This is a genomic window from uncultured Oscillibacter sp., from assembly GCF_947654275.1.
Taxonomy (GTDB): domain Bacteria; phylum Bacillota; class Clostridia; order Oscillospirales; family Oscillospiraceae; genus Oscillibacter.
Genome location: NZ_CANTJS010000023.1, coordinates 1 through 41,667 on the forward strand (window position 1 = coordinate 1; position 41,667 = coordinate 41,667).

29 protein-coding genes are annotated in these 41,667 nt (G+C 62.2%); 10 read left to right on the plus strand and 19 right to left on the minus strand.

Annotation, left to right across the window (positions count from 1 at the left end; all coding sequences use genetic code 11):
* Positions 1-15 precede the first annotated feature (15 nt).
* The 3 genes from arcA (at position 16) to Q0063_RS07810 (ending at position 3,992) form a co-directional block, all read left to right on the plus strand.
* Positions 16-1,242: an arginine deiminase gene (gene arcA, locus Q0063_RS07800; RefSeq protein ID WP_297871416.1), complete on the plus strand. Its 1,227-nt coding sequence runs from the start codon at positions 16-18 to the stop codon at positions 1,240-1,242.
* A 117-nt stretch (positions 1,243-1,359) separates the two neighbouring features.
* Entirely contained in the window at positions 1,360-2,358 is a 999-nt protein-coding gene (gene argF, locus Q0063_RS07805) for an ornithine carbamoyltransferase (protein ID WP_297871417.1), read from the plus strand.
* A gap of 239 nt (positions 2,359-2,597) precedes the next feature.
* Positions 2,598-3,992: a YfcC family protein gene (locus Q0063_RS07810; RefSeq protein ID WP_297871418.1), complete on the plus strand. Its 1,395-nt coding sequence runs from the start codon at positions 2,598-2,600 to the stop codon at positions 3,990-3,992.
* A 218-nt stretch (positions 3,993-4,210) separates the two neighbouring features.
* Here the strand turns inward: Q0063_RS07810 and Q0063_RS07815 are convergent, their stop codons facing one another.
* The 8 genes from Q0063_RS07815 to Q0063_RS07850 all read right to left on the minus strand — a co-directional run bounded on the left by Q0063_RS07815 (position 4,211) and on the right by Q0063_RS07850 (position 14,419).
* Complete coding sequence (locus Q0063_RS07815) at positions 4,211-4,570, minus strand: VOC family protein (RefSeq protein ID WP_297871419.1); 360 nt, start codon at positions 4,568-4,570, stop codon at positions 4,211-4,213.
* 81 nt (positions 4,571-4,651) lie between these two features.
* Positions 4,652-5,413 carry an HAD family hydrolase gene (locus Q0063_RS07820; protein WP_297871420.1) on the minus strand — a complete coding sequence of 254 codons (762 nt, stop codon included), beginning with the start codon at positions 5,411-5,413 and terminating at the stop codon, positions 4,652-4,654.
* A 17-nt stretch (positions 5,414-5,430) separates the two neighbouring features.
* On the minus strand, positions 5,431-5,961 hold the full coding sequence (locus Q0063_RS07825; protein WP_297871421.1) for a hypothetical protein: 531 nt from the start codon (positions 5,959-5,961) through the stop codon (positions 5,431-5,433).
* A gap of 70 nt (positions 5,962-6,031) precedes the next feature.
* Complete coding sequence (locus tag Q0063_RS07830; protein WP_297871422.1) at positions 6,032-7,357, minus strand: hypothetical protein; 1,326 nt, start codon at positions 7,355-7,357, stop codon at positions 6,032-6,034.
* A gap of 115 nt (positions 7,358-7,472) precedes the next feature.
* Positions 7,473-8,594 (minus strand): ABC transporter ATP-binding protein, encoded by a 1,122-nt coding sequence (locus Q0063_RS07835; protein WP_297871423.1) that lies wholly within the window; start codon positions 8,592-8,594, stop codon positions 7,473-7,475.
* 193 nt (positions 8,595-8,787) lie between these two features.
* The gene (locus tag Q0063_RS07840) at positions 8,788-10,647 is read right to left on the minus strand and encodes an iron ABC transporter permease (RefSeq protein ID WP_297871424.1); all 1,860 of its coding nucleotides are present in this window, start codon (positions 10,645-10,647) and stop codon (positions 8,788-8,790) included.
* A 335-nt stretch (positions 10,648-10,982) separates the two neighbouring features.
* Entirely contained in the window at positions 10,983-12,713 is a 1,731-nt protein-coding gene (locus tag Q0063_RS07845) for an ABC transporter ATP-binding protein (protein ID WP_297871425.1), read from the minus strand.
* A complete protein-coding gene (locus Q0063_RS07850) occupies positions 12,710-14,419 on the minus strand; it encodes an ABC transporter ATP-binding protein (protein WP_297871426.1) in 1,710 nt (569 codons plus the stop codon). Before Q0063_RS07850 ends, Q0063_RS07845 begins: the two co-directional genes overlap by 4 nt.
* A gap of 545 nt (positions 14,420-14,964) precedes the next feature.
* Between Q0063_RS07850 and Q0063_RS07855 the strand changes: the two genes are divergently transcribed.
* Positions 14,965-18,723, plus strand: a complete 3,759-nt coding sequence (locus Q0063_RS07855; protein ID WP_297871427.1) for an S-layer homology domain-containing protein — start codon at positions 14,965-14,967, stop codon at positions 18,721-18,723.
* 84 nt (positions 18,724-18,807) lie between these two features.
* Here Q0063_RS07855 and Q0063_RS07860 read toward each other — a convergent pair whose 3' ends face one another.
* Positions 18,808-19,398 (minus strand): hypothetical protein, encoded by a 591-nt coding sequence (locus tag Q0063_RS07860; protein ID WP_297871428.1) that lies wholly within the window; start codon positions 19,396-19,398, stop codon positions 18,808-18,810.
* A 294-nt stretch (positions 19,399-19,692) separates the two neighbouring features.
* On the opposite strand from Q0063_RS07860, the gene Q0063_RS07865 reads away from it, so the two are divergent.
* The gene (locus Q0063_RS07865; protein WP_297871429.1) at positions 19,693-20,415 is read left to right on the plus strand and encodes a ZIP family metal transporter; all 723 of its coding nucleotides are present in this window, start codon (positions 19,693-19,695) and stop codon (positions 20,413-20,415) included.
* Between the two features lie 306 nt (positions 20,416-20,721).
* On the opposite strand, the gene Q0063_RS07870 is transcribed toward Q0063_RS07865, so the two are convergent.
* From Q0063_RS07870 to Q0063_RS07900, 7 genes are all read right to left on the minus strand, one after another.
* Positions 20,722-21,819 carry a DUF3810 domain-containing protein gene (locus tag Q0063_RS07870; RefSeq protein ID WP_297871430.1) on the minus strand — a complete coding sequence of 366 codons (1,098 nt, stop codon included), beginning with the start codon at positions 21,817-21,819 and terminating at the stop codon, positions 20,722-20,724.
* Positions 21,820-22,002: 183 nt separating this feature from the next.
* On the minus strand, positions 22,003-22,746 hold the full coding sequence (locus Q0063_RS07875; protein WP_297871431.1) for an ABC transporter ATP-binding protein: 744 nt from the start codon (positions 22,744-22,746) through the stop codon (positions 22,003-22,005).
* Entirely contained in the window at positions 22,743-23,597 is an 855-nt protein-coding gene (locus Q0063_RS07880) for an ABC transporter ATP-binding protein (protein WP_297871432.1), read from the minus strand. Before Q0063_RS07880 ends, Q0063_RS07875 begins: the two co-directional genes overlap by 4 nt.
* Complete coding sequence (locus Q0063_RS07885) at positions 23,597-24,445, minus strand: ABC transporter permease (protein WP_297871433.1); 849 nt, start codon at positions 24,443-24,445, stop codon at positions 23,597-23,599. The genes Q0063_RS07880 and Q0063_RS07885 overlap by 1 nt, the downstream gene beginning before the upstream one ends.
* A gap of 14 nt (positions 24,446-24,459) precedes the next feature.
* Positions 24,460-25,404: an ABC transporter permease gene (locus Q0063_RS07890; RefSeq protein ID WP_297871434.1), complete on the minus strand. Its 945-nt coding sequence runs from the start codon at positions 25,402-25,404 to the stop codon at positions 24,460-24,462.
* 274 nt (positions 25,405-25,678) lie between these two features.
* Positions 25,679-27,244 (minus strand): ABC transporter substrate-binding protein, encoded by a 1,566-nt coding sequence (locus Q0063_RS07895; RefSeq protein WP_297871435.1) that lies wholly within the window; start codon positions 27,242-27,244, stop codon positions 25,679-25,681.
* Between the two features lie 795 nt (positions 27,245-28,039).
* Positions 28,040-29,260 carry an AI-2E family transporter gene (locus Q0063_RS07900; RefSeq protein ID WP_297871436.1) on the minus strand — a complete coding sequence of 407 codons (1,221 nt, stop codon included), beginning with the start codon at positions 29,258-29,260 and terminating at the stop codon, positions 28,040-28,042.
* Between the two features lie 126 nt (positions 29,261-29,386).
* On the opposite strand from Q0063_RS07900, the gene Q0063_RS07905 reads away from it, so the two are divergent.
* The 3 genes from Q0063_RS07905 to Q0063_RS07915 all read left to right on the plus strand — a co-directional run bounded on the left by Q0063_RS07905 (position 29,387) and on the right by Q0063_RS07915 (position 31,351).
* Positions 29,387-30,274: a diacylglycerol kinase family protein gene (locus tag Q0063_RS07905; protein WP_297871437.1), complete on the plus strand. Its 888-nt coding sequence runs from the start codon at positions 29,387-29,389 to the stop codon at positions 30,272-30,274.
* On the plus strand, positions 30,271-30,891 hold the full coding sequence (locus tag Q0063_RS07910; RefSeq protein WP_297871438.1) for a CoA pyrophosphatase: 621 nt from the start codon (positions 30,271-30,273) through the stop codon (positions 30,889-30,891). The genes Q0063_RS07905 and Q0063_RS07910 overlap by 4 nt, the downstream gene beginning before the upstream one ends.
* A gap of 235 nt (positions 30,892-31,126) precedes the next feature.
* On the plus strand, positions 31,127-31,351 hold the full coding sequence (locus Q0063_RS07915; protein WP_297871439.1) for a hypothetical protein: 225 nt from the start codon (positions 31,127-31,129) through the stop codon (positions 31,349-31,351).
* Positions 31,352-31,559: 208 nt separating this feature from the next.
* Here Q0063_RS07915 and Q0063_RS07920 read toward each other — a convergent pair whose 3' ends face one another.
* From Q0063_RS07920 to Q0063_RS07930, 3 genes are all read right to left on the minus strand, one after another.
* Entirely contained in the window at positions 31,560-32,612 is a 1,053-nt protein-coding gene (locus Q0063_RS07920; RefSeq protein ID WP_297871440.1) for a DUF4397 domain-containing protein, read from the minus strand.
* A 128-nt stretch (positions 32,613-32,740) separates the two neighbouring features.
* Positions 32,741-35,896, minus strand: coding sequence for a PAS domain-containing hybrid sensor histidine kinase/response regulator (locus Q0063_RS07925; protein WP_297871441.1), 3,156 nt, complete (start codon positions 35,894-35,896; stop codon positions 32,741-32,743).
* A 285-nt stretch (positions 35,897-36,181) separates the two neighbouring features.
* Positions 36,182-36,754, minus strand: coding sequence for an epoxyqueuosine reductase QueH (locus Q0063_RS07930; protein ID WP_297871442.1), 573 nt, complete (start codon positions 36,752-36,754; stop codon positions 36,182-36,184).
* 254 nt (positions 36,755-37,008) lie between these two features.
* Between Q0063_RS07930 and Q0063_RS07935 the strand changes: the two genes are divergently transcribed.
* Together Q0063_RS07935 and Q0063_RS07940 are read left to right on the plus strand one after the other, a co-directional pair.
* On the plus strand, positions 37,009-39,930 hold the full coding sequence (locus tag Q0063_RS07935; RefSeq protein ID WP_297871443.1) for an acyl-CoA dehydratase activase: 2,922 nt from the start codon (positions 37,009-37,011) through the stop codon (positions 39,928-39,930).
* A gap of 105 nt (positions 39,931-40,035) precedes the next feature.
* The gene (locus Q0063_RS07940; protein WP_297871444.1) at positions 40,036-41,379 is read left to right on the plus strand and encodes a 2-hydroxyacyl-CoA dehydratase; all 1,344 of its coding nucleotides are present in this window, start codon (positions 40,036-40,038) and stop codon (positions 41,377-41,379) included.
* Positions 41,380-41,667: the final 288 nt, after the last annotated feature.

A 41,667-nucleotide genomic window follows, 5' to 3' on the forward strand; every position in this document is an offset into this window, starting at 1 on the left:
AAGGAGTGAGCCTATTTGGAAACGGGAATCCATAACACCTCCGAAATCGGACGGCTGAAAAAAGTCCTGCTCCACCGCCCCGGCCAGGAGCTGGAAAACCTGATGCCGGAGTATCTGGAGCGGCTTTTGTTCGACGATATTCCCTACCTCCGGGAGGCCCAGAAGGAACACGACGCCTTTGCCGACTGCCTCCGACAGCAGGGCGTGGAGGTGGTATACCTCACGGATCTGGTGGTGAATTCCATCACCGGCGAGGAGGTCCGGAAGGAGCTGGTGGTCCAGTTCCTGGACGAGGCGGGCGTCAAGGACCAACGGAGCCGGGTTCTTCTGGGGGAGTATCTGGGGAAAATGCCGGACAAGCAGATGGTGTCTGCCATGATGGCCGGCGTACGGAAGAGCCAGCTCCGGGGCGAGAGCGAGAAGCTGGCGGATCTCCTCTCCGCTGCCGGGGACGGATATCCCTTTGTGGTGGACCCCATGCCCAACCTCTATTTCACCCGTGACCCCTTCGCCACCATCGGCACCGGCGTATCCATCCACAAAATGCACACCGAGACCCGGAACCGGGAAACCCTGTTCGGCAAATTCATCTTTGAGCACAATCCGGAGTACAGGCACGCGCCCCGGTGGTACGACCGGGGGGAGGTCTCCTCTCTGGAGGGCGGGGACATCCTGATTCTGTCGCCGGAGGTGCTGGCGGTGGGCATCTCCCAGCGGACAAAGGGGGACTCCATCGACACCCTGGCGGAGACCATCCTCACCTATGAGAAAACAAATTTCAGGAAAATTCTGGCCTTCAACATCCCGAAAAGCCGCTCCTTCATGCACCTGGACACGGTGTTTACCATGGTGGACCGGGACAAGTTCACCGTCCATCCCAACATTCTTTCCAGCATCACGGTCTATGTGATGGAGCTGGACGAGAACCGGTCCATGAAGATTGAGCAGGAGGACGGCAGGCTGGAGGACATCCTGAAGGAGCACCTAGGCTTGGACCATGTGACCCTCATTGAGTGCGGCCGGGGCAGCGAAATCGACGCCGCCCGGGAACAGTGGAGCGACGGCAGCAACACTCTGGCCATCGCCCCCGGCGAGGTGGTGGTTTACTCCCGGAACTACGTGACCAACCGCTCCCTGGAGGAGGCGGGCGTGACCATCCACACCATCCCCAGCGCGGAGCTCAGCCGGGGCCGGGGCGGCCCCAGGTGCATGAGTATGCCCCTGTGGCGGGAGAACCCATAAATCAGGAATGAGGAATGAGAAATCAGGAATGGGGAATTGTCCCTTCATTCCAGTCATTCCAAACTCCCAATTCCTGATGCTTGGAAAATCTATGATATTTGAAAGGACATCCATCATATGGCACTGAATTTAAAGGGAAGAAGCTTTCTGACTCTGGAGGATTTTACCCCCGGCGAGATCCGCTACCTGCTGGACCTGGGCCACGACCTGAAGGCCAAGCGCCGTTCCGGCGTCTGCGAGCCCGCCCTGAAGGGCAAGCACATTGTGCTGCTCTTCGAGAAAACCTCCACCCGGACCCGCTGCTCCTTTGAGGTGGCGGCCACCCAGGAGGGGGCCCATGTCACCTATCTGGACGCCGGCAGCTCCCAGATGGGCAAAAAGGAATCCCTGGAGGACTCCGCCAAGGTGCTGGGCCGCTTTTTTGACGGCATCGAGTACCGGGGCTATGCGCAGAAGGCCGTGGAGGACCTGGCGAAATACTCCGGCGTCCCCGTCTGGAACGGCCTCACCGACTGGGATCATCCCACCCAGATTCTGGCGGACATGATGACCCTGGAGGAGCACTGCGCCAAGCCCCTGAACAAAATGAAGGTGGTTTTCCCCGGCGACGTGCGGAACAACATGTGCTATGCCTGGATGATCGGCGCGGCGAAAATGGGCATGCACTTTGTGGGCCTGGGCCCCCAGGAGCTGGCGCAGCAGATGGACCAGGAGCTTGTGAAGCGGGTCTTTGCCGAGGCCCGGAAAAACGGGGGCCTCATTGAAATCACCGACGACTGCGGATCCCTGAAGGGCGCGGACATGATCTATGGCGACATCTGGGCGTCCATGGGCGAGGAGGACCTGATTCCCAAGCGGGCCGCCCTGCTCTCCCCCTACCGGGTGACGGAGGAAACCCTCAAGGCCACGGAAAATCCGGACGTCCTCTATATGCACTGCCTGCCCTCCTTCCACGACTTCGAAACCAAGCTGGCCAGAGAGTGGCAGGAGAAGGGCGTTGACATCCGGGAGGTCACCGACGAGGTATTCCGGGGCCGCCACAGCGTCGTGTTCGACGAGGCGGAGAACCGGATGCACTCCATCAAGGCCGTTCTGGTGGCAACGATTGGAAAATAATGAGGAATTAGAAATTAGGAGTTAGGAATTATAGCAAGCGTCAAAATTCCCGGCAAACGGGCCGGCCAGGGGGCCGCCCCCTACAGAGGTGTGTAGGGGCCGCAGCCCCCGGCGGCCCGCCGGCAGCAGTTATGAAGGCTGCTATAGCAGTTAGGAATTAGGAATGAGGAATTAGGAATATTTCCGCCTGACAGGCAATTCCTAATTCCTAACTCCTCATTCCTAATTGAGAAAGGGGTGTGCTTTTGCAGAAATCCAAATTTCACATGCCCACGGCCTACACCATTTTGTTCCTGCTGATTGTCCTGGTGGCCCTCTCCACCTGGCTGATTCCGGCGGGGTCCTACGACTACGCCGGAGACGTTCCAACAGCCGGGACCTATCACACGGTGGACCCCAGCCCCCAGGGGGCGGGGGCCGTGCTGAAGGCGGCTTTCTCCGGCTTCTACGACGCGGTGGACGTGTGCGTGTTCATCCTGATGGTGGGCGGCTTTCTGGGCGTGGTGATGAAAACCGGCGCGGTGGACGCCGGAGTGGGCCGCATCATCCAGAGGCTGGGAGGCCGGGAAAAATGGCTGATTCCCATTCTGATGCTGGCCTTTGGCCTGGGGGGCACCACCTACGGCATGTGGGAGGAGACCATGGCCTTCTATCCCCTGCTGATTCCCGTGTTCCTGGCGGCGGGCTATGACGCGGTGGTGGGCATCTCCGTGATTTTGCTGGGGGCCGGAGCCGGAATCATCGGCTCCACCGTCAACCCCTTCGCCACGGGCATCGCGGCGGGCTTTGCCGGGGTATCCCTGGGGGAGGGCATCCTGCTCCGGGCCCTCCAGTGGGTCGTGTTTGAGAGCGCCGCCATCTGGTATGTCATGGCCTACGCCGCCAGGGTCAAAAAAAATCCCGCCCGGTCCGTTGTCGGCGTAGGCGCGGGAAAGATTCAGGCCAATATGGAGGAAACCGTGGAGTTCACCCCCCGGCGGAAGGTCATCATGGCCCTGTTTACCCTGACCTTCCTGGTGATGATTTACGGAGTCATCCCCTTTGACGAGATGGGTCTGCCCCTGCCCGTTCTGGGCTGGTGGTTCCCGGAGCTCAGCGCCCTGTTCCTGGCGGCGGGCGTGGTCATCGGCCTCATCGACCGCCAGCGGGAGGACGAAATTGCCGAGACCTTCGTGGCGGGCTGCGCCGACCTGCTGGGAGTGGCTCTCATCATCGGCATCAGCCGGGGCATCACGGTGCTGATGAACGACGGGCAGATCACCGACACCATTCTCCACTGGGGCGAAACGGCTCTGACCGGCGCGGGGCCCGTCAGCTTCGTTCTGCTGGTGTACCTGATTTACCTGCCGCTGACCATTCTGATTCCCTCGTCCTCGGGACTGGCCACCCTGTCGGTGCCCATCATGGCCCCCCTGGGCCGCTTCGCCGGGGTGGGAGGCGACCTGGTGGTGACGGCCTTTCAGTCCGCCTCCGGCCTTGTGAACATCATCACCCCCACGGCGGCGGTGGTCATGGGCGCCCTGGCGCTGGGCCACGTGCCCTATGACCGCTGGGTGAAATATGTCTGGAAGCTGATTCTGTATTTTCTGCTGCTGACCATCGTGTTTTTGACAGTTGGCGCTGTCATTGGATAAGGACCATCCGAAAACACGAGTATTTTCCTTCGTTTCGGAAGGGAAGGGGCGTTTGAGGGGGAACCTCTGGTTCCCCCTCAGCTTGTCAAAAAACAGTATTTGTAAAAGTGTCGGAAAGGAAGATAGCTACGAAAGGAACCCATCAGGGGTTCCTTTCGTTTTCAATCAAACAGCCCTGCGGCCTGCAGGCCGCAGGGCGTCCCATGACCCCTCGGGGGTCATGGGACAATCTCAATCCAGTACCCGTCCGGGTCGCTGATGAAGTAAATCCCCATGGCGGGATTCTCAAAGCAGATGCAGCCCATTTCCTTGTGCTTGGCATAGGCGGCCTCGTAGTCCTCCGCCTTCATGGCAAGGTGGAACTCACACTCGCCCAGGTCGTATTTCTGGGGATGGTCCCGGAGCCAGGTCAGCTCCAGACGGAAGGTGGTCCGGCGGTCTCCCAGGAAGACCAGTACAAAGCTGCCGTCCTCCGCCTCCTTCCGCCGGATGGGCTCCAGGCCCAGGGCGTCCTTGTAGAATCGGATGGAACGGTCCAGATCCGTGACATTGAAATTAAAATGGTTGAAGGTCGGCATAAATCCTCCTTGTGGGCCGCGGTTCCGGCCTCAGAGCCGGAGACGGCCGGTGTGTTTCAACGGGAGCGCTTTCCGGGGGACTCAGCACGCGCCCTGAAGCGCCTGGTCCCGGAGGATGGTATAGACCTCGTAGATGTCCTGAATGGTATAGGTCGCCCGCACCTCCTTGGGCACGTCCCCGTCCCGGGACTGGGTGAGGAAGGAATGGATGTGGAACGTGGCTCCAAAGCCCAGCTTCTGCGGACCGATCACATCCCGGGAATAGGTATCCCCTACATAGGCGCACTGCTCCGGGGTGGAGCGGACCTGATTCAGAGAGACCAGGAAGATGTTGGGGTCCGGCTTGCGGTAGCCGGTGACGGAGGAGAGGGTCACGTCCTGGAAATAGTCCCTGATGCCGTAGTCCTCCAGGGTGCGGAAGACCTGATAGAGGGCGGCGGTGTTGCTGATGACGCCCAGCTTCATGCCAAGGCCCTTCAGTCCCTCCAGCATCTCCTTGACGTGGGGGCGGAGGCGGCGGTGGTAATGGGTGACCTCCCACATGTGGGCCAGCTCCTCGGCAAAGGGCCTGACGGCGTCGAAGTCCAGCCCCGTTTCCGTCAAAACATAGTTACCCCAGATTTCCTCGGGCTTCAGCTCCCGGTTGGTGGGGCCCCGGTAGGCGGCGTAGCGGTCCCAGCCCTCCGCCAGAAGGCGGATCGCCGCAGGAATATCCAGATCCGGGCCCAGCCCATGGGCCCGGAGGATGCGGAGAACGCCCTGAGCGGACTCCTGTTTGCTGGTCTCGTCAATATAGATGTCTTCCAGCGTTCCGCCCATGTCAAACAATACGGTATTGATCATAAATATCACTGCCTTTTTTAAGCGTTGCCGGTTTTACGGCGGGGGGGATGCTTCTTCCAGTAGCGGTAATACAGCAGCAGCGACAGTCCTCCGCCCAGCAGGATGGGGGACAGCGCGAACATTCCGAAGAATTGAAGAATCCAGGGGACATTCTCCCAGCCCATGAGGACAATCAGCGCCGCCAGACAGGCCAGCAGCAGCAGCGCCATCCAGAGGAAGCCGGCGGGCAGCAGCCGCTTGTCACTGGGCAGCAGCCAGACCAGACAGCACAGCGCCGTTCCCAGGGCGGAGGGGACCAGGGCCTCTATGAGGCTGACCAGGGGCACCGGAGCGCCGGCGAGCAGCCGGTCCAGCGGAGGATTCAGCAGGGCATAGCAGCCGCAGTATACGGCGATGAAGACCCAGCAGAGGCAGAAGGAATAGAGCAGGAGGGTGCTTTTCACCTTCCCGTTTTCCGTCATCTGGAACGCGCCCCAGAAGCTGTCGGCAAATCTGCCGATTCGTTCGTCGATCTCTTTCTGCCGGATGGGGTTGCTGTTGCTGAGCATAGAGGCCTCCTTTTTTAAAAAGGGCGGGCGGCCCGCTGGCCGCCCGCCTGAACATGGATGCAGCGGACGCTTACTTGTTGGGGCTCTGGCTCAGCCAGTACAGCCACATATCCTGAACGTCGGGATAAATCTCGTAGATGGAAACCAGGTCGTTGGACCGGGCGCCCAGCTCAGCGAGCTTGGCGGGGTTCTTCTCGTCCACGAAGTCGTCGCGGAGGGGCCAGTTGCCGGTCTTGGTGAAGGGCTTCAGGCCGCCGCTCTGGCAGTCGGCGCCGCCGGTGATGTAGCGGATGAAGAGACGGGCGCCGGCGGGGTTGTCGCAGCCCTGAACCACGAACATGGACTCGGTGTTCAGAAGAGCGGTGTAGGGACTGAGGTTGATGCACCAGCCAATGTTGTAGCCGGATTCCTCCCGGTTCTCAATCTTGCCGGCGGAGGCCAGAGCCAGGGCGGGCTTATCCTTGGTGGAGTTGTGCACGGCCAGAACCAGCTCGTCGCCGTCACCGATGAAGGTCATCTTGGCCTGGGTGAAGCGCCACAGATATTCCACGCCGGCGTTGTTCTCGGGCACGGGGAAAGAGAAGCTGGAGGCGTCATAGGTGTATTCCAGATCCTTGCCGTAGATGTCCTTGTAGGACTGGGCCATTTCGTCGGCATTGTTGATGAAGCTGGCAAACAGGGAGAGGTAGGCGGTTTCCTGACCAATCTCCTTGGTGAAGAGCTGATAGTGCTGATTGCCGGCGTCGTCCTTCTCAATGATCTGCCACCAGCTGGTGATAGGCTGGCCGTCAGGGAAGGCCTCGGTATTGTAGTACCAGAAGGCCTGAGAGGAGTACAGAGGATAGCTGTACTTCAGGTTCTCCTCGGAGATGTGGGTGCAGATGTCCCGGGGATAGAAGGGCTCGATAACCCCGTTGGCATAGTACTCATGGAAGACCTCGCCGTTGACGTCCTTGGTCTGGAGCACGTCCGCCGTAATATTGTTGGTCTGATTTTCGATTTCGGCCTTGCTCAGAACCTCGTCGGAGTCCAGGTCGGCCACAACCAGGTCCAGCTCGGGGTACAGGTCTTCAAAGGGCTCCTCGGCCTTCAGCATCTTGGAGGAGGTGGCATAGACGGTGATTTCCTTGGCTCCGTTGGCCGCTTCCTCCTTGGCCATTTCGTAGAGCTGCTCGTCGGTCATGTCGCTCCACTCGTCATAATAGGGGCCGTAGTTGTTGGTATCGGTGGCCATGTCATAGCCAACGTGCAGAGTGGATTCGGCAGAACCGGAGGCGTCGCCGCCGGCAGCATCTCCGCCGTTGGAGGAGGCGCCGCCGTCCTTGCCGCCGCCGCAGGCGGCCATGCTGAGGACCATGGACAGGGCCAGCAGCAGTGCAAAGAGCTTCTTTTTCATCAGAAATCTTCTCCTTTCATTTTGGGCGATTTCAGAATATTTGATTAAGCCGCCTCCGGGGACTGTCTCTCTCTGCGCCCCGGAGGAAACGCGGCTTAATTCACAGGAGTGCCGCTCAGACCGCGCGCTTGATAAGCCGGGTGGTTTCTTTATTGTACACGTTGATTTTGTCCTGGTCAATGATGGCCCAGACCTTCTGGTCGATGTCATAGTGGGCCTGGCCGATTTCCTTGGAGAGGAACTCGTCCTCGCCAGCCTTCAGGGTGACGATGGTCTCGGAACCGGCGGGCTGGCTGGCGTACACGGTGACAGGCAGAGCGCCCTCCACGGGCTCCCGGGAAATCAGAATCTGCTCGGGACGGACGGCCAGCACACAGTCGAACTCGCCGCCGGCGGGCTTCTTCTCCTCCGTGAGATGCTCGGAGGCAAAGGTGTGATCGCCCAGCTCGCTCTTGACCACCAGCTGGCCGTTCTTCATCTCGGCCCGGCCGGGGACCAGATTGATCCGGGGGTTGCCGATGAAGTCGGCGGCCTCCAGGTCGATGGGGTTGTTGTACAGCTCCATGGGGGTGGCCACCTGGTTCAGCTCGCCGGCCTTGAACAGGGCGATCTTGGTGGACATGGTCAGGGCCTCCACCTGGTCATGGGTGACGTAGATAATCGTGGTGCCCAGCTCCTTGTGGAGGCGCTGGAGCTCGGAACGCATGTCGATGCGGAGCTTGGCGTCCAGGTTGGACAGGGGCTCGTCAAGCAGCAGCAGCTTGGGGCTGGAGGCCACGGCACGGGCAATGGCCACGCGCTGCTGCTGGCCGCCGGAGAGCTCGGTGGGATAGCGGTCCTTGTACATGTCAATGCGCATCATCCGCAGGGAGTCCATGACCCGGCGGTCAATCTCCTCGTGGCTCATTTTCTGAATTTTCAGGCCGAAGGAGATGTTGTTGTACACCGTCATGTGGGGCCACAGCGCATAGGACTGGAACACCAGGTTCAGCCCGCGCTTGCTGGGCTCGGCATAGTAGGCGTCGTCGGCATTGATCATTTCCACCCCGTCAATGGTCATGATGCCGTTCTGGGGCTTCTCCAGACCGGAGACGACGCGGAGGGTGGTGGTCTTGCCGCAGCCGGAGGGGCCCAGCAGAGTCATGAAGTCGCCGTCTTCAATGGTCAGATTGATGTTGCGCAGGACGTGGTTGTTTCCATAGAATTTATCAATATTTTTCAGTTCAATGCGGCTCATATGGCACATTTCCTTTCTGATCTTATCTTAGAACCTGTATTCACAACCGCCGGACGTTGGCGGCCCCATCCCCCATCCCCCCGGGGGACGGATGCCCTCCCAAAGGGAGGCGGAGCAGGGGAGCGTATCTCACCCCCGGACCCCGCCGGAGCGGGTCCGGCGGGGCGAGGGATACGGAGCTTGCGGCGACGCCTTACCAGCTCTTGCCGATATCCGCGCCGGCAACCTTGTTGGCGAAGATGTAGCAGAACAGAATGAACAGCAGCACGCACACGGAAATGGCGTCGGACATCTGGGCGTAACCCTCCTGGGAATAGGTGAAGGCCAGATAGGACATGGTCCGGGTGGTGGGGGTCATCATGATGATGATCAGGTCCAGCTCCTTGGCGATGGAAATGAAGACCAGCATCAAGCCGGAGACGAAGCCGTTCTTTGCCAGGGGGACGATGATGGTGGCCATGCGCTTCCAGAAGCTGGCGCCGGCGATGTCCGCCGCCTCCTCCAGCTCCACACTGATGGAGAGCATATTTGCCGTGCCGGAGCGGCTGGCAAAGGGGAAGTGCTTCACCACGGAGGTCAGAACGATCAGGGTAAAGGTGCCGTACAGGGAGGGCAGCAGGCCGCCGAAGTGGGGCACGCTGAACATGGAGAAGTACATGGTAGAGAAGGCCACGCCGCTCATCAGATAGGGCACGAACACCAGCTGCTCGGTAAGGTTGCCGTACCACTTGCCCCGGCCCCGGGAACTGATGTAGCCCAGGAACTGGCCGCAGAAGGCGGTGATGAGGGAGGTGATGATGGTCAGGCGGACCGTGTTCCACAGGGCGCTGAAGAACTCGGGGTTGCGGAAAATGCCCTCATAGTTGGTGTATCTCTCCGCCTCGCCGGCCTGGCCGATCCAGTTGTAAAGGGTCAGATTGTCCGCGCCGTAGCCCGCGCCGGTGGTGATCTGGAAGGTCTCCATAATCAGCACGAAGAAGGGCATCACCATGGCCAGGAACAGGAAGACGCCCAGGAACGCCATCATGGGCTTCTTGGCCGCGCCCAGAGGCATCAGGGTGCTGCGTCCGCCCTTGCCGCCCACGGTGGCATAGGACTTGCGGACGCCGATGGCCTTCTGGTTGCTCATCAGAATCAGAGCCGCCAGACCCACCAGAACGATGGACATGGCATAGCCCACGCCCCGGGGGCCCTGGTCGATGTAAACGCGCATGCGGGTGGCCAGCGTGTAGTAGCCGATGCGGTTGCCCAGGTTGGCCGCCACGCCGTAAGTGCCGATGGACTTGGAGACGGTCATGACCAGGGCGGAGAGCACGGAGGGCAGGATCAGCGGCAGGGTGATGTAGCGGAGGATCTGGGCCTTGTTGGCGCCCTGGATCTCGCCCATTTCCTCCAGCTCCGAATTGATGGAGCGGAGAGCGCCGGAGACCTGGATGTACGAGAACGCATAATAGTGCATGGACATGCACAGCACAATGGCCGTGGGCCCGTAGGCCAGCCAGTCGGGAATCGGAATGCCCATGCCTGTGAGGAATCCGTTTGCGCCGCTGGTGGGCGTCCGGAACACCGCCAGCCAGGCGATGGCCTTGGTCCAGGAGGGAATCATGTAGGGCACGGTGATGAGAATGCCCAGGATTTTCTTTCCGGGGAGGTCCGTGCGGATCATCAGCCAGGCCAGCACCGAGCCCAGAGGCACGGAAATCAGCGTGGTGAAGAAGCCGCAGACGAAGGAGTGCATCAGGGGTTCCCACAGCACGGCCTTGGACATGTTGCTGGCAATCATGTACTGCCAGTAGTAGAGGGTAAAGTCGCCCACCTTGCCGTCCACCCGGCGCAGCTCGCCCTGGGCCAGGGTGAAGGTGGACTTGATCATGGTCAGCAGGGGAATGACAATCAGGCAGAACAGCACCACCAGACTGACCAGCACGACCATGTTGAAGGGATTCTTCAGAACATTCAGGATCAGGTTCTTCAGCCGCTTCCCCGTCATTTTTTTCCGCGGGGGACGTTCCTTTGCCGGAGGTTCCTTCTTCACTACGGTTACATTTGACACGATAACACCTCTTTCTGAATACTGCGGGAGCTTGCTCAGACAGAACCGCTTCCCTCTGTTCCTCTTCGGAAACGGCCCTCTCCAAGACTGTTTGCAAGGCCGTTTTAAGGCCAGTTTGCGCAAACGTTTGCGATTTCCTGCCTTTATTATAAAGAATTGCCGTCGGGTTTGTCAATTGATATAGTTGGCCATTTTCGGGGGATATTTTTATTCAATTTCACAATTATCAGCCAGAACGTCCAAAAAATAAGGAAGATTTTTCGGCAGCTTTCTGGGAAATCACCCAGAATTTAAGAATACGTTTTCGTAAAATTTCCCCTGTTCCCCGGCGGGGTTCAGCCGTGCTTCCAGGTCTGGGCGGCATAGAGGGCGGCGTAAATTCCGCCTGCCGCCAGGAGCTCCCCGTGAGTGCCCTGCTCCGCCGCGCCCCCCTGGTCCAGCACCAGAATGCGGTCCGCCCCCTGAATGGTGGAAAGGCGGTGGGCGATGACAAAGCAGGTCCGGCCCTGGCGCAGACGCTGGAAGGCGGCGCCGACGGCCTCCTCCGTCTCGGTGTCCACGCTGCTGGTGGCCTCGTCCAGAATGACGATGTCCGCGTCGCTGAGAAGGCACCGGGCAATGGCCAGCAGCTGCCGCTGGCCCTTGGAGATGCCCGCCCCCTCGTCGGTGAGGACGGTGTCGTAGCCCTCCGGCAGAGAGGAGATGAAACGGTGGATGCGGGCGGCCTTCGCGGCGGCAATGACGTCCTCCCTGCCGGCCCCGGGAGAGCCGTAGGCGATGTTCTCCGCAATGGTGCCGCCGAAGAGCCAGGTGTCCTGAAGCACCAGGCCCAGACGGCGGCGGAGACCGTCCCGGCGGTAGGCCCCGATGGGGACGCCGTCCACGCTGATGCCGCCGGACTGGGGCTCATAGAACCGGAGGAGCAGGGAGACCAGGGTGGTTTTTCCCGCGCCGGTGGGACCCACCACCGCCACCAGACTCCCCGCGGGGATGTGGACGGTGAAGTCCCGCAGGACGGGCCGGGCAGAATCATAGCCGAAGGTGACGCTCTCAAAGCGGATGTCCCCCCGCAGGCGGTCCGCTTCGGCGGCCTCCGGCGCGTCGGGGGGCTCCGGCGCTTCCTCCAGCAGGTCCAGCACCCGTTCCGCAGCCGCCGCGCTGGACTGGAGCTCGCTGAGCAGGTTGGCGGCCTCCCGGATGGGCCCGGAAAATTTCCGGGAGTACAGGACAAAGGAGGAGAGATTGCCCAGCGTCAGGCCGCCCCTCAGGTACAGCAGCGCACCGAACATGCTGATGCATGCCAGGGACAGGTTGTTGATGAAGTTCACCGAGGGCCCCAGGGCGGCGCTGGCCCGGTCCGCCTCGTAATAGGCCCGGGAGGCCGCCTCGTTGCAGACCTGAAAGCGGGACAGGTCCTCGTCCTCCACCCCGTAGACCCGGAGGCTGCGGCGGCAGTTCATCCGCTCCTCCGTGAAGCCGTTCAGAGCCCCCAGCGCCTGGGAGCGCCGGCGGAACAGGGGGTGAATCCGCTTCATCTGGAACCGGGTCAGCAGCGTGGACAGGGGCACGGTGACAAAAAACACCAGGGTCAGCCGGGGGGAAATCAGCAGCAGCATCAGGAAGGAGCCCGCCACCGTCAGGGCACTGGTGCCCAGCTGGAGCAGGTCCGTGGAGATGGCGGCGTTGACGGTATCCACGTCATAGCAGACCCGGCTGATCAGGTCCCCCGCCGGGTGGGTGTCGAAATACTCCACCGGCAGTTCACTGACCCGGTCGAAGGCGGCCTTCCGCAGGTCGTGGGACACCGCCTGGCCCAGCCGGATCAGCCGTGAGGCCGTGAAATAGTTCAGAAGGGACGAGAGGGCATAACAGACCAGCATCCCGGCGCAGTTTCGCAGCACGCCGGGAAAGTCCACCCCGCCGGCCCTTACGCCGATGGCGTCCACCGCCCGGCCGGACAGCAGGGGCGCAGCCAGGGCCAGCAGGTTCCCTGCCAGCAGCAGGCCCAGCAGCGTCAGGAACCGGACGGCGTATGGCCGCAGGAAAGGAAGCAGCCGCTTACTCATGTCAGGCCGCCTCCCATCTGGAGCTCCGCCATTTTGCGGTAGCGTTGATTGGTTTTCAGCAGTTGGGCGTGGCTCCCCTGGGCGGCAATGCGTCCCTCCTCCAGCACGAGGATGCGGTCCGCCTCCTGAAGAGCGGCCACCCGCTCGGAAACCACCACCAGCGTCACGCCGGGAAAATCCCGCCGGAGGGCGGCGTATAGATTGGCGGCGGTGCGGTAGTCCAGGGCGCTGTCGGCGCTGTCCAGAATCAGAACGCCGGGCCGGGCCGCCAGGGCCCGGGCAATCAGCAGCCGCTGGCGCTGGCCGCCGGAGAGATTGGCTCCCCGGATGTCCACACGGGTGTCCAGCCCCTCCGGCAGGGACCGGATGAAGTCCCCGATCTGGGCGGTTCCGGCCGCCGCCTCCACATCCTCGCGGGGAAGGCTCCGAAGGAAGGAGATGTTTTCATAAACGCTGTCGTTCAAGAGGGCTTCATTCTGAAACACCACGCCGAAGCGGCTGCCCAGGGCCGTCCGGTCCAGGCCGGCAACGTCCCGGCCTCCCACCCAGACCACCCCCTCGCCGGCGTCGTAGAGCCGGAGCAGCAGGGATATCAGGGTGGTCTTTCCCGCGCCGGTGGGGCCCAGGATGCCCAGGGTCTCCCCTTTATTTAAGGTGAAGGAGGCGTCCTCCAGGTCCTGTTCCATGCCCAGGTAGGAAAAGGAAACCCTCTCCATTCCCAGTTCCGGGCCGTCCCGGCCCACGCCGGGGCGGGCGGGCTGGTCCTCGGGGGCCAGGAGAATCTCCTCAATCCGCCGGGCGGAGGCCACGCCCTTGCTGAGCTTGACAAAGAGCTTGGCCAGACCCAGGGTGGCGGTTTGAATCAACGTGAAATAGGAGAGAAAGGCCACAATCTGTCCGGAGGCCAGCCACCCGGCATTCACCAGAACCGCCCCCGCCGCCACCACCAGCACCAGACCGGTATTCAGCAGGAAGTCGGACAGGGGATTGGCCGCGGCCATGATGCCGCCGGCGGTTTCCTCCGCCCGCTGGGCGGCCCGGCTGGCCTCCTCAAACCGCCCCCGCTCCCGGCCCTGGCAGGCCATGGCCTTGATGACCCGGACGCCGGAGGCGTTTTCCCGCAGAATGCGCACCACCGTGTCCACGGCCTCCTGGGCCCTGGTATAGTGGGGGATGCCCCGGCGGGTCACCAGGGCGATGGCCAGGAAGGTCAGGCCGCAGGCCCCCAGCTGCACCAGCCCCAGAAGCGGCGCCTGAAGCGCGGTCAGCGTCAGGCCCCCCAGCACCAGCATGGGGGCCCGGATGCCCCCCCGCTGGATTTTGTCGAACATCTGATGCACATTGTAGGTGTCGTTGGTCAGCCGGGAAACCAAAGAGGACAGGGATATCCGGTCCGCCTGGGCGCAGGACAGGCTTTGGGCCCGGCGGTACAAATCCCGGCGCAGGTCCCGGGTCATCTCCATGGAGACCCAGGCCGCCATGCGGTTGGCGGTGATGTTGCAGAACGCCGCGCCGAAGGCCAGGACCATCATGCCCAGCCCCGCCCGGCGGATGGCCCCCAGGTCCCCTGCGGGAACGCAGTCGTCGATGATATGGGCCAGCAGCAGCGGCAGGGCAAGCTCCAATATGGCGGCGGTGAACTTGATGCTGATTCCCACGGCCACCCGCCGGGCATGGGGCCGCAGATAGCTTAAAACCGTTTTCACAGATGACTCCCTCCTCCCCGTCAGATTTGCTCAAACGTTTGCGGACCGCTGTTTCATCTATGATACCTTAAAAGGAGTCTGTAAGTCAATCCGGGATTTCAAAGACGGCGCACATCGCTTTTTTGACATTTTATTATAAAATGTCAAAAAACAAAGCGGAAAGCCGCCGGGGACTCCCCCCCCCGGCGGTCAAAGACTCCGTTACACATATATAATAAAAGCAATCCGCAAAACCGTCTTCATACGGTACACCAAAACCCTTGCAAAACCGCCGGAATACCGGTATACTGGCGTTATTTCCTCCTTGCAGGCAGGGATGGAAGCAGCAGGACGCTTTGTTACTGTTATGTTACAACTATGTATAACGTATTGCTTTTCGAAAATCGCTGTGTTATATTCATCATGCGGCACGGATCAAGGCGGTCCTCCCGGAGTAGATACGGGAACGGCTAGCCACTGTATGTGCGCCGGGCCAAAGACCGGACGACTCCGTTCCGCAAAATACGGCGGGTTCTTCACCGCCTACATAAGGAGGATGAACATCCATGAAGAAATTCCTGTCCCTGGTGCTTGCACTGGTTATGACCATGTCCCTGGTCACCATCAGCGCCGGCGCCGCCGAGTACAAGGACCTCACCGACAAGGATGAGATCCAGTACGAGGAAGCCGTTGCGGTTCTGAACCGTATCGGCATCATCACCGGCTACAGCGACGGCAGCTTCCAGCCCAAGAAGGAGCTGACCCGCGGCGCTGCCGCCAAGATCATCGTGTCCCTGCTGATCGGCACCGACGCCGCCTCTAACCTGGTGGCAACGACCGCTCCGTATACCGATGTTCCTGTGAATCACACCTTCGCGGGCGTGATCAGCTACTGCAAGACCAGCAAGATCATCAACGGTTATCAGGACGGCTCCTTCAAGCCCGACGGAAGCCTGAGCGGCTATGCCTTCGCCAAGATGCTGCTGGGCGCTCTGGGCTACAAGAGCGAGTATGAAGGCGGCTTCACCGGCGCCGGCTGGACCATGAACGTGGCCCGTCTGGGCGGCGAGGCCGGTCTGTTCGACCGCCTGAGCTTCAAGGGCAACGAGACCGTCAACCGTGAGCAGGCCTGCCAGCTGGCCCTGAACACCCTGAAGGCCACCCTGGTGGAGTACACCGGCGGCATGACCATCACCAGCGGCGACGCCACCATCACCGGCGCTGCGGTCCGCAGCTACAAGACCAGCAACCAGGACTTCGCTGAGAACATCAGCAACCGTACCGCCGCCAACAGCAGCGAGTACTTCACCGTTGAGTTCGGCGAGGAGCACTTTGTTGATCTGAAGCTGGAGCACGACAAGAAGAATCCCGATCCCACTCCCAACGACCTGGGCCAGCCCTCCGCTGAGTGGAGCTACAAGAAGGTCACCATCGGCACCTATCCCCTGGAGCCTGACTTCACCTATGACCATCAGATGGCTCATGAGGATTCCGACAGCGACGCTTCCAAGGTCCGCGCTCTGGGCCTGAGCGGCTACAAGATCACCGCTGACACCGTTCTGTGGGTCAACGGCGACGAGCAGAGCATCAGCGAGATCGCTGACATTGCTGATTACACCGACAACGGCACCATCGTTGAGGTGTACATCTCCAACAAGCAGGCCGACGTCATCAGCGACGTTGTGGTCATCAAGACCCAGCTGATGGAAGTCCGCCGCGTTGGCAGCGACTATGTCTCTCTCCAGCGCTACGACGACAACAAGGGTCTTGAGAGCCGCGGCACGATTGTCGGCTACAACCAGGCCCCCATCGACACCTCCGACATCGAGAACATCGAGGTTGAGGACAATTACTATGAGTTCCTGCATGGCCTGAAGGCCGGCGACGTTGTGGCCGTGGTTCCCGTGGCCGTGGATCATGACGCCAGCGACGGCTATGAGGTCTGGGACGCTTACACTCCCGAGAAGGTCTCCGGTAAGCTGACCAAGGTCACCACCTATGGCAAGACCACCGAGGGCCGCAACGCCGTGTCCGTCACCGTTGGCGGCACCGAGTACAAGATCGCTCTGTGGAACAAGGACCTGAAGGACATCCGCGCTGAGGATATCCAGGTCACCGTGAAGGACGTGACCCTGCACCTGGACAAGAACGGCTATGCTCTGCTGGCCGAGGATGTGGGTTCCACCTCCGAGTACATGGTTATCAAGGGCTTCTATGACACCACCGTCAACAACCGCATCGTGAAGGTTGCCGAGGGCTGGGACATGGACGGCAACGAGCTGAGCCTGAACCTGGGCGTCAATGGCGCTGACCATGGCGCGAAGCCCGGCGATCTGGTCCAGTACAGCAACGAGGGCACCAGCAGCACTGCTGACTGGAAGCTGAACGTCGGCGCCGGCGACGGCAACGACAAGCCCTACATCTATGATGTCAACTACCTGATGACTCAGGGCACCTATGAGATCAAGTCCAGCAACACCCGGATTGCTCTGACCGGCGCTACCGACAAGAACGACGTTGCTCTTGCCGCCAACACCATCGCCAGCGGCATCAAGTTCATCTATGTGAACTTCAATGAGACCGGCGACGAGGTTGAGTCCATCGAGATCATCAAGGGCATGCAGAACGTGTCCAACGACGAGCTGCGCGCCAAAGAGCAGGGCCGTACCGCTCAGGCCTACACCAATAAGGACCTGGCTGTCAAGGCCGTGGTTATCAAGGACGTTTCCAGCAACGCCATCAGCAACAGCGTGGCTTACATCCGCGACTGGGACGGCGAGGAGACCTATGACGGCGGCAAGCGTCTGTATCGCTACACCGTGGCCATGGTTTCTCCCGAGGGCTATGAGGATGAGATCAAGGTCTGGACCGACGAGAAGCTGAGCATCGGCGACTTTGCCAGCTACACCGCCGCCACCCGCGAAGGCTTCGAGCCCTTCTACCGCATGCACCGTCTGGGCACCACTCCCGGCAAGGTGACCACCGGCCTCCACAATGTGAAGGTTTACAACGTGGTCGACGTGAACAACGGCCTGATCCGCGTGGACAGCCCCGCTGAGGTCAACATCAGCGATCGCCAGGGCGACAGCCTGGGCATCGGCGATACCCGCAACATCATCCGCGTCAACGACGCCAAGTGGCTGTATCAGGGCGACGCCAAGAGCGACGTTACCGGCAAGCGTGTGGACATCCGTTCCGCCAAGGAGCTGGATAACTACATTAAGGCCACCATCGACGCTGGCGCTGAGAAGACCGTGACCCTGAGCTTCGTGTTCAACGACAATGTCACCAACGACGGCTTCCGTTCCGCCTCCCTGATCATTGTCCGCGAGATCGACGTGGCTCCCCTGGCCGACTTCGTGCCCGATTCTGACGCCGATTACACCTCTGTTGGTGTACACAACGATCTGAAGACCAACCTGGGCGACAACATGGTCCTCAACACCGACGGCGGCCAGTTCCTGACTGTTAACCCCGACGGCACCGCCAACGGCAAGGTTGTCCTGTCCCAGAAGGCGTTTGAGGCTGGCTATGAAGGCAACGACAAGACTCCCACCGGCGCTACCATCACCTATGACAGCACTGCCCGCACTACCGCTACCGTGTCCGGCACTGTCCGCGTCATCAAGGCTGCCAAGGCCGCTGTGGCCGCTGTCCCCGGCACTCCCGCCCAGCCCGAGAAGTACACGGCTGACGCCACTGTGACCGCCGGGAACTTCACTGAGAAGTTTGCTGCCGGCCTGTGGACCAACGAGGGCACCGAGGCTGCTCCCAACTATGTCAAGGTCGAGGGCACTCCCGCCACCTATGCCGCTGATGATTCCATCACTGCCGAAAACTTTGTCACCAAGGTTGAGGATGGCGGCGTGTACGTGCTGGAAGGCGAGAACTATGTTGTGATCGAGAAGGCCAACAAGCCCGCCACCTATGATGGACCTACTACGTATGCGAGCGCGGACCTGTTTGCCCAGGAGACCAAGGATAAGTACACCAAGGCCGGTGAGACCTACACCAAGGCTGATTCTTGGACTGACGCGAACACCGAGTACTACACCATCGCGACTGAGGCTGTGGATGACGGCGAGGACTTTAACGCGAGCACTACCTATTACAAGGTGACGGCCGCCGCTGTGGTTCCCACGTTTGACTCCAACAAGACCTACTACACCTACACCCCCGCCGTTCCCGAGACCCCCGGCACTCCTGCCCAGCCTGCTCAGGCCGGCGAGTGGGAAATCAGCTTCACCATCCCCGCTAACGCGATTTCCGAGGGCAAGACCTTCTACATCGTGGATGTAGATCTGACCTATCCCGTTGAAGGCTGATTCCAACTGGCGCGAACATTCAAGCCCGTTCCTGAAACGGAGAAAAGGGACTCCCGACTTATGTCGGGGGTCCCTTTCCGTCTGTCAGCGGATGCCGGTGATGCGGACTCTCAGACTCCCGGTAAAGGCCCGATAGGCTTTGACATGGAAGGCAGCCAGGTCGTTATAGGTATAGTGCCATCTGGCGAGAGCGGTTTGGCGGCTGGCAGAAAAGGCAGTGATGATAGCGTCGCCCTGCCTCATGGGAAACATAAGAAACAGGGAACGTTCACCCTGATACAGGGGAAAAAATGTGCCGGTGGTGATGCCGTTGGCAGGGTCCGTGGTTTTGGGGCTCCAGTATTCGCCGCCATAGCTGCTCTTGGAAGTACTGAGGAGAAACTGAAACTCGGAGGGACTGGTAGCGTCGCCGGGCAGAATGTCCACACAGACAATGGCGCATTTGCCCATCTCCTCGCCGTTAACGGGAATGCTGAGCAGAGGACTTTCTGTTACAGAGTATGATTTGTCTAAAAGAGTGACGATTTGCAGTTTGACGCTGTCCAGCCGCCTGTCCTCCGTGTTCAGGGCGGTGAGGGCGGCCTCCAGGTTTGCGTTGTCGGCGTTAAAGTCCTCCATGAGGATGCGGTCGGTTTTCTCCCACTGGGAGAGCTGATAACGAGGGGTCTTTTCCATTTGGCAAAATCCTCCTTCTGAAAATGAGATACATAAACGTAACAAAGACCTCGAAGGAGGGCCCCAAACCCGGGAAGTTGCACGCCGCCGTGCAGCATTTTCCAAAACTGTTCAAATTATTTGCTATATAGTTGTAACAAGAGGGAGGCGTTTTTTGACACTTTACAGAAAAGTGTCAAAAAAGCGGTTTTATGCTTCGGAAAGGAAGAGCATCTGAAAGGAACCCATCATGTTTGTCTCCCCCGGGGAATAGGATGGTTCCGGAAATACAACAATACCATGGGGGGGATGCGAATGGGACTGTGGGAGACCTTATGGATTACCGCCGGGGCGGGAATCGGCGGCACCGGCCTGGGGGGCTGCGGGGCCTGTGTGCTCCGGCGGGACTCGGGGCGGAGCACCAGCCTGCTGCTGAGCTTCGCCGGGGGCGTGATGGTGTCGGTGGTGTGCTTCGGGCTTCTGACGGACGCCGCCGCCGCCGGGGAACCCCTTTGGGCGGTGGGCCTGGGGGTGCTGGGGGGCTGCGCCGTGACGGCGGCGCTGAACAGCGTTCTGGAGCGCCGCCGGACCTCCAACGGGCTGGCTCTGGCGGGGCTGGTCATGGCGGCGGCCATCGCGCTTCACAACGTGCCGGAGGGCATGGTCATCGGGGCCTCCTTTGCCGGCGGCGAGACCGTTCGCCAGGGCTGGACCATGGCCGCGGTCATCGGCCTGCACAATCTGCCGGAGGGCATGGCCGTGGCCGCGCCGCTGGTGGCCGGAGGCCAGAGGCGGCGGAAGGCGGCGGCCCTGGCGGCCCTCACCGGAGCGCCTACGGTGCTGGGGGCGGCGCTGGGGTTCACCCTGGGGACTCTGGGACCGGCTGCGCTGACGGCGACCCTGAGCTTTGCCGCCGGGGCCATGCTGTATGTGGTGTTCGGGGAGCTCCTGCCGGAGTCGGCAGGGCTGTGGAACAGCAGGGTCCCCGCCCTGTCCGCGGTGCTGGGGGTGCTGGTGGGCATGGTGATTGGGGACTAACCTGCTTCCCGGCGGGGGACGCTGCCGCGTGGACCGCTTTCGCGGGGAACCAGAGAGGCTTTGCCTCTCTGGCCTCTCCACCAGAGGGGGAAACCCCTCTGGAACTTCCCCATAACGGAGGATTTTATGGGTGGAAAAAGCAGCCCATACCTCATTTCAAACCCCCCCGTCATCGGGGGGATTCAGGGGGGTGCCCCCCTGACGGGGATTCCAAAGGGGCTGGCCCCTTTGGGCCCCCACGGCAGTGGTTCCTGCCCGTCAGGGCAAGAAAAAGCCCCGCCCTGTCGGGCGGGACAAAGGACGCTGTCAGGCATAGTAGGCCACCAGCAAATCCACCACCATTCCATAGGACTGGATGCCCCGCTGGTCTCCGAAGCTCTTCAGCATCCCGTCATAGAGTTTGTTGGAGGCCTGCTGGGCCGGCGTGTTCTGGAACTGGGCCCAATAGGCGTTATTAAACCGCAGGTCCGCCCGGACCGTCTCCGGCACAAGCTCCCGGATGGCCCAGTAGGCGTCGGGGTCCTGGGGATACAGGGCATTGCCCAGGTATACATAGCCGATCAGCCAGCCGGAATAGACATAGGCGGGATTGCCGCAGGTAGTGGAGGCCAGAACGGACAGGAAATTGCACTCCTGTTCCGAGGCAAAGCCCCGCTGATGCCCCAGCTCATGGGCGATGGTGGCGGGGAGGAAGCAGGCGGGGCTGTCCACATTGACGTTGGACTCCCCGGTATAGGAGGAGTAGACCCCGGTAAAATCCAGGGCGCTCATAAGGCGGGAGAAGCGCATGGCCTTTACCCCCGGGTCGTCAAAGGCCAGAAAGGGAAAGTCCTCCGTAAGCCCGTCGTAAACGTGGACGCTGTCCGCCAGAATCTCCTCCCGGGGGACGGCAAACAGGCCGTTTTCGTCCCGTTCCACGGCGTCCGCCGTCTCCGCCGCCCGCCGGGCGAAGAGCTCCGTCACCGCCCGCAGGTCCTCCAGGGCCACAGGCTGGGCATAAATGCCGGACCGCTCCTGAAAGCCGTCGGTCCAGTGGTTCACCCCCCAGAGCAGGCAGAACAGCGCCCAGACGGACAGCCCGGCGCAGACCGCCCCCAGCGCCGCGGCATAGACCCGCCGGGCCCTGCGCCCTCTGCCCGCCCGGACCGCAGCCCGGATACTCCAGATGAGATACGCCGCCGCCGCCAGAACCAGCAGAACCCAGAGGACCTCCATGACGGAGACCTCCGTCCGGTAGCTCAGCCGCCCCAGGGCCCGCCGGAGGGGACCGGTGAACCGGTCGTTCAGGGCGTTCATCCAGCTCCTCCGGCGGCGGACCAGAGGGAAGAGGAACAGCAGAGCCAGGTCCGCCAGCAGCCAGATATGCAGTTTTTTATGGGACAGGAAAAAGGCTTTCACGTTCATGTCTCACTTTCCCTTAGAACCTGTACTCATAGCCGTGGGATGCTGGATGGACGGGAATTTTTCCTGTCAGACAAGGAGCTCTTTTGCGTCCGCCGCAATCCTGACGGATTGCAAGGGAAATCGACGCGGTATGACGGGAAAAAGGCCGTTCAGACAGCGTTCAGCGGTTGTGAATACGGCTTTCTAGTCCGCCGCCGCCAGCAGCTGTTTCGTGTAGTCCTCCTTCGGGCGGGCAAAAATCTCGTCCGTTGTCCCCTGCTCCACGATGCGCCCCTCCTTCATCACCAATACCCGGTCGCAGATTTGATAGACCACGTTCAGGTCGTGGGAGATGAAGAGGAAGCTCAGTTCCAGCTCCCGCCGCAGGTCCTGGAGCAGGGCCAGAATCTGGGCCTGAATGGTGACGTCCAGGGCGGACACCGGCTCGTCGGCAATGAGGAACCGGGGCCGCCGGATCAGGGCGGCGGCAATGCTGACCCGCTGCCGCTGTCCGCCGGAGAGCTCGTCGGGCCGGGCGGTCAGACACTCGGGGGGCAGCTCCACCCGCTCCAGCATCTCCCGGACCCGGCGCTTCCGCTCCGCCGCGCCGTATTTTCCGTAGACCCGCAGGGGCTCCTCCAGAATCCAGGCCACACTGTAGGCGGGATTCAGGGAGCTGTATGGGTCCTGAAAAATCATCTGGGGCCGCCTGGTGTAGTGGATGACCTGGCCCCGGTCCGGCTCCACCAGCCCCAGGATGGTCCGGGCCAGGGTGGATTTGCCGGTGCCGGACTCCCCCACCAGACCCAGAATTTCCCCGTGGTACACGTCAAAGGTCACGTCGTGAAGGACCTCCTGCCGTTCCCGCCGGCGGAAGAGGCCGCCCCGCCGGTTATAGCCGCTGTCCACGTGCCGCAGGGACAGCGCCAGAGGCCTCTGCTCGCTCATAGGGGCCCCTCCTTCCGTTCTTCGGGCGCGCCCCGGCGGCAGACGCCCTGCCTGCACCCTTCCGTCATGGCCTCCCTCCGGGTCCGGGTGGGAATGGCGGCTACCAGGCGCTGCGTGTAGGGATGCCGGGGACAGCGGAACACCTCATCGGAGAGGCCCTCCTCCACCAGCGTTCCCCGCTGCATCACCGCCACCCGGCCGCAGAGCTTCCGCACCACGTTCAGGTTGTGGGAGATGAAGAGCATGGAGACGCCGGACTCCCGGTTCAGCTTTTTCAGCAGCTCCAGTATCTGGGCCTGAATGGTCACGTCCAGGGCGGTGGTGGGCTCGTCCAGCAGCAGCAGCCGGGGCCGTGTGATGACAGCGGCGGCGATGCAGACCCGCTGAAGCATCCCCCCGGAAAGCTCGTGGGGATATTTGCGGTAGACCTCATCCGGCCGGGGCAGCTCCACCGCCTCCAGGGCCTCCAGAGCCAGGGCCCGCCGCTGGGCCCGGTTCTGATTCGTGTGGATACGCAGGGCCTCCTCCACCTGGGGCCCGATGCGGGTCAGGGGGTCCAGGGCGCTCTGGGGCTCCTGGAACACCACGCCGATGTCCCGGCCCTGAACGGTCCGCAGGACGGCCCGGTCCGCGTGGAGCAGCTCCCTGCCGTCCAGAAGCACCTGCCCGGAGTAATCGCACTGCTTCCGGGGCAGCAGGCCAGCCACGCTCATGGCGGTGACGGACTTGCCGGAGCCGGATTCCCCCACCAGGCCCAGGATTTCCCCGTCCTGAATGGAGAGACTGATTCCCGCCACCGCGTCCCGGTCCCGGTTGTGGAAGCGGACCCGGAGGTCCCGGATCTCCAGCATCACAGCACCCCCTTCTCATCCCGGCGCAGTCCCTCGCCAATGAGGCCCACGCCGAACACCAGCAGCACAATCACAAGGCCGGTGGCCCCGGCGTACCAGGGGGCCGCCAGCAGCATTCCCTGGGCCTCGGAGAGCATATAACCCAGAGAGGCGTCCGGCGGCGTAACGCCGATGCCCAGAAAGCTCATGGAGGCCTCCGCCAGCACGGCGTTGTTGAACCCGATGGTCAGGGCCGGCAGCAGCACCGGCGCGGTGTTGGGCAGGATGTGCACCGCCAGGATGCGCCCGCTGCCCGCCCCCATGAGCCGGGCGCTTTTCACATAGTTCACGTCCCGGAGGGCGGCGAAGGCCGTCCGGGTCACCCGGGCAAAGCTGGGGATGAATACCAGCCCCAGGGACAGCATGACGTTGAGCCGGTTGCCGGGTCCCAGGATGGAAATGACCACCAGGGCCAGCAGGATACTGGGGAAGGCCGTCAGCACATCCCCCACCCGGGTCAGAATCTCGTCGGCCAGGCCGCCGAAATACCCTGTCAGGGCCCCCAGCAGGATGCCGCCGCCGGCGCCGATGGCCAGTGTGGTCAGGGCGATGGAGGCGGTGGCCCCGGCTCCCTGAAGCACCCGGCTGAAGATGTCCCGTCCGAAGTTGTCGGTTCCCAGCAGATGACGGAGAGACGGCGGGGCGAACTTGGGCCCGGCGGCCATGGCGTTGGGGTCGTGGGGCGTCCAGAAAAAGCCCAGCAGAATCAGCGCCGCCAGGATGCCGGTCAGAATCAGGCCTGCCGTCAGGCAGCTGTTTTTCTCTTTTTTTGCTTTTTTTGCACTTTTCTCCCTGTCTGTTCTGTTCATGGGCACACTCCTGTTCACGCCCCGTCTTCCAGCCGCAGGCGGGGGTCAATTCGGGCGTTGATGAGGTCCGCCGCCGTGCCCGCCAGCACCACCCAAAAGGCCAGAATGACGACAATGGCCTGAACCACCGGATAGTCCCGGTTGGAGATGGAGGTCACCAGCATCCGGCCCAGGCCGGGAATGGCGAATACCTGCTCCACCACGATGCTCCCCGCCACAATCTCCGCCATGGTCTGGGCCAGGAAGGTCACCACCGGGGCCAGGGCGTTTTTCAGCACGTGGCGGCGGAGGACGCCGGCGCGGTCGTTGCCCCGGGAGATGGCGGTGCGGACATAGTCCTTCCGCATTTCGTCGTTGACCACCCCCCGGAGCATCCGCACCGTCATGGCGACGCGGGGCAGGGCGATGGCCGCGGCGGCAAACAGCAGATAGCGGAAGGCCCCGGCGGGGTCCGCGGCCCTGTCGGGCAGCTGCCCCGGCGTGAACCACTTCAGGATGATGCCGAAGACCCAGGACAGCAGAATGCCGGTGAAAAAGGGGGGCACCGCCATGCAGAGCTGATTGAGCCCCGTCCGCAGCCCCTCGCCCCGGGTCCGCCCGGCGGACCAGAGCCCCATGGGGATGGACACGGCTGTGATTAAAAGGAAGCTGAGCAGGCTCAGCCGCAGCGTCACTCCCACCTTGGGGGCCAGCAGCTCCCATACCGGCTGATGATAGTTCTGAGAGGTTCCCAGGTCCCCGGTGAAAAAGCCCGCCAGCCACTCGCCGTAGCGCACGGGAAGTGGCCGGTCCAGCCCCAGTTCCGCCCGCAGGGCCGCCAGGGACTCCTCGGTGGCCTCGGTGCCCAGCATGGCGGTGGCGGCGTCGCCGGAAATCAGGTCGAAGGCGATGAAGGCCAGCAGGGACACCAGAAGCATGGTGGCCAGCAGAGCCGCCATACGCCGCAGTATATACCTCATGGCGCGCCCTTCCTCCTTTCAAATTAGGAATGAGGCTTTAGGAATTAGGAATTGTCTGCCCGCGCCCGAAAGCTCACCACGTCCAATTCCTAATTCCTAGGGTCTGTTCACATAAACCACATGTGCGGATTTTCGAGCAAATTTTAGCCGGATGCGAGGCAAAAATTTGCAGGCGTACTGGCGTACGGCAAAAATTTTTAACGAAGCAGGCGGCAAAATTTGCCGAAAAGACGTGCGCGTGGGCTTATGTGAACAGGCCCTAATTATCAATTCCTCATCCGGCAAAGTGGATGTTGGCCAAATCCAGCACGTAGATGGGATAGAAGGTCACGCCCTCCAGTCCCTTCCGCACGGCCACCAGGTCCGCCAGGTCCTGGATGTACACATTGGCGGCGTTCTGGGTCAGGTCCGCCTCCATCTCCTTATAGAGGGCGGTCTGCTCGGCGTCGTCATAGCTGGCAATGGCCTGCTGGAACAGCGCGTCATAGGCCGGGCTGTTGTAGTTGATGAAATTCTTGCCGTAGTCGGAGGTAAACCGCTCCAGCAGGGCCCGGGCGGTCATGTTGGAGGCGTCCACGCCCACCACGGTGGACTGGAACTGCCGGCCCACATACACGTCGTTCACCCAGCTCTCCCACTCGATGGGGACAATCTCGGCGCTGACGCCCGCCTCCCGCAGCTGTTCCACGATGACTTGGGCGGTGTCCATGTGGGGCTGGTAGTTGGAGGGAACGGTGATGGTCATGGAGAAGCCGTCGGGATAGCCGGCGTCCGCCAGCAGGGCCTTGGCCTTCTCCACGTCGTGGGGGTAGTAGTTTGTGAGGCTGTCGTCGAAATATTTGCTGAACGCAGGGTACATGCTGGAGCCGATCAGTGCGCCGTAGCCGTCAAAGGCCAGATCCAGAATCTGTTCCCGGTCCACGGCATAGCACAGGGCCTGACGGACCCGCACGTCGTCAAAGGGCTTTTCGGCGTTGTTGAGATACAGAGCCTGCACCAGATTCATGGTGCCCTCGGCAATGTAGAAATCCTCTCCCAGCTGGGCGGTCTGAATGCTGGTGAGGTGGGCGCAGAGGTCCACGGCCCCGCTCTGGAGGCTCATAAGGATGCTGTCCGCGTTCTCGATGATTTTCAATGTCACCCTGTCCAGCCTGGCGGGCTCGCCCCAGTAGTCCTCGAAGCGCTCCAGAACGATGTTGTCCTGGGCGGCCCGGGAGATGAATTTGAAGGGGCCGGTGCCCACAGGGGCGGTGTCCTGCTCCGTGTAGTCCGCCGGGATAACGGCGGTGGTCAGATAGGACAGAAATTCATTGCTGGGTTCGCTGATGGTGATGGAAACGGTCCGCTCATCCGCCGCCGTCAGCTCCGTAATAGAAGAAAACGCCTCCACCGGGACAATGCCTGTCTCGTCGGCGGAAGCGCAGCGCTGGATGGAATATACCACATCCTCTGCCGTCACCGTGTCGCCGTTGTGGAACCGCACACCCTCCCGCAGGGTAAAGGTGTAGGTCCGGTGATCCTCGGAAACCGTGTAGCTCTCAGCGATGGCAGGGATCAAATCTCCGTTGGGGGCGGGCTTGACCAGCCCCTCGAATACGTTGAACATGACCTCGCGAGTTCCTGCCTTCAAGGTTTTATGAGGGTCAAGACTGTTGTCCAGGTCCTGGGCAATGCCCACGGTGATCTCGTTCTTCAGAGTCTCCGGGGATGCCGCATCAATGGTGGAGCCGTTCGTCTGTCCGTCTTCGGGGGCCTGCGCCGCGCTGCCGTCTCCGCATCCGCTGAGTACGGCGCCCAGGAGGCTGGCCAGAAGAAGGAGGGCCAAGAGTTTACGCTTCATAATGTCTCCTTTTCATCACTGCCGCTTCGGGTCAGTGTTGGACGGGAACTGTCCCGCCCTGACAGAATGGCCGGCTCTATTCAGTTGTCCGGGCGGTTTCGGCTGGGCAAAAACCGGGGAAACGCCCCCGAACCAGCCCGGCAAACCCAATAAAGCCCTGCGGAAGATCTTTGTCGGAGACCGTCCGCAAGGCTGTATTGTACACGAAGCGTCTGTAAATTGCAAGGCCTTTCCAAAACTTCTTTTTGGTGCCGCGCCTGACATCAGGCGGAAAGCGGAAAATAGAAGCACGCGGATGGGAATCTTCCGAAACTTGCAGCCCTATTCACTAGTGCCGCGCCTGACATCAGACGGAAAACGGAAAATAGTCCCACGCGGATGGGAGTCTTCCGAAACTTGAAACTCTGTTCATCTGGGCCGCGCCTGGAGTCAGGCGGAATGCGGAAGACAGTCCTGCGCGGCTGGAACTTTTCCGAATCTTGCTGCCCTGTTCATCTGGGCCGCGGGGCATACCCGCTCACGCATTTCATCAGGAAGAAACCGTGTAGGGGGCGGGCTCTGCCCCGCCCCGTCCTTCGGAAGCGCCGCACCTCCGGGAAACGGCCCCGCATGGCTGGAACCCTCTTGAATCCCGCAACCCTGTTCATCTGGGCCGCGAGGCATACCCGCTCACGCACTTCATCAGGAAGAAGCCCTGTAGGGGGCGGGCTCTGTCCCGCCCCGTTCTTCGGAAGCGCCGCGCATCCGGGAAACACCCCCGCCCGGCTGGAACTCTCCCGAATCCCGCAGCCCCGCTCACCGGTGCCGCGCCTCAGGCGGTCCCTCCCAGTTCTCCCCGTCCGTGGGACGGGCGAAATAGGCGGCGGGGTCCTCCGGCAGGCCCTTTTTCCGCAGGGCCGCGTCCAGGAAGAAGTTCACGGCGCAGTGGAGGCAGGCGCACACCGGCACGCCGAAGAACATGCCGATGATGCCGAAGAAGCTGCCGCCCACCAGAATGGCGATGATGACCCAGAGGCTGGAGAGGCCCGTCTTGTCCCCCAGAATCTTGGGGCCGATCACGTTGCCGTCCAGCTGCTGGAGGGCCAGGACGAAGATGACGAAATAGAGGGCTTTCATGGGAGACACCAGCAGAATCAGGAAGGTGCTGGGGATGGCGCCCAGGAAGGGGCCGAAGAAGGGAATGATGTTGGTGATGCCCACAATGACGGACACCAGGGGGGTATAGGGGAATTTCAGAATAGAACAGCAGACGAAGCAGAGAATACCGATGATGATGGAGTCCAGCAGCTTGCCCCGGACGAAGCCGGAAAAAATCTGGTCCGCCTTGGCCGCCCCCCGGAGGACCCAGCGGACGTTTTCCCGGGAGAAGAGGGCGCAGGCCAGCTTCCGCCCATAGGCGGCGCAGCGCTCCTTGGTGGCCAGCAGATAGATGGAGACAATCAGGCCCACCAGCAGGTTTTTCAGGAAGTTCAGCAGGCTGAGAACGCCGCCGGAGACGGTGGACATCACCGTCTGAAGCTGAGGCAGAACGCCGCTGGTGAGCCACTTGTCGATGTCCTGGAAGTAGGAGGCCATCTGCTGGGCCACCCAGTCGGCCACCGCCGGATTGGTTTCCAGCAGGTGAATCACCCATCCGCTGATGGTCCGGTAGTAGTTGTCAGCGTTGTCAATCAGCTGTAACACGCTTTTGTACAGCTCCGGCAGCAGCACCGAGGCCAGCAGATAGAAAAAGAAGCAGATTACCAGCCAGCTCAGAAGAATCCCGGCGGTTCGCACCGCCGCCGCGGCGGAGCGCCGGCGTTCCCGGCCCGGCTGGAGGGGGAACAGGTGCCGCTCAAAAAAGTTCACCATGGGGGCCAGCATATAGGCGATGAAGGCCCCCATGAGAATGGGGCCCATCGCCGCCGCCAGGGCCAGAATGGCCTTCCCGCCGAAAAGCGTATCGTAAAACAGCAGAATGGCCGCCGCAGCAGCGAAGGCCGTCAGACCCATTTGAAAATACTTGTTGTCCCGCATCCCGCGTCACCTCTTTCGTAAAATCTATTCTACACAAAGCCGCCGGGAATTGCAATCCTCATTTTCCCATGGTATACTGAATTTCAAATCATTTGAACGATTTCTTGACAGAGCAGGAGGAGCGGCATGAAACAACGGAAGCTTCTGATGATTGTAAATCCCCGGGCGGGCCGGAGCAAGTCCCGGGGGCCGCTGTTCGACGCGGCGGCGGCCCTCTCCGGGGCCGGGTACCTGATTTCAATTCATATGACCGCCGCCCCCGGCGACGGGGCGGAGACCGCCGCCCGGGAGGGCGGACAGTACGACGTGGTGGTGGCCGTAGGCGGAGACGGCACCCTGAACGAGGTGGCCTCCGGCCTGATGGAGCTGGAACAGCGGCCCCTGCTGGGCTATCTGCCCCAGGGCAGCACCAACGACTTCGCCGCCAGCCTGAAAATCCCCGGCGACCCCGTCCGGGCGGCGGCGTCCATTACCCGGAACGTGCCCCGGCAGCTGGACGTAGGCCGCTGGAACCAGCGGTATTTCATGTATGTAGCTTCCTTCGGGGCCTTTACCCGCACGTCCTACGCCGCGGCCCAGAGCCAGAAGAACGCCCTGGGGCACTTTGCCTACATCCTGGAGGGCATGAAGGACCTGAACACCCTCCGGCCCTATCACATCCGGGTGGACGCCGGCGGGGAGCTGCTGGACGGGGAATATCTCTTTGGCGCCGTGTGCAATTCCACCTCCATCGGCGGGCTGATGAAGCTGAACCCGGAGCGCGTGGTCCTGGACGACGGCCTGTTTGAGCTGCTTTTGATTCCCAGCCCCAAAACCGCCGCCGAGCTTCAGAGTCTGGTTCACACGCTTTTGAACCAGCAGTATGACAGCCAGGGCCTCGTCTTCCGCCATGTTTCCTCCGTCCGGGTTGAGACGGAGGGGGACCTGCCCTGGTCTCTGGACGGGGAATATGCCCCCGGCGTCCCGGCGGTGGAGCTGCGCAACATCCGCCAGGGCCTGGCCATGCTGCTGTGAGGGGCCGGGCGCTGGAGGCCCTGGAGCGCAGTTTTCGGGGCCATGAGCCGGGCCTGCTGGGGGCCCGGCACTGTTACGCCGTGCTCTGCCCCCTGGTGGAGCGGCCCGACGGGCTCCACCTGATTTTTGAGGTCCGGGCGGCCCAGCTGAGCCAGGGGGGCGAGGTGTGCTTTCCCGGCGGGCGGATGGAACCCGGCGAGACGCCGGAGGACTGCGCCCTCCGGGAGACACAGGAGGAGCTGTCCATCCCCCGGGCGGAAATCCGCCTGCTGGGCACGCCGGATTTCATCGCCAATCAGGCGGGGTTTCTGCTGCGGCCCGTTCTGGGACTGGTGTCTCAGGCGGGCTTCGCGGCCCTGCGGCCCTCTCCGGCGGAGGTGGCGGAGGTATTCACCGCGCCGCTGGACTTCTTCCGGGAGACGCCGCCGGAGCCCTGGGCCTATGAGCTCCTGCCCAGCGTGCCGGAGGACTTCCCCTATGGGCCGGTGGGCATCCCCAGGGACTACCGCTGGTCCAGGGGCCGGGTGGAGGTGCCGGTGTGGTACTGGCAGGGTCACGCCGTCTGGGGCATGACGGCCCGGATGACCCGGGATATCGTCTCCCGGCTTCCGGAGTGACGGGCCGCGTTTCCCCGTTTGCAGCCTGCCCGCCAGGAACCCCTTGCGCCTCCCGCCCCCTCCCTCCGCGAAAAACCGCCGGGGCCCCCGGCGCGGCGGCCCCCTCTCCCGATGAAACCCGCAAACCGAAATCCCCCCGTCGGGAACCCCGTTGACAAACCGGCGGGGAGCCGGTAAGATCAGGAAACAGCGGCCCCCAGGGCCGCGGAGGAACAAAAGAAAAGGAGCAGAGAGCATGAACATCGACATCAAGGAAAAAATCGAGGAGCTGGTCCGGAAAATCCAGGAGGACCCCGCCCTTCTCCAGAGCTTTCAGAAGGACCCCATCCGGACGGTGGAACAGCTGCTGGGCGTGGACCTTCCCGACGACAAGCTGCAGCCCCTGGTGTCCGGCGTGAAGGCCAAGCTGATGTCCGCCGGCATTGGCGATAAGCTGGAGGGCCTGAAGAAGCTTTTCTGAGCTCGGCGGCGCTTTCGCCAAAACCGGGAAAGGTTCGAAAGGTTCGAAAAGCTTGAAAGGCTCACAAGGTTCGGAGCGCGCAAAACGTGCGTAAAGAACAGAAAACGCAGAAAGTTGAAAAACGCAAAAAACACCGCGGGGCGGCCCCAATGGGGCCGCCCCGCTGTCTCTTTGGCGGAACAGGCGCGGAAGAGGAGGGAACCGGACCTCAGCGGTCCATCAGAATCAAATTCTGAATATTGTTCCGGCCCGAGCCGCTCTGGAGCAGGTAGACGCTGTAAACGGCGTTGCTGGTGACATTCAGGTACAGGGAGCCGAAGGTCTCGTGAGGCGGGTAAACCCCCAGCCATGCGGAGTCCAGGGTCTCGATGTCCACGGAGGCGGGCATGGGCACCAGGTCCGTCTCCGCGTAGAAGAACTGATAGGTGCCGGGCATGATGCGCTTGAAGGCGCCGATCTCCTTGAAGCGCAGGTCGCCGTAAACCACCCGTCCGTCGCTCATGATGACGTCCAGGGGTCCGCTGTTAAAGGCCAGGTTGCCGATGCGGAAATTGGAAAATCCGTTGGTGGGCGGGCAGCAGCTGTCGGCAATCTGCAGCAGGTCCATGCCGCCGGCGGTGTTGATGATGGCAACGGTGGTGGCCGCACCCACCTGGAAGGGCAGAGTCTTCTGAATGTAGATATAGCCGTCCGGCCCGGCTACCGTGACCGTCTGATAGCCTGCGGCCACCCGGCCGTAGCCGGTGACAGAGGCGTAATTCAGCAGATTCACAAAGCGGTTGTTGTTCACAAAGATGCGGAAACTGGGGTATCCGAAGGCGGCGTTGAGGAAGCGGACCTTGGACGCGCCGGGCCAGACCGTGCCGATGATGCCCGGCAGGATGGTGATGCCCCCGCAGATGCCGCTGGGGCAGTTCCAGTTGTTGCCGGGATAGACGGGGCCGCCCTCGCCGGGATTGGGCAGGGGAATCACGGGCTCCACCACAGAGCCGTCGTCGCCGGGATAGACCGGGCCGCCCTCACCGGGATTGGGCAGGGGAATGACGGGAATCTGACCGGGATCGGGGTTGCCGGGATAGACGGGCCCGCCCTCGCCGGGATTGGGCAGAGGAATGACGGGAATCTGGCCGGGATCAGGGCTGCCGGGATAGACGGGCCCGCCCTCGCCGGGATTGGGCAGAGGGATCACGGGCTCCGCGGCGGTGCGTCCGCCGCCGGCCCGCCGGGGAGAGGCGAAGCGGTTTGCAGTTGTTTGTTCCATATACGATCAGCCGGAAGGTGACTTCCGGCGTCCTCCTTTCTGATGGTGCTGAGCCATCCTATGCGGAGGAGGCCGGAGCGGTGCGGAAAGAGGGCCGGGACAGAGCCCGGCCCTCCTGCATGATTTTATTATTCGAGGATTTGTTCCAGGGTTTCCATCAGCTCGTCGATGTCAATGGGTTTCGCAATGTGGCCGTTCATGCCGCATTTCAGAGCCTCCTGCCGGTCCTCCTCAAAGGCGTTGGCCGTCATGGCCAGAATGGGAATCTGGGCCAGCCCGGGGTCCTCCAGCTCCCGGATGAGCTTGGTGGCGGCGTAGCCGTCCATCACCGGCATCTGCACATCCATCAGAATCAGACGGTAGTAACCGGGCTCGGAGGCCTTCAGCATATCCACGGCAATCTGGCCGTTCTGGGCCACCTCCGTGGTCAGGCCCGCCTCATCCAGAATGGCCATGGCAATCTCCTGGTTCAGCTCGTTGTCCTCCGCCAGCAGAATGCGGCCCGAGTGGGACCTGCGGGTGGGAGCATCGTCCTTCCGGGGCGCGGCCTCCTCCGTGCCCACCACGTTGTTCAGGCAGTTCCTGAGCTCCGAGAGAAACAGAGGCTTTTCACAAAAGGCGGTGACGCCGGCCTCTCTGGCCTCGTCCTCAATGTCGGTCCAGTCATAGGCCGTGAGCACGATGATGGGGGCGTTGTCCCCCGCCACCTGCCGGATGCGCCGGGCCACCTCCACGCCGTTCATGTCCGGCATCAGCCAGTCGATGACATAGACGCTGTAGGTGTCCTTCCGCATCACCGCCTGCCGGGTGCGCAGCACGGCTTCCCGGCCCGACATGGTCCATTCCGCCCGCATGCCCACCTGCTGGAGCATGTAGGAAACGCTGTCGCAGGTGTTGAAATCGTCGTCCACCACCAGGGCCCGGCAGCCCGACAGCGCCGGAATGGTCCGCACCTCCTTGGGCCCTGTGGGCAGGCGGAAGGTGAAGGAGGCGGTGAACTCCGTGCCCACGCCCTGCTCGCTCTCCACCGAGATGGAGCCGTGCATCATGTCGACGATGTTCTTGGTGATGGCCATGCCCAGTCCGGTTCCCTGGATGCCGCTGATGGTGGTGTTCCGCTCCCGCTCGAAGGGCTCGAAGATGTGGGAGACGAATTCCTTGCTCATGCCGATGCCGGAATCCTTGACCTGGAACACGTAGTTGGCGCAGCCCTCCGGCGCGCCGGGCTTTTCCGTGATGCGCATGCTGATGGTGCCGCCGGACCCGGTATATTTCACCGCGTTGCTCAGAAGGTTCAGAAGCACCTGGTTCAGCCGGAGCTTGTCGCAGTAGATGTCCTCATCCAGGACGTCCACCGTGTCGATGTAAAGCTCCAGCTGCTTGGCCCGGATATCGGCCTGGAGAATGCTCTGGAGTCCGTGGAGAATATCGGGCAGGTTGCAGAGGCTCTCGTCCAGCCGCATTTTTCCGCTTTCAATGCGGCTCATGTCCAGAATGTCGTTGATGAGGCTGACCAGGTGGTTTCCGGAGGTGAGGATTTTTTTCAGATACTCCTCCACCTGCTCCTTCCGGTCGATGTGGCTGATGGCCAGGGCGGTGAAGCCCACAATGGCGTTCATGGGGGTGCGGATATCGTGGGACATATTGGAGAGGAAGGTGCTCTTGGCCCGGTTGGCCCGCTTGGCCTGGAACAGGGCGTCCTCCAGCAGGCTCTTTTTCTCCATCTCCATCTGGGTCTCTTCATCCACGTTGCGCACGCCCAGCACGGCGGTATGGTTGTTTTCCCAGTCGCCGGCCCGGACAATCTTCATCTGGAAATAGCGCATATTGCCGCCGCAGAGGGTGCGGTAATTGATGTAGCACTGATTTTTCTCCTCCAGCTCCCTTTTCAGGTGCTGTACGGAGCAGGCCTGACGCACCAGCTCCCTGTCCTCGGCATAGACACAGCGGCCGATGTAGCGCTCCATGCACTCGTCCAGGGACAGCATGCCGGAAAAGAGCTCGTTCAGCACGCCGTACTCGCAGCCGCTGGTCCGCAGGGCGCCGCCCTGGCCGGTGCTCAGGTCAAAGACGCAGACCAGGCTGTAGTCAATGCACAGCGCGTGAATCAGCTCCATCTGCCGCCGCTCGCTCTCGTCCCGCTCCTGCTGGGCCCGGAGCTTCTGAACGGTGCAGTCCAGAAGGAAGCGCTGGTAGAAGGGCTCTCCGTTCTCCTCCGCCAGCTTGACGTTGCCCATGACGTGGATCACTTTGCCGTCCGGGTGCTGCACCCGGTACTCGATGCTCTCGCTGTCTCCGACCTTTTTCAGCGCCTCGATGCACTCCCGCAGCAGCGGCTTATCCTCCTCCACCACGGAGGGCGCCACCATGTCAAAGCCGCCGGCCATCAGCTCCTCCTCGGTCTCATAGCCCAGAATCTGGAGGGCCGCCCGGTTGATGCTCAGGATGCGGGACCCGTCCAGGGAGTGGCACAGCACGCCGCAGTCCATGGTGGTGAACATGGTCTCCAGCATGATGTTCTTCTGAATAATCTCCTGCTCATAGGCCCGTTCCTGGGTCACGTCGATGGCCACGCCCACGGTGCCCATGACGCTGCCGTCCAGGTCGTACAGAGGGGATTTATAGGTGGTCAGCAGCCGCTTGCCCTCGCCGGTCTGGACAACCTCCTCGGAGACGCAGGTCTCCCGGCTCTCCATGACGATGCGCTCCGACTCGATGCAGGCGGGGTCGTCCTGCTCCACGTCCCAGATATAGGCGTGCCGCTGGCCCTGGACCTGCTCCTGGGTCTTGCCCACCGTCTGGCAGAAGCTGTCGTTCACCTTCTCGTGGACGCCGTCCCTGGTCTTGTACCAGACAAGACTGGGGGAGCTGTTGATGACGGCGTCCAGGTACTGCCGGGCCTCCCAGAGATCCTTGCGCAGCTTCCAGTCCTGCTGCCAGCGGGCAAAGCGAAAGCGCAGTTCCGCCTCGGACAGGGGCAGCGTCCAGATATCTGTGATCTGGGCCAGAAACGCCTCCGGGGGCAGGGGCTGGCCTGCCTCCATCAGCAAAATCAGATCGGCGGCGTCCAGCTTGCCCGCCGTCAGAACCGCCGCGGCCTCCGCCGGGTCCAGACCCCGGAGGTCGGCAAAGGTTACGTCCGCGGCGGCGGCCAGGGCGCTGTCCGGCTCCTCGCTCTCGGTGAACTGGTGGCTGAAGCACGCAAGCGGGGGTAAGTCCTTTAAAAACTCCAGTGCGCCGCGCTGCCGCCCGGTCAGATAGATATGCGTTTGACAATGATACATATGTAGCCCTCCCGCTGCCTTCAGGGGCCGGCTCTCCAGACGCCAACCCCCTATTCCGTTCCATTCTATCAACGTTGAGCTTCTATGTCAATATTCGGAATGGCTTCAAATCCGATTTGTACGGGCGGAAACAGCCCGCCTCCCAAAGCCGCCGGCCCCAGGGGCGGCCTCAGGCCGTCCCGGAGCGTCCGCCCCGCCTGACGGGCCCCGGCACGGCCGCAGCCGTTTTGGTTCCCCGGGCGGCAGAAATCCCCGGAAAACCGGTACGTCCGGCCTCGGAGGCCGTCACGCCCCGCTCTCCGCGAATTTCAGCCGGTCCCGGTCAATCTGCTTTTGGTAGCGGTCCTGCTCGGAGAAGACGCAGCCGCAGTATTTCTGCATGTACAGGCCCATCTCCCGGGCCCGCTGGTTCCCCGCCCGGAAGTTGGGGCGGAAATCCCGGTAGAGAAATTCCACGCCGTACAGGCCCGCGTACCGCTCCGCCGCCCGGACGATGCCCTCGTGGTCCTGGTACAGGCTTGCCAGCAGGGTGGTGGTGAAGGCGGAAAAGCCGTGTTCCGCGGCGTACCGCGCCGCGCCCTCGACGCGGTGCTCATAGCAGTAGGCGCAGCGGCCCTCAATGTCCCCCGCCACCTGGCGGCAGAATTCCCGGAGACCGTAGTCCTCCCGGACCCGGACCTCCATGCCGGCGGCGGCGGCGTACTCCAGCAGGCAGTCCCGCCGGGCCTGGTACTCCTTCCAGGGGTGGATATTGGGGTTGTACCAAAGGGCCGTGGGCTCAATGCCCTCGGCCCGGAGGGGATCGACGCAGCTGAGGGAGCAGGGGGCGCAGCAGCAGTGAAGCAAAACGGAGTTCATAGGTATGCCTCGCTTTTCATTTGAATAAGCTTAGTATAGCATTGATTCCGAAAAAGACAAGCCCCGGTCCTCTGGCAAAACCCCGGGGATTTGTGAGGTTTGCCGTCCAATTTTAACGGATTCTTTACAGTCTTTCAAAAGATTGCCGATTGAAAATGCCGTCGAAACCGTGTATGATACCATCGAATATGGTAATCTGCGGTTCGGTGCCGGAATTTGTCGGCGCAACCGATTGCCCAAAGGAGGAACAGACGTTGAAGGTAGGTCTCGATGTTGGCTCCACCACCATCAAATGCGTGGTGCTGGACAACGCGGAACAGATCGTATACAGTACATATGAACGGCACTTCAGCCACATTCTTGAAAAATCCGAGGAGCTCCTCCGCCGGGTGGCGGAGCGGCACATTCCCGCCGGCAGGGCGGAGCTGGCCATCTCCGGGTCCGCGGGGATGGGCATGGCGGAGAGCGTGGGGGTCCCCTTTGTGCAGGAGGTGTTCGCCACCCGTGTGGCCGCCAACAGGCTGGCCCCCGGCACCGACGTGGTCATTGAGCTGGGAGGCGAGGACGCCAAGATTCTCTTCCTCACCGGCGGCATGGAGGTCCGGATGAACGGCTCCTGCGCCGGAGGCACCGGCGCCTTCATCGACCAGATGGCCACCCTGCTGAAAATGACCGCCGACGAGATGGACGAGGCGGCGGGGAAGGCGGAAAAAACCTATACCATCGCCTCCCGCTGCGGCGTCTTCGCCAAGAGCGACGTCCAGCCCCTCATCAATCAAGGGGCGAAGGCCGAGGACATCGCCGCCAGCATCTATCAGGCGGTGGTAAACCAGACCATCGCCGGCCTGGCCCAGGGCCGGCCCATCAGTGGAAACATTTTATATCTGGGGGGACCCCTGACCTTCTCCCGGTGCCTGCGCCAAAGCTTTGACAAAACCCTGGGCGTGGCCGGGACCTGCCCGGACCACAGCCTTCTGTTCGTGGCCCTGGGGGCCGCCTTTTACTCCGACCGGGGCTTTGACCTGAGAGAGGTGGCGGACCGCCTCCGGGAGCGGGGGGCCTCGGAGACCTACCGCTCTCAGCCGCCTCTGTTTGAGACACAGGAGGAATACGCCGCCTTCCAGGCCCGCCACGCCAGGGCCAGGGTGGACCGGGCCCCCTTCGGCCCGGACTACGCCGCCCCGGTCCATATCGGCATCGATTCCGGGTCCACCACCGTCAAGGTGGCGGTCATCGACCAGGACGCCCGGCTGCTCTTCACCGACTACCGGCCCAACCTGGGCAACCCCGTGCCCCTGATCCGGGAGGTGCTGCAGCGGCTCTATGACGAGCACCCGGCCCTGGCCGTGGCCTCCGTCACCACCACGGGCTACGGCGAGGATCTGGCGAAAAACGCCTTCCACGCGGATTACGGCGTGGTGGAAACCGTGGCCCACTTCACCGCCGCCCGGCACTTCCTGCCCAACGTGGATTTTATCATCGACATCGGCGGACAGGACATGAAGTGCTTCAAGATTGAGGACGGGGCCATCAGCAACATCTTTCTGAACGAGGCCTGCTCCTCCGGCTGCGGCAGCTTTCTGCAGACCTTCGCCCAGGCTCTGGGCTACGACGTGCGGGAGTTCGCCGGGCTGGGCCTCTTCGCGGGCCGCCCCGTGGACCTGGGGAGCCGGTGCACCGTGTTCATGAACTCCAGCGTGAAGCAGGCCCAGAAGGATGGGGCCACCGTGGAGAACATCTCGGCGGGCCTGTCCATCTCCGTGGTGAAAAACGCCATCTACAAGGTCATCCGGGCCGCCAGCCCCGAGGAGCTGGGCAGGAACGTGGTGGTCCAGGGAGGGACGTTTTACAACGAGGCCGTTCTCCGGGCCTTTGAGAAGGAGATGGGGGTGGAGGTCATCCGCCCGGACATCGCCGGGCTCATGGGGGCCTTCGGCGCGGCTCTCTACGGCCGGGGAAAGGCCGAACAGACCAGCGCCCTGCTGGGCCGGGAGGAGCTGCGGAATTTCTCCCAGGAGACGGAAAACCGCCTCTGCGCCCTGTGCGGCAACAACTGCCAGCTCACCGTGAACACCTTTGGAACCGGCGAGACCTTCATCAGCGGCAACCGCTGCGACCGGCCCGTAACGGGAAAGGCGGACACCGGCGAGCGGAACCTGTACGCCTATAAGCGGAAGCTGATTCTGGACTACAGGCCCGTCCCGGGGAAGCGGGGAAAAATCGGGATTCCCCTGTGTCTGAACATGTGGGAGCTGCTGCCCTTCTGGCACGCCTTTTTTACCAAACTGGGCTTCGCCGTGTACCACAGTCCCCTCTCCAGCCGGGACCTCTATTTAAAGGGACAGGCCACCATCCCCAGCGACACCGCCTGCTTCCCCGCCAAGCTGGCCCACGGGCACATCCAGTTCCTCTCCAGGCTGGGGCTGGACGCCATTTTCTACCCCTGCATGACCTACAACATCGACGAGGGCCTGGGGGACAATCATTACAACTGCCCTGTGGTGGCCTATTACCCGGAGGTCATCGCCGGGAACTGCCCGGAAATCAGGGACACGAAATTCATCTATGACTACGTGGGCCTCCACCGGCCCAAGGATTTCACCAGAAAGATTTTCGACATCCTCCGCAGGCACTTCCCGGACCTCACCCGGAGGGAAATCCGGGAGGCCAGCGACGCGGCCTATGCCGAGTACGCCCACCACATGGCCCGGATTCGCAGAGAGGGCGGGCGCATCATGGACCAGGCCCGGGCTGAGGGCCGCCGCATCATTGTTCTGGCGGGCCGGCCCTATCACGCGGACCCGGAGATCAACCACGGCATCGACACCCTGATTACCCGCTCCGGGGCGGCGGTGGTGACAGAGGATTCCATTTCCAACCGGGTGGAAAAGTTCCCCACCACGGTGCTGAACCAGTGGACCTATCACTCCCGGCTCTACGCCGCCGCCCGGTACTGCGTGGAGCACCGGGACTGCGACCTGGTGCAGCTGGTCAGCTTCGGCTGCGGCGTGGACGCCATTACCACCGACGAGACCCAGGCCATTCTGCAGACCGGGGGGAAGCTGTACACGGAGCTGAAAATCGACGAGATTACCAACCTGGGCGCGGTGCGCATCCGCCTGCGGAGCCTCTTCGCCGCCCTGGACGAGGCTGCTTTTTCTCGAGAGAAAAAGTAGCCAAAAAGAGCTTTTGTACGCCCTGATTGTCTGGAGATAATCCAAGCCGAAGCGACGGCAACGCAGAGCTGCTGAACAATACTGCATGGGAGGTTCGTGCCTATCATGGAAACCATAAATTATCCCAAATTTACTCCGGAGATGAAGAAGACCCACAAAATTCTGATTCCCAACATGGCCCCGGTGCAGTTCCGCATTCTGGCGGCGGTGATGGAGCAGGCGGGCTATACCTGCGAGCTGCTGGAGAACTGCGGCAGCCAGGTCAGCGAGCTGGGCCTGAAGTACGTCCATAACGACACCTGTTACCCGGCGCTGCTGGTCATCGGCCAGTTCCTGGACGCTCTGGGGTCCGGGAACTACGACCTGGACCACACCGCCCTCATCATCACCCAGACCGGCGGAGGCTGCCGGGCCTCCAACTACATCCACCTGCTGCGCAAGGCCCTTGTGAAGGCGGGCTATCCCCAGGTCCCCGTGGTGAGCCTGAACTTCTCCGGCCTGGAAAAGGATTCCGGCCTGCCCATGACCATGCCCTTCCTCCGCAGGCTTCTGGCGGTGGTCTGTTACGGCGACCTGCTGGTCTCCCTGAAAGCTCAGACGGAGCCCTATGAGGTTGAGAAGGGCGCGGCTCGGGCCATGCAGGACAAGTGGCTGGACACCGTCTGCGGCTGGGTCCGGGAGGACCGGGGCTACAGCCGCCGGGAGATGAAGGCCGCCATGCCGGAGATCGCGGCGGACTTCGCCGCCATTCCCGTCCGCCGGGTCCCCAAGGTGAAGGTGGGCGTGGTCGGCGAAATCTACGTGAAGTACTCCCCCCTGGGGAACAACGGTCTGGAGGACTTCCTCCGCTCCCAGGACTGCGAGGTGAACCTGCCGGGTCTGATGGGCTTTGTCCAGTACTGCGCCTACAACCCGTCGGAAACCGCCCGGCTCTACGGCGGAAGCTTCCTGGAAAAGCACATTTCCGACCTGGTCCTGGGCTACATCGAGGGCATGGAAAGCGTCCTCATCAAGGCGCTGAAGGACCACGGCTACCACGCGCCCCTGCCCTTCAGGGAGCTGATCCGCCTGACGGACGGCATCATCAGCACCGGGGACAAGATGGGTGAAGGCTGGCTTCTCACCGCCGAGATGATCGAGCTGGTCCGGGCGGGATATGAGAACATCGTCTGCGCCCAGCCCTTCGGGTGCCTGCCGAACCACATCTGCGGCAAGGGCATGATCAACAAAATCCGGGAGTTGTACCCCCAGGCCAACATCACCCCCATTGACTACGACCCCAGCGCCACCCGTGTGAACCAGGAAAACCGCATCAAGCTGATGCTGGCGGTGGCCCGGGAGCGTCTGACGGAGCAGACCGGCGGAGACGGCGGGGTTCCGGAGGCGGCTCCGGAGGCCGGCGAGCCGGTTCTGACGGCACGGCCCCGGCGGGCCGGCGCTCTGGGATGAGGGCCCTGATCTTCATGGGCAGCCCCCGGAGGGCTGAGGCGGATTCACAAGCTCACATCTGTATTCCCCAGGCATCTATAGGGGCGGGCCTTGTGCCCGCCCTTTTGTCTTCCGCTGCGGGGGCCGGGCTCTGTCCCGTCCCCCGAAAGCATGGAGAGAAAAACGGGAGGGGACAGAGCCCCTCCCCTGCATGGCATCCCCGTTATAAATTGCGCGGATGGACACGCCCCGGGACCACGGAAATCAATTTTGCAAAATTGGATTCAAAGAGATAAAATAGGAAATATG

Excerpts from the sequence above, each read along its gene's own strand:
- argF (WP_297871417.1), top strand. The coding sequence starts at position 1,360 with ATGGCACTGAATTTAAAGGGAAGAAGCTTTCTGACTCTGGAGGATTTT.
- Q0063_RS07905 (WP_297871437.1), top strand. The coding sequence starts at position 29,387 with ATGAAACAACGGAAGCTTCTGATGATTGTAAATCCCCGGGCGGGCCGG.
- Q0063_RS07900 (WP_297871436.1), bottom strand. The coding sequence starts at position 29,260 with ATGCGGGACAACAAGTATTTTCAAATGGGTCTGACGGCCTTCGCTGCT.
- Q0063_RS07930 (WP_297871442.1), bottom strand. The coding sequence starts at position 36,754 with ATGAACTCCGTTTTGCTTCACTGCTGCTGCGCCCCCTGCTCCCTCAGC.
- Q0063_RS07855 (WP_297871427.1), top strand. The coding sequence starts at position 14,965 with ATGAAGAAATTCCTGTCCCTGGTGCTTGCACTGGTTATGACCATGTCC.
- Q0063_RS07920 (WP_297871440.1), bottom strand. The coding sequence starts at position 32,612 with ATGGAACAAACAACTGCAAACCGCTTCGCCTCTCCCCGGCGGGCCGGC.
- Q0063_RS07865 (WP_297871429.1), top strand. The coding sequence starts at position 19,693 with ATGGGACTGTGGGAGACCTTATGGATTACCGCCGGGGCGGGAATCGGC.
- Q0063_RS07925 (WP_297871441.1), bottom strand. The coding sequence starts at position 35,896 with ATGTATCATTGTCAAACGCATATCTATCTGACCGGGCGGCAGCGCGGC.
- Q0063_RS07870 (WP_297871430.1), bottom strand. The coding sequence starts at position 21,819 with ATGAACGTGAAAGCCTTTTTCCTGTCCCATAAAAAACTGCATATCTGG.
- Q0063_RS07835 (WP_297871423.1), bottom strand. The coding sequence starts at position 8,594 with ATGAGCCGCATTGAACTGAAAAATATTGATAAATTCTATGGAAACAAC.
- Q0063_RS07895 (WP_297871435.1), bottom strand. The coding sequence starts at position 27,244 with ATGAAGCGTAAACTCTTGGCCCTCCTTCTTCTGGCCAGCCTCCTGGGC.
- Q0063_RS07885 (WP_297871433.1), bottom strand. The coding sequence starts at position 24,445 with ATGAACAGAACAGACAGGGAGAAAAGTGCAAAAAAAGCAAAAAAAGAG.
- Q0063_RS07890 (WP_297871434.1), bottom strand. The coding sequence starts at position 25,404 with ATGAGGTATATACTGCGGCGTATGGCGGCTCTGCTGGCCACCATGCTT.
- Q0063_RS07820 (WP_297871420.1), bottom strand. The coding sequence starts at position 5,413 with ATGATCAATACCGTATTGTTTGACATGGGCGGAACGCTGGAAGACATC.
- Q0063_RS07825 (WP_297871421.1), bottom strand. The coding sequence starts at position 5,961 with ATGCTCAGCAACAGCAACCCCATCCGGCAGAAAGAGATCGACGAACGA.
- Q0063_RS07875 (WP_297871431.1), bottom strand. The coding sequence starts at position 22,746 with ATGAGCGAGCAGAGGCCTCTGGCGCTGTCCCTGCGGCACGTGGACAGC.
- Q0063_RS07830 (WP_297871422.1), bottom strand. The coding sequence starts at position 7,357 with ATGAAAAAGAAGCTCTTTGCACTGCTGCTGGCCCTGTCCATGGTCCTC.
- Q0063_RS07880 (WP_297871432.1), bottom strand. The coding sequence starts at position 23,597 with ATGCTGGAGATCCGGGACCTCCGGGTCCGCTTCCACAACCGGGACCGG.
- Q0063_RS07940 (WP_297871444.1), top strand. The coding sequence starts at position 40,036 with ATGGAAACCATAAATTATCCCAAATTTACTCCGGAGATGAAGAAGACC.
- Q0063_RS07915 (WP_297871439.1), top strand. The coding sequence starts at position 31,127 with ATGAACATCGACATCAAGGAAAAAATCGAGGAGCTGGTCCGGAAAATC.
- Q0063_RS07860 (WP_297871428.1), bottom strand. The coding sequence starts at position 19,398 with ATGGAAAAGACCCCTCGTTATCAGCTCTCCCAGTGGGAGAAAACCGAC.
- Q0063_RS07845 (WP_297871425.1), bottom strand. The coding sequence starts at position 12,713 with ATGAGTAAGCGGCTGCTTCCTTTCCTGCGGCCATACGCCGTCCGGTTC.
- Q0063_RS07815 (WP_297871419.1), bottom strand. The coding sequence starts at position 4,570 with ATGCCGACCTTCAACCATTTTAATTTCAATGTCACGGATCTGGACCGT.